This is a genomic window from Planomonospora sp. ID82291 (assembly GCF_015711645.1).
GTDB lineage: Bacteria > Actinomycetota > Actinomycetes > Streptosporangiales > Streptosporangiaceae > Planomonospora.
The window spans coordinates 568,037-625,707 of sequence record NZ_JABTEX010000002.1; the positions used below are offsets into that span (position 1 = coordinate 568,037).

Here is a 57,671-nt window from a genome sequence, read left to right on the forward strand (position 1 = left end):
CGCCGGGCGGACTCGCCGCCGCGTACGCCGGACGTCACCGGACCCGCCGTGGAGGGCGCGGAGCCGTGGGCCGTGGAGGGCGCGAAGCCGTGGTGAAGGCCGGGTCGCCCGGCGGGACGTGGCAAAATGGATAAATACCCCCGAAGTTTGGACTTTTGTGTCATGCTGCCGCTCGTCCCACAGTGATGCGGAGAGGCGGCATACCGGCCTTCGTTACGCTTCTGTGACGTTGTCGCGATACAAATCCGCTTTGTTGGAGAACCCTGGGGTGGGAGTGGAGAGGGTTACGGGGGAGTAGCCATGGTGGCCCAAGGCACGACGCTGGCCGGGCGGTATCGCTTAGATACCCGCATCGGTGCCGGCGGCATGGGCGAAGTGTGGCGCGGCGAGGACACCGTCCTGGCCCGCACCGTCGCGGTGAAGGTGTTGCTCCCGGGCCGCACCGACGACCCGGGGTTCCTGGTGAGGTTCCAGGGCGAGGCCCGGGCGATGGCGACGATCAACCACCCGGGGGTCGTCGACGTCTACGACTACGGGGTTCACGAGGTGCCCGGCGCGGGGGCGACGGCGTACCTGGTGATGAAGTTCGTGGACGGCGAGCCGCTCGACCGGCTGCTCAGCCGGCTGGGCAGCATCGCCCCCGGGGCCGCGATGGAGCTCATCGCCCAGGCGGCCTCGGCCCTGCAGGCGGTCCACGACCAGGGCATCGTCCACCGGGACGTCAAACCCGGCAACCTGCTGGTCCGGTCCGACGGCACGCTCGTGCTCACCGACTTCGGCATCGCCCGGTCCGACGCGGCCAGCCGGCTGACCGACGCGGGCATGGTGCTCGGCACCGCCTCCTACTGCGCGCCCGAGCAGGCCGAGGGTGCACCGGTGACCCCCGCGGTGGACATCTACGCCCTGGGCGTGGTCGCCTACGAGTGCCTGGCGGGTCAGCGGCCCTTCGACGGCGACAGCCCGGTCACGATCGCGCTCAAGCACATCCGGGAGGCCCCGCCGCCGCTGCCCGAGCGCATCCCGTCGGCGATCCGGGCCCTGGTGGAACGGGCCCTGTCCAAGGACCCGGCCCGGCGCTTCCCCAGCGCCGCCGCGATGAGCACCGCCGCGCGGCAGGCGGTGGCCGGACCGGAGACCGGGGCCACGGCGCTCCCGCCGGTTCAGCAGCCGGCGGCCGGAGCCGTCCACGGGCTGCCCGGCCAGGGCGTCGCCCCGCGGTCGGACGGTCCGTACCCCGAGACCGGCTGGAGCACGGCCGCGCAGCCGACGGCGGGCTGGCAGGCGGCCTCGCCGGCGCCGCCCGGCACGCCCACGGAGCTCTCCTCCGGCAGGCGGGGGCGCCGGAGCGCGCAGAGGCCCAGGCGCCGGGGCGGGCTGGTCGCCGTGGCCTCGGCGGGCGCCGTCGTGGTCTGCGCCGGGCTGGCCGCGGTGGTGATCAACACCATGGCGGCGAGTTCCGAGGTGCCGCCCCTCGACAGGGAGAGGCTCGCGGCGAGCGATCCGGCCGCGAAGCCCGTCGTCACCGAGCCGACGAAGAGCCCGTCGCCGAAGCCGCACCGGACCCGCGCCAGGCCCACGCCGACGCAGAACCGCCCGGTCCCCGATCCCACGCCCGAGGTCAGCGAGGAGCCGGAGCCCACTCCGACGGCGACGAAGAGCCCGTCGCCGAAGCCCACCCCCCGCAAGGGGACCCCGACTCCCACCCCGACCCCGACCCCGGTGGCGAAGAAGAGGGTGCCGAACGTCACCCAGCTGCCGCTCGCGGCGGCGCTCCAGCAGCTCAAGGCCGCCGGGCTCAAGGCGCGGCCGGAGTACAGCGGTGGGTTCGACGCGGAGAAGTGCTGGATCGTCTACCAGCAGCACCCCTCCGCGGAGGAGATGCTGGATCCCCGGATCCCGGTCAAGCTGGTCGCGGACGCGGTGCCGTGTTCGGGCGGCTCGACGCCGACTCCCACGCCCGCGGCGACCAAGGGCTGACCCGCCGGGACGCCCGGTCGAGCGTCCGCCCTGCGGAGGGGTGTCCGTCCGGTGACCCGCGTAGAGGCCCGGCCTCTACGCGGGGGGCCTCACACGCCGGTGGTGGTGCGCGGGTAGGCCACGGACGGGTCGGTGGCGATGTTCACCAGGTACGGCACGCCGGAGTCGAACGCACGGCGCAACGCGGGACCGATCTGCGACGGGTCGGTGACGAGCTCACCGCCGCCGCCCAGGGCGGTCACCACCTGGTCGTAGCGGCACTGCGGCTGGAGTTCGGCGGCCACGTCGTAGCCGTAGAGCATCTGCATGGGGTGCTTCTCCAGGCCCCACATGCCGTTGTTGCCGCAGATCATCACGACCGGCAGGCGGTGCCGCACCAGCGTGTCGACGTCCATCAGGGAGAAGCCGGCCGCGCCGTCGCCGAGCAGCAGCACGACCTGCGAGGAGGGCCGGGCCAGCCGGGCGGCGATCGCGTAGCCCAGGCCGGTGCCCAGGCAGCCGTACGGGCCCGGGTCGAGCCAGTTGCCCGGCTGGCGGGGCTCGACGTACTTGCCCGCGTAGGAGACGAAGTCGCCGCCGTCGCCGATCACCACGGCGTCGTCGGCGAGGATCCTGCCGAGCTCGCCGTAGATCCGCATCGGGTGGATCGGGTCGGAGGCGGACTCCAGCAGCTGGACGTCGCCGGCGATGGCCGCCCTGGACGCCTCGGCCAGGGCCGACAGCCACGGGGCGTAGGCCGCGGGGGAGACGCCCGCCTCCGCGCAGGCCGAGGACAGGCCCCAGAAGACCAGGGACAGGTCGCCGGCGGCGGCCCCGGCGGGCTTGACGTGCGTGGCGGCCTGTGACGGGGCGTCGGTCAGGTGCACGACCTTCGCCAGGGGAGCGCCCTCCTTTCCGCCGAACCAGCCGTAGCCGAGCCGGAAGTCCAGCGGGGTGCCCGCCACGATCACCAGATCGGCCTGGGCGAAGGCCTGGCCCCGGGCGCGGTTGACCAGCAGCTCGTGTCCGGCGGGCAGGATGCCGCGGCCCTGGCCGTTGGGGATGACCGGCAGGCGGTACTCCTCGGCGAAGCCCCGGGCGACTTCTTCGGCGCGGTCCATCCACACGTCGGAGCCGAGCACCAGGACCGGCCGCTCGGCCTCGGCGAGCAGCCGGGCGATCTGCGCGAGGGCGCCCGCGTCGGGTTCGAGCGGCGAGGGGGTGAGCGTCTCGGTGTGGTGCTCGGCCGCGGGGGCGAACAGGTCGTCCATGTGGAAGTCGAGGAAGACCGGGCCCCGGTGCGGGGCGATGGCCGTGCGGAAGGCCATCTCGACGTCCTGCCCGACGGAGTCGGCGCCCGAGCCGGTGAAGGCGAGCTTGGTGACCGGCGCCAGCAGCGGCGGGTGGTCCATCTCCTGCAGCGCTCCGGAACCCCAGCGGGATCGCGGGGCCCGCCCTCCCATGACGACGACGGGGGAGCCGTTGAAGTGCGCGGTGGCCACGCCGCTGACGCCGTTGGTGACGCCGGGTCCCGCGGTGAGCACGGCCAGGCCGGGCCTGCGGGTCAGGCGGGCGGTGGCCTCGGCGGCGAAGACCGCGCTCTGCTCGTGCCGCACGTCGAGGATGGACACGCCTTCGTGCACCGCCCCGTCGTAGAGCGGGAAGACGTGCCCGCCGGACAGGGTGAACATGGTTTCGATGCCGTAGGCCTTGGAGACGGCGACCGCGATGTCACCGGCGTGCTTGGGGGACTCCATACCGCGAAACCTACCAGTCAGTCACTTAGCCGGACAGGGGAGTTGCTTGGCGTGCTCGTGGCCTTCTACCTCCCCAGATTCCCCTCTGTCACACGCGCGCGCGCAGAGATCTGCGGTACGGTAAGCGACTGTCCCGTTACTCTCCGATGAAACGGTGGGCGGGTCGACGTACGGAACGGCGCGCGCCCCGCGGACCCGGCGTACGGCCCCGGCGGGTCCGCCGGGCCCGGTGGGTCACAGCGTGTCGGAGAGTGCCTTGATCGGCATCCGCAGGTCCGCCAGCAGCCCCAGGTCCTGCTCGGCGGTGCGGCCGAGGGTGGTCAGGTAGTTGCCGACGATGATCGCGTTGATCCCGCCGAGCATGCCGTCACGGGTGCCCAGGTCGCCCAGGGTCAGCTCGCGGCCGCCGGCGTAGCGCAGGATCGTGCGCGGCAGCGCCAGCCGGAAGGTCGCGATCGTCCTGAGCGCCTCGCCGCCCTCCAGGAGCGGGAACCGTTCGAACGGTGTGCCGGGGCGCGGGTTGAGGAAGTTGAGCGGGACCTCGTCGGGCGCCAGCTCGCCGAGCTGTCCGGCGAACTCGGCCCGCTGCTCCAGCGTCTCGCCCATGCCCACGATGCCCCCGCAGCACAGCTCCATGCCGGCCTCGCGGACCATCAGGCAGGTGTCCCAGCGCTCCTCCCAGGTGTGGGTGGTGACGACCTTGCCGAAGTGCGACCTGGCGGTCTCCAGGTTGTGGTTGTAGCGGTGCACGCCGAGGGCGGCCAGCTCCTCCACCTGCTCCCGGGTGAGCATGCCCAGCGAGCAGGCGACGTTGATGTCGACCGCCTCCCGGATCGCCGCCACGCCCTCGCGGACCTGGTCCATCAGGCGCCGGTCGGGCCCGCGCACGGCGGCCACGATGCAGAACTCCGTGGCGCCGGTCGCCGCGGTCTCCTTCGCGGCCCGGACGAGCGAGGGGATGTCCAGCCAGGCGGCGCGGACCGGGGAGGGGAACCGCCCCGACTGGGAGCAGAAGTGGCAGTCCTCGGGGCAGCCGCCGGTCTTGAGGGAGACGATCCCCTCGACCTCCACCTCCGGGCCGCACCACTTCATCCGCACCTCGTGCGCGAGGGCCAGGAGGTCGGCCAGGCGGTCGTCGGGCAGCTTCAGGCACTCCAGCGCCTGGGCGGCGTCGAGGCCCCGGCCCTCATCGAGGACCTGCACCCGGGCGATCTCGAGGATGTCGCTCAACGTCTGACTCCAACTCTGCGGGGACGGTTACGGGGGACTGCGGGGAACCGGCGCTGACGGGGACTCACGGGGAGCTGCGAGGACTCGCCGGGACTCGCCGGGACTCGCCGGGACTCACGGGGCGAGCGTAAGGGCGTTCCGGAAGACGCCGGGGTCGAAGCCGCCGCCCAGGACCGGGCTCAGCCCCGCGCGCGCCACCCTGGCGAAGGACGCGCGGTCCAGTCCGCCGGCCCCTTCGGGGAGCACGCCCGCCAGCGGCCGGGCGGCCAGCATCTCCAGGTCCGCCACGTTGCACCGCTCGGCCAGACCGGGATCCGGCGGCCACGAGCCGATCACCAGGCCGGCCAGGTCGAGGCCGCGACCCGCCACGGCCTCCAGCGTCAGCGCGGTGTGGTTGAGCGTGCCCAGCGACGCCCGGGCCACCACCAGCACCGGCGCGTGCAGCATCCGGGCCAGGTCCGCCAGCGTGAACCCCTCCTCGTCGAAGCGGACGAGGAGTCCGCCCGCGCCCTCCACGACGACCAGCCGGTGCGACCCGGTCAGCTCCTTGATCCGCACGGCGGCCTCGGCGAGGGAGACCGGGGGCAGTCCCGAGACCCGCGCGGCGGCGGCCGGGGCCAGCGGGTCGGGGAACCTGGCGAGCTCGAAGGTGGTCGTCACCCCGGACAGGCGGATGACGTCGTCCAGGTCGCCGGGCTCGTTCTCGCCCACGCCGGTCTGGGCGGGCTTGACCACCGCGACGGTCGAGCCCCGCTCCCGGGCCAGCGCCGCCACGGCGGCCGTGACGACCGTCTTGCCCACCCCGGTGTCGGTCCCGGTGACCACGAGAATGCTCACCCGCCTCACCCTACGGGGAGCCGGGCCGCGTGACGGGGCGGCGCGGCCGATCCGCCGGGGGCGGCGCGGACGGGCGCTCCCGGCGGAGGCGGCGCGGACGGGCGCTCTCGTCAGGGACGGCGCAGGCGGGTGACGAACTTGTAGCGGTCGCCGCGGTAGAGCGACTGCGCCCACTCCACGGGGTTGCCGTCGGCGTCGAAGGCGTGCCGGGTGAGCAGCAGCATCGGCAGGCCGACGTCGACGCTCAGCACCTGGGCGTCGTACGGCGTCGCCAGCACGGTCTCGATGATCTCCTCGGCGTCCATCAGCCGCACGTTGTAGGCGTTGTGCAGCGTCTCGTACAGCGAGGAGTGCACCTCCAGCTCCCGCCGGAGCCGGGGGAAGCGGCGGGCGGACAGGTGGGTGGTGTCGATCGACATCGGCTCGCCGTTGGCCAGGCGGAGCCGGTGGATGCGGAGCACGCGCCCACCGGGGTTGATGGCCAGCCGGCGGGCCAGGGGCTCGTCGGCCGTGACGTAGCTGATGTCCAGGATCTTGGTGTCGGGTTCCAGGCCGACGGTCCGCAGGTCGCCGGTGTAGGAGGTCAGCTGGAGGACCTGGGCGACCTTCGGCTGCGCGACGAACGTGCCCTTGCCCTGGATGCGGACCAGGCGGCCCTCCACCACGAGCTCCGAGAGCGCCTGGCGCACGGTGGTCCGCGACGTCTCGAAGCGGACCGCGAGCGTCCTCTCCGGAGGCAGCGCGCTGCCCGCCGGCAGGCTCTTGGTGAGGGAGAGGAGGCTCCGCTTGACGTCGTAGTACTTCGGGATCCGGGGGGAGTCGTCCGTCATGGAAGCTCCTCGCCCGCAGGCGCGGAACCCGTCCGGCCGGCCGTGCCGTACCGGCCGTGCCGGCCGGGCCGCTCACCGCGTTCGCTCACTTGCCCACCTTCAACTCGGCGACGGCGGTGAGGGCACCCCGGATCACCGCGAGATCATCGGAACTCAGATTGGCCCGCGCGGTCAACCGCAGGCAAGAGCGGCCGGCCGGCACCGAGGGCGGCCGGAAGCATCCGGCCCGCACTCCGTGCTCCGCGCAGATGGCGGCGGCCCGCAGTGCGGTCTCGGGCCGGCCGAGGACGACGGGGACGACCGCACCCGCCGGCTCGCCGGTCTCCAGGCCGAGTTCGCGGGCCATCGAGGCCAGCTCCCTCGCTCTGGTCCGCACGCGTCCGGGCAGCTCGGGCCGATGGTGAAGGATATCGATCGCGGCGAGTGCCGCGGCCGCGCTGCCCGGGGCCAGCCCGGTGTCGAAGATGAACGAGCGGCCCGTGTCCACCAGGGTCTCCACGACCTCGGGCGCGGCGAGCACGGCCCCGCCCTGGGAGCCCAGCGACTTCGACAGTGTGACCGTTCTCACAACCGTCCGTTCACCGGCCAGACCCGCGGCGTACACCGCGCCCCGCCCGCCCGGCCCCACCACGCCGAGCGAGTGCGCCTCGTCCACCACCAGCAGCGCGCCCTGCCGTACGGCCGCGGCGTGCAGCTCCTCCAGCGGAGCCAGGTCCCCGTCGACGGAGAAGATCGCGTCGGTGACGACGACGGCGTGCTCCTCGGCGCGGTCGGCCAGGGCCTTCTCCACGGCCGCCGCGTCCCCGTGCGGGGTGACCGCCACGCGGGAGCGGGAGAGCCTGCAGGCGTCCACGATCGAGGCGTGGTTGCCCGCGTCGGAGACCACCAGCGCGCCGGCGCCCAGCGTCGCGACGGCCGCCAGGTTGGCGAGGTAGCCGGAGGAGAAGACCAGCGCGGCCTCGGCCCCGGCGAAGGCGGCCAGCGCCTCCTCCAGCCGGGCGTGCAGCGCGGTGGAGCCGGTGACCAGGCGGGAGCCGGTGGAGCCGGTGCCCCAGGTGCGGGTGGCCTCGACGGCGGCCTCGGCCGGCCGCGGGTCCCTGGCCAGCCCGAGGTAGTCGTTGGAGGCCAGGTCGATCAGGCCGTCGTCGTCGGGTGTGCGGGCGCGCAGGGTCCGCCGCAGTCCTGCCGCACGGCGTGCTTCGGCGGCGGTCCGCAGGCGGGCCAGGGGATCCGGGGTCTGCTCCATGGGGGCATCTTCGCAGTTCCGGATCGGCCGATTCGCATTCGGAGCGGCAAAGAACGCATGATGCACGGGTGCCGACTCTTAGCGACCTGGCGGTCCGCCACACCGCGCTCGACGACGCGGACCTCGATTGGATGCACTCGCTGGTCTCCGACTGGCAGCTCCTGGCCGACCTGTCGTTCGCCGACCTCATCCTGTGGATCCCCCTCAAGGACGGGTCGGGGTGGATCGCGGTCGCGCAGATGCGCCCCACCACCGGGCCCACCGTCTACCACGACGACGTCGTGGGCACGACCATCGCCAGGGGCGAGCGCGAGCTCATCGACACCGCCTGGGACGAGCGGAGGATCTGCCGCGAGGGCGACCCCGACTGGTCCACCGGCGTCCCGGTGCGGGAGGAGACCATCCCGGTACGGCGGGCTGACCCGGCCGGAGGCGCCCTCGGCGGGCTCGCGTCGGGCGGGCCCGCGTCCGGTGGGCCCGCGTCCGGCGGGTCTCCGGGCGGCGGGTCTCCGGGCGGCAGGGCGGCGAACGGGACCGCCCCCGTCGGGCCCGCGAACGGGGCGGCTCCCGGGCAGCGCTACCTGGGGGTGATCCAGCGCTCGACGAACCTGTCGTCGGCGCGTACGCCGTCCCGCCTGGAGCTCACCTACCTGCAGAGCGCCTCGGACCTGGCCCAGATGGTGGCCGAGGGCCGCTTCCCGTTCTCCGGCGCGGAGCCGATCCTGGTCCGCTCGCCGCGCGTGGGCGACGGCCTGCTCCGGCTGGACCGGGCGGGCCGGGTGACCTACGCCTCGCCCAACGCCCTGTCGGCCTATCGGCGGCTGGGCCTGACCGCGGACCTGGTCGGCGCGGAACTGGGCCGCACGACCGCCACGCTCTGCTACGCCGGTGAGCCCATCAACGAGAACCTGATGATCGTGGCGAGCGGCAGGGAGCCCCGGGAGACCGAGGTGGAGGCGGGCGGCACGGTCGTGCAGCTGCGGGCGATCCCGCTGGTGGTCGGGGGCGGGCGGATCGGCGCGCTGGTGCTCATCCGCGACGTGACCGAGCTGCGGCGGCGCGAGCGCGAGCTGATGACCAAGGACGCCACGATCCGGGAGATCCACCACCGGGTGAAGAACAACCTGCAGACGGTGGCGGCGCTGCTGCGGCTGCAGGCCCGGCGGCTGCGGGTGCCTGAGGGGCGGGAGGCGCTGGAGGAGGCGGTCCGCAGGGTCGGGTCGATCGCGATCGTGCACGAGACGCTGTCCCACACGCCCGAGGAGCAGGTGGACTTCGACGACATCGCCGACCGGGTGATCGCGATGGCCAGCGAGGTCTCGGCCCCGGAGGCGCAGGTGGTGCCGCGCCGCGTCGGGACGTTCGGGGTGCTGAAGTCGGAGATCGCCACCCCGCTGGCGATGGTCCTCACCGAGCTGCTGCAGAACGCCGTCCAGCACGGGCTGGCGCAGCGGCCGGGCCGGCTGCAGGTGATCGTCTCGCGGGAGGCCGACCGGCTGGACGTGGTCGTCTCCGATGACGGCGCCGGTCTGCCGGAGGGGTTCGACCTCGAACTGTCCACCAGTCTGGGCCTGCAGATCGTGCGGACCCTGGTGGTGGGGGAGCTCTCCGGACGGCTGGCCATCGAGCCGCGTCAGGGCGGCGGGACCGAGGTCACCCTGGCGATCCCCCTGCCGGGGATCTGACGGGCGGGTCCGCGGAGAGCGGCCGGGCGGCGGTGCGGGCCGCCGCGGCGGGGCCCGGGCGCATCCCCGGGGCCCCGTGCCGGTGGGGCGCGGTTCAGGCGGTGGCGCGGGCGCGGGCGCGGGCCGTGCGGCGCTTGAAGGCGCGGCGCTCGTCCTCGCTCAGACCGCCCCAGACGCCGGCGTCCTGCCCGGACTCCAGAGCCCACTTCAGACAGGCGTCGCTCACGGTGCACGTCCGGCAGACCTGCTTGGCCTCTTCGATCTGCATCAGGGCGGGGCCGGTGTTGCCGATCGGGAAGAACAGCTCGGGGTCCACGTCACGGCAGGCGGCTCGGTGGCGCCAGTCCATGCGTCCACTCCTTCGTAAGAGGAGCCCTTGCTCGGCTCCGACGGCTCACTTTGTGAAGACTTTCACTAACAGGCGCGAACGACCTCCCGGTCCTGAACCGGTCCGGAGGTGCTCGCGGTGATCGTCGGTGACCTCAGCGTGATTACGGCCACTCAAAGGTCCTACGTTCCGACGTCACTGTTGAGAGTGGCAGCTACCCGGAGGGCAAGCAAGAGGTTTGGTAAAAGGTTTTGGGGGAGAAGAGTGTCGGATACGTCACACAATGACGATATGTAACCCACTATGCCAATACTTGTAACGCATTGGGGGTAGAGCGGAAGATCACCTGCTCGACCTCCCCCAGATAGTCGCCGTCGAGCTGGAAGGCCACCGGGCGCTCGGCGGTCAGCGTGAACTCCTTCTCGTCGTGCAGTTGCACCAGGTGCCGCCCGGTCGGCAGGGTCTCGCGCGTGCCCATGATCTGCGGCATCAGGTGGAGCATGGACGGCAGGCCGAGGCGCTGGAGCCCGAGCAGGTCCAGACCCGTCTCGAAGCTCGCCCACGGGGTCGGGCAGACCGGCCGGGGGCCGATGAAGCTCCAGGGCGAGGTGTTGGAGACCACCGCCATGAAGATGCCGGAGGCCGGGGGCACCCCGGGGCCCTCCAGGCGCATCGCCGCGCGGCGCTTGTCGGTCGACAGGTAGTGGCGCAGCGCGGTGTTCACGTAGCGCGCGGGGGTGGCCTTGCGGCCCGTGCCGCGCATGCCCTCGACCGCCCGGATCACCTCGGCGTCGTATCCCAGGCCGCTGCAGAACGTGAAGTAGCGGCTCTGCCCGTCCCAGAGGGCCTGGCCGAGCCCGACCGTGCGCCGCCGGTCGCGGCCGACCGCCTCCAGCACCACTCCGGTGGCCTCGACCGGGTCGTTCGGCAGGCCGAGCGCGCGGGCGAAGACGTTCGCGCTCCCGCCGGGGATCACCAGCAGCGCCGGCCGGTCGGCCGCCACCTCGCCGTCCTCGGCGTCGAGCAGGCCGTTCACCGTCTCGTTGATCGTGCCGTCGCCGCCGAGCACCGCGACCACGCCGAACCCGTCGGCATGGGCCGTGCGGGCGAGATGGGCGGCGTGCCCCCGGTAGCCGGTCTCCTCGACGGTCAGGTCCATCGTCGCGCCCAGCGCCCTGATGAGCACGTCCCGCGTCCGCTGGTTGGTGGTCGTGGCCTTGGGGTTCACCAGGAGCATCGCGCGCATGGCGCCAGCGTATCCGGCAATAACGGCACATAGGCGGTCAAAGGGGAGCCCATCGGTACCGGCTGTAGGGTTGCCCTGTGCAGAACCGCCCGCCGACCCTCACCGTCGCCGCCGCCGTCCTCGCGCTGGAAGGGCTGACCGCGCTGCTCCTCGGCGGCTACGTCGCGGTCGAGACCGCGGTCGGGAACCCGTCCGACACGATGAGCTCGGCCTTCGTCGCCGGGTTCGGGCTCCTCGTGGGAGCGGTCCTGCTCCGGGTGGCCTGGGGTCTGCTGCGGGCCGAGAAATGGACGCGGAGCCCGGGGGTGCTGACCCAGATCTTCATGGTCCCGGTCGTGGCCACGCTGCTGGAGTCGGGCTGGACGCTGTCCGGCGGCCTCCTGGCCGCCGCGGTGGTGACCGCGCTGGTCGCGCTGCTCTCCCCGCCGACGACCCGGGTCCTCTACGGGGACGCGGAGCCGTCGGACGGGATCGGGAGCGGCGGGGCCTGAGCGGGCCGGTCCGGCGGGTCAGTCCTCGGCGGTGAGGCCCTCGCGGAGCTGGGTCAGGGTCCTGGCCAGCAGCCGGGAGACGTGCATCTGCGAGATGCCCAGCTCGGTGGCGATCTGCGACTGCGTCATGTTGCCGAAGAACCGCAGCAGCAGGATCCGCTTCTCGCGCGGCGGGAGCCGTTCGAGCAGCGGCTTGAGCGACTCGCGGTACTCGACGCCCTCCAGGGAGTCGTCCACGATGCCGAGGGAGTCGGCGACCGCGGGCGCGTCGTCGTCACCGGAGTCGGGGGCGTCCAGGGAGACCGTGGAGTAGGCGTTGGCCGACTCCAGGCCCTCCAGGACCTCCTCCTCGCTCATCTTCAGGAACGCCGCGAGCTCGGCGACGGTGGGCGCCCGCCCCTCGCGCTGCGACAGCTCGCTGATCGCCTTGGTGAGCGAGAGCTTGAGCTCCTGCAGGCGGCGCGGCACGCGGACCGCCCAGCCCTTGTCGCGGAAGTGCCGCTTGATCTCGCCCACGATGGTGGGCGTGGCGTAGGTGGAGAACTCCACCCCGCGGTCCAGGTCGAAGCGGTCGATCGACTTGATCAGGCCGATGGTGGCGACCTGCGTCAGGTCGTCGAGCCACTCGCCCCGGTTGCGGAAGCGCCGGGCGAGGTATTCGACCAGGGGCAGGTGGAGCTCGACGAGCTCGTCGCGGATGCGCTGGCGTCGCGGGTCGTCGGGGGTCAACTCCGCCAGTTCACCGAAGAGCGTGCGCGCGCGAACCCTGTCGGGGACCGCGTGGTCGCTGGTGGCCATGGCACGAGTCCTTTCCGTCACGCCGGCCTCGCCGCGCCTCGACGCTTGCGGAGCACGATCGCCATACGGTCGGGGGAGTCGGTCACGGCGTCCACGTCGTCCGCCAGAGCGGTGAGCACCATCCAGGCGAACTCGTCGCGCTTGGGCGGGGAGCTGCCCACCGTGCTGACCTCGACCCGGACCCGCATCTCCTGTCCGGTGAGCTCGAACTCGGCCGTCAGGTCGGTGCCCGGGACGGCCTGGGTCAACAACATCGCACACGCCTCGTCGACCGCGATCCGGAGATCCTCGATCTCGTCGAGCGTGAAGTCCAGACGGGCGGCCAGCCCTGCGGTGGCCGTACGTAAAACGGACAGATATGCGCTCACAGCCGGCAGCCGGACGCTCACCACGTCACGGATCCCGCCCGCGTCGACCGCGGGCGCCTCGGTGTGCTCAGTCACGTTCCTCCTCGCAAGGTCGCTGACTGCAACCTACCGCCCCAAGGTGGCCGTTGGCCCGATCAGACGCGCGATCGGGATGATTTGGAACGGGAAAAAAGGACGTTCCGCGAGGTGGGAGAGGCGCACCGGAGCCTCTGGGGGCGCCGGTGCGCCGTGCCCTGCGCGGTCGCCGATCCGGCCGCGGCGGCGGATCAGGCGGCCTTGGTCTCCCAGAAGATCTTGGAGATCTCCTCGATCTTGGCCAGGAGCTCGTCGGCCTTGGAGGAGTCGACGGTGCCCTTGGCCGCGGCGGCGCCCGCCAGCTTGGTGGCCTCCCAGAACAGCTGGTGCAGCTGGGGGTAGGCCTCCAGGTGCTGCGGCTTGAAGTAGTCGGTCCACAGCACCCACAGGTGGTGCTTGACCAGCTGGGCCCGCTCCTCCTTGATGATCAGTGCGCGCGTGCGGAAGACCGGGTCCTCGTTCGCGGCGTACTTCTCCATGATGGCCTTGACGGACTCGGCCTCGATCCGGGCCTGGGCCGGGTCGTAGACGCCGCAGGGCAGGTCGCAGTGGGCGGACGCGACGTGCCTGGGGCGCAGAAGTCGTGCGAGCATCGGAGAATCCTTCCTTGATGCTGAGATCGACATGGTCCTCGAACGACCTTACTCGCCTTCGCAGGCCCGTACAGGAAGGGGGTTGGCGCTCATGAGAGTCCGTGTCGAGGGGGATTCCATGCTGCCCGCGCTGCGCCCCGGCGACTGGCTCTGGGTCCGGCGCGGCGCCCCGGTCCGGTCCGGGGACCTCGTCCTCGCCCGGCTCCCCGCCGATCCGTCCCGGCTGATCGTCAAACGCGCCGCGTGGCGCGACGGCGAGGACTGGTGGCTGGAGAGCGACAACCAGCGCGCCTCCGGCCGCCGGGACAGCTGGGACTTCGGCCCGGTCCCGGTGGTGGGCCGGGTGGTGGCGCGCTACAGGCCGCCGCTGTCCTGGCCGACCTTCTTCCGGGCCCGGTAGGCGGCGACGTTCGCCCGGCTGGCGCACCGCTCCGAGCAGTAGCGCCGGGAGCGGTTGGAGGAGGTGTCGAGGTAGGCCCGGCGGCACGGCGCCGCCCGGCAGAGGCCGAGCCGGTCCGCGCCGAGGTCGGTGACGATGGTGGCCAGACCCATCACCGCGCCCACGATGTACTGGTCGCAGAAGCGCCCGCCCTCGGTGAGGTGCAGGTGCCACGGCTCGCCGTCGTGCGCGGCGATCTGCGGGTGGACGGGATGGCGGCGGAGCAGCGCGTTGAGCCGGTCGACGACCTCCCGCTCGTCTCCGGCGGCGGCGGCCTCGAAGACGGTCACGAGCTCCGTGCGCAGCCCGCGCAGGGCGTCGAGGTCCCCGGGGGCGAGGCGGTCGGCCTGCGGGGGGCGGCCGCTCTCCTCCAGCAGGGTCCGCACCCCTTCCAGGCCGGTGAGGCGGTCGGGGCGGTTGACGAGCAGCACGGCCAGCTCGGCGTAGGAGATCAGATCCACCGGGGGTTTCCGTCGAGGTGTTCGGAGTGTCGAGGTAAGGGGTCTGCCGGGATTCAAGTATTACATGTGAGCAGGTTAACGTTCCCGGTGACGAAAGTGTGCGTTCTCTGTCACCTGCGGGAGTCTCACCATGTGGCACAATCGAGCAACGGGTGACCCCCGAACCCTCCAGGCGACCGTCCTCCAGTGAGCACGTCCCGAGCGGCTACCGAAGCCGGGCCGACCTCCTCCGGCGCCTACGAAGGAAAATGTCCGTCTGACTGATTACAGGGGTCGCTGTGGCAATCTCGTCATCTTCCATCTCCCTCGAAGCCCTCGATCTGGATCCGGCCTTCGCCCTGCACCGCGGGGGCAAGCTGGAGGTCCGCTCGACCGTCCCGGTCCGCAACGCCGACGACCTGGCCCTCGCCTACACCCCGGGCGTGGCCAAGGTCTGCACCGCGATCGCCGAGGAGCCCGAGCTGGCCGCCGACTACACCTGGGTCTCGAACGTCGTGGCCGTCGTCTCCGACGGCACCGCGGTGCTCGGGCTCGGTGACATCGGGCCCGCCGCCGCCATGCCCGTCATGGAGGGCAAGGCCCTGCTGTTCAAGGAGTTCGCCGGCGTCGACGCCGTGCCGATCTGCCTCGACTGCACCGACGTGGACGCCCTGGTCGAGACCGTCGTCCGGCTCGCACCCTCGTTCGGCGGCATCAACCTGGAGGACATCAGCGCGCCCCGGTGCTTCGAGGTCGAGGAGCGGCTGCGCGACCTGCTGGACATCCCGGTCTTCCACGACGACCAGCACGGCACCGCGATCGTCGTGCTGGCCGCGCTGAAGAACGCCGCCCGGCTGACCGGCCGCCCGCTGGGCGAGCTGCGGGCCGTGGTGGCCGGCGCCGGCGCCTCCGGGGTGGCGGTCAGCCGCATCCTGCTCAACGCGGGCATCGGCGACATCGCGGTCTCCGACTCCAAGGGCCTCGTCCACCGGGGCCGCGACGACCTCAACCCGGTCAAGGAGGCGCTGGCCCGCGACACGAACCGGGCGGACCTGCGCGGCTCCACCGAGGAGGCGCTGGCCGGGGCCGACGTGTTCGTCGGCCTGTCGGGCTCGACGGTCTCCGAGCGGGCCATCGCCTCGATGGCGCCCGGCGCGATCGTGTTCGCGCTGTCCAACCCGACGCCCGAGGTCCACCCCGAGGTGGCCAGGAAGCACGCCCGGGTGGTCGCCACCGGCCGCTCGGACTTCCCCAACCAGATCAACAACGTGCTGGCCTTCCCCGGCGTCTTCCGCGGGGCGCTCGACGTGCGGGCCAGCGCCATCACCGAGAACATGAAGGTCGCCGCCGCCGAGGCGCTGGCCGCCGTGGTCGGCGACGACGAGCTCTCGGCCGACTCGGTGATCCCCAGCCCGTTCGACGAGCGGGTCGCCCCCGCGGTCACCGCCGCGGTCATCGCCCAGGCGCGCGCCGACGGGGTCGCCCGGCTGTAGCCGCCTGATCCGGCCGGCCCGCTCGGCCCGTCCGGCTGATCCGGCCCGTCCGGCTGATCCGGCCCGTCCGGCTGATCCGGCCCGTCCGGCTGATCCGCCCCGGGCGGCCGGTCCGCCCGGAGCGGCGATCCCGGTCAGGGAGCGGCGCTCGCGGTCCGGGCCGCACCGGCCCGTCTCCCGGCGCCCCTCCGGCCCACCCTCCGAAGACGCCCCCGCCCGACCGGCGGGGGCGTCTTCTTTGCCAAAGAATCGCAATTACTTTACGGAACGTGCTATAACAAGTTCTCTCCGTTACCTTTACCTTCCGGGCAGGGCACGCGGGCACCCGTACGCCCGCGGACCGTCCAGGCGCACCATCATGCGCTCCGGGATTCTCGACGGCGAGGAGAACGATGGAACGCCAGCCGAACCGCTCCCTCCGACGGCTCATCGCCGAGGCCGGATTCACCTACAAGGGACTGGCCCGCGAACTCAACGAGCTCGGCCGGGCGCGCGGCCTGTCCGGGCTGAGGTACGACCACAGCTCCGTCCTGCGCTGGCTCGGCGGCCAGCGCCCCCGCGACCCGGTCCCGGCCCTGCTGGCGGAGATCTTCTCGCTGCGGCTCGGCCGGACGGTCACCCCGCAGGACATGGACATGTCCGCGGTGACTACGCCTCTCGACGTGGGGCAGGAGTTCCCGCACACCTGGGACGAAGGGGTCGCGAGCGTGACGGCGTTGTGGCGGGCGGACGTGGAGCGGCGCAGGTTCCTGGTGGACTCCACCTTCGCGATCGGGGCCGGTTCGGTCGGCGCGGTGCGCTGGCTGACCCTCCCGGCGGAGACCCGCCCCGCCGCGGGCGGCTCCCGGCGGGTGGGCATGGCCGACATCTCCGCGATCCGGGAGGTCACCCGGTCCTTCGGCGAACTGGACAACAGGTTCGGCGGCGGCCGGATCCGTGCGGCGGTGGTGAAGTACCTCGACACGGCCGTCGCCCCGCTGCTCAACGACGGCTCCTACGCCGAGGCCACCGGCAGGGAGCTCGCCTCGGCCGCCGCCGAGCTGACCCGGCTGGCCGGCTGGATGGCCTACGACCTGGAGCACCACGGGGTCGCCCAGCGCTACCTGATCCAGGCGCTGCGCCTGGCCAGGGGGGCGGGGGACCACGGCCTCGGCGGGGAGATCCTCGCCGGCATGAGCCACCAGGCCGCCTACATCGGGCAGCCCGCCCACGCCCTCGACCTCGCCCGCGCCGCCCAGCTCTCGGCCCGGCGCGCCGGGATCGCCTCCCTGCTGGCCGAGGCGCACGTGCTGGAGGCCCACGCGCAGGCGCTGCTGGGCGACCGTACGGCCTGCCGCGCCGCGCTGCACCAGGCGGAGCTGGCCTTCGACCAGAGGAAACCCGGGGACGAGCCCGAGTGGATCGCGTACTTCGACGAGGCCTACCTGTCGGCGAAGACCGCTCACTGCTTCCGCGACCTGCGCGACGGGCCGCAGGCCGTACGGCACGCGCGGCGGTCGCTGGAGATGGACGGGCGGTTCGTGCGCGGGCGCATGTTCAACCTGTCGCTGCTCGCCGCGGGGCTGCTGGAATGCGGCGAGCTGGAGGAGGCCTGCCCGGCGGCCGGCGAGGCGCTGGAGCTGGCGGGCGGGTTGCAGTCGGCCCGGACCCGGTCCTATGTCACCGACCTGCGCCGGCGGCTGGAGCCGCACGCCGCCGAGCCCGCGGTGGTGGAGCTGGACGAGCGGATCAGGGAGCTCGCCCCGGCCTGAGCGGGAACGTTCCACCGGGAGACCCCGGTGCCCCGGGGTCTCGTCCTGACAGGCGGCCTGTGGGGAGTCCTGCCGGTCTTCCCGGGGCGTTCTCGTTCGTCGGGGGAATGGCCGAGGGGCCCGGCGGGAATCCGCCGGGCCCCTCGGGTGGAGCAGGGTGAGTCGTCAGGGTGTGGACCCCTGGAGGACTCGGGTGATCGTCGGGTGTTACTTGACGATCGAGCCGGACCAGACAGCCGCGGCCTTGGTGTAGATGGCGTTGGTCTCGCCATCGAAGTAGGCCGAGGTGCTCAGGTCGTAGCGGTTGTTCTTGTCCTGGTCACCGAAGAGGCTGGTGACACCGTTGACGTAGCCCAGACGCTTGGCGTTGCTGTACTTGATGAGCCACGGGGAGCCGTCGGCGCCCGGGGTCATCGCGCACTTGAGGCCGACGTGCTCCTCGACCTTGGTCGCGGCGTGGGTGTAGGTCTTGCCGGTGGTGGTGCCGTAGCACCACTTGGCGGTCACGCCGGTGTAGGCCTTGTGGCCGTCGGGGTGGGCGTCGGCCGGGTAACCGAAGATGTAGACCTTCTGGCCGGTCTTCTGGTTCCAGGCGAAGCCCTGGCCACCGACGTTGTCGCCGAGGCGGCCGGTGTCCTTGATGAAGTCCGCGGCCAGCCAGTAGGTCTCGACCCAGTACTGCATCTGGACCGTGGACTTGACCCACTTCTTGACGTAGAACTGCTGCTTGGCCCAGCCGATGACCTTGTCACCCTGCTTGACCTCGGTCAGCTCACCGAGGAAGTTGCCGTCGGCCTTCTTGGCCTTCAGCTCGTTGTACTCCTCGAGGCTGATCGGCACCGGCTTGCTGTCGGACTTGCCGACGTACTGGTTGCCGTTCTCCAGGCCGTCACCGGCAGCGGTGTAGACGGACTTGACGACCTCGACGCCGACCAGCTTGACGCCGTCCTTGCCGTCCTCGTCGGTGTAGTCGTGGACGTTGGCCCCGGTCACGTTCGCCGGCTTGGCGATGTGCTCGACCTTGGGGTCGGCGGCCTTCGACTGGTACGGGCCGTTCTCGCCGAACTTCTCGCGGCCGGCGATGAAGGTCTTCTCGTCGATGGCCTTCGTGTCGACGAACTTGCCCGGGCCGGTGGCCTTGTCGAACTCGCTCTTCGAGACCTGCTTGGCGGAGCCGCCGCCGACCTGCACGCCGTTGTAGACGGTGACGAACGCGTAGTCGCGGTCGCGGTCCTCGAAGGCGGCGAAGTCGTAGTGGGTGTAGGCGGTCTTACCGACGTACACGCCCCACGGAGCCTTGCCCTGGTAGTAACCCGGGACGAAGATCCACTTGTCCATGACGCTGGAGTTCTTGGCGTCGTCGTAGACGCAGTGGCCCGCGGTCGCGACCAGGTTGCGGTACTTGGCCTCGATCGAGGTGGCGGAGCACCACTTCAGGCCGCCGTCGGAGTCGACGAAGAACACCTTGCCGATGGTCTTGGGCAGGTTGATGTTCTTGACGACCGAGGTGGCCTTCTTGCCCTCGCCGGTCGGCAGCACCGAGCCGGGCTTGCCGTCGGGGGTGTAGCCGCCGCCGACGCTCAGCTTCGGCGTGGCCTTGGTCTCCCAGGTGTAGGGCGTGGCCTTGGCGAGGTTGTTGGTCTTGTAGTTGGCGCCCAGCCAGAACTCCGCGGTCTCGAGCGCGGTGGGGGCGTCCTTGGCCATCGTGTCGAAGGCCCACTGCGGGTCGGCCTGAGCGGTGCCGGCCAGACCGGCGGCCAGCAGACCGGTGGCCAGAACGGCGCCACCGGCGGGGAGGAGGATGCGCTTCAAGGGAAACTCCTTGGTCTGTCGTGGAACGCATCTTGCGTCCCATGCGTCAGTAAAGGGATAGCCAGGAACATACAGCCCCGATCTTGAAAAACGGAAGCCGCTTCGCGGGTGAAAAACGGCACCCATCCGAGCGTGACCGTTCCGTTATCTGATCTGAGGTTTGGAAACATTGATCTCGCATGACCTGGTGGGTCGCGTTTGTGCAGATCACCATAAGGATGTTGTAAGTGGTGATGATGTGACGTGAGTGTTCCGATACGTTCCGTTACGACAGCCCTGTGATGCAGATCACAGGGAACGGATGGCACCGATTCGGGGTCCGCCACGTCTAACGCTGTCGACATCGGAGGGGCCCGGCGATCGCCGGGCCCCTCTTTCGATGTTCGTGCGCTGCCGGTGAGACCGCCGGGCCGGATCCGGCGGCGGGAAAGATCCCTGCGCCGCCCTCCGGTTGCTCCCGCCGTGAACCCTGGAGCGTCCGTGCGGAGCGAGTGGGTCCGGGCGCCGTGGCCGGGGCGGAAACGTGCGTGGGAGCCGGATGATCGCTCCTGTGACGGGCCCCGCCCGTCGCAGGGAAACCGTTCCCGCGGTCGGCAGGCGCGTCCGCGGCCGGCTGATCCGCTGCGGACGGAGGCCGTTCCCCCTGTCGGGGGAACGGCCGAGGGGCCCGGCGGGAATCCGCCGGGCCCCTCGGGTGGAGCAGGGTGAGTCGTCAGGGTGTGGACCCCTGGAGGACTCGGGTGATCGTCGGGTGTTACTTGACGATCGAGCCGGACCAGACAGCCGCGGCCTTGGTGTAGATGGCGTTGGTCTCGCCATCGAAGTAGGCCGAGGTGCTCAGGTCGTAGCGGTTGTTCTTGTCCTGGTCACCGAAGAGGCTGGTGACACCGTTGACGTAGCCCAGACGCTTGGCGTTGCTGTACTTGATGAGCCACGGGGAGCCGTCGGCGCCCGGGGTCATCGCGCACTTGAGGCCGACGTGCTCCTCGACCTTGGTCGCGGCGTGGGTGTAGGTCTTGCCGGTGGTGGTGCCGTAGCACCACTTGGCGGTCACGCCGGTGTAGGCCTTGTGGCCGTCGGGGTGGGCGTCGGCCGGGTAACCGAAGATGTAGACCTTCTGGCCGGTCTTCTGGTTCCAGGCGAAGCCCTGGCCACCGACGTTGTCGCCGAGGCGGCCGGTGTCCTTGATGAAGTCCGCGGCCAGCCAGTAGGTCTCGACCCAGTACTGCATCTGGACCGTGGACTTGACCCACTTCTTGACGTAGAACTGCTGCTTGGCCCAGCCGATGACCTTGTCACCCTGCTTGACCTCGGTCAGCTCACCGAGGAAGTTGCCGTCGGCCTTCTTGGCCTTCAGCTCGTTGTACTCCTCGAGGCTGATCGGCACCGGCTTGCTGTCGGACTTGCCGACGTACTGGTTGCCGTTCTCCAGGCCGTCACCGGCAGCGGTGTAGACGGACTTGACGACCTCGACGCCGACCAGCTTGACGCCGTCCTTGCCGTCCTCGTCGGTGTAGTCGTGGACGTTGGCCCCGGTCACGTTCGCCGGCTTGGCGATGTGCTCGACCTTGGGGTCGGCGGCCTTCGACTGGTACGGGCCGTTCTCGCCGAACTTCTCGCGGCCGGCGATGAAGGTCTTCTCGTCGATGGCCTTCGTGTCGACGAACTTGCCCGGGCCGGTGGCCTTGTCGAACTCGCTCTTCGAGACCTGCTTGGCGGAGCCGCCGCCGACCTGCACGCCGTTGTAGACGGTGACGAACGCGTAGTCGCGGTCGCGGTCCTCGAAGGCGGCGAAGTCGTAGTGGGTGTAGGCGGTCTTACCGACGTACACGCCCCACGGAGCCTTGCCCTGGTAGTAACCCGGGACGAAGATCCACTTGTCCATGACGCTGGAGTTCTTGGCGTCGTCGTAGACGCAGTGGCCCGCGGTCGCGACCAGGTTGCGGTACTTGGCCTCGATCGAGGTGGCGGAGCACCACTTCAGGCCGCCGTCGGAGTCGACGAAGAACACCTTGCCGATGGTCTTGGGCAGGTTGATGTTCTTGACGACCGAGGTGGCCTTCTTGCCCTCGCCGGTCGGCAGCACCGAGCCGGGCTTGCCGTCGGGGGTGTAGCCGCCGCCGACGCTCAGCTTCGGCGTGGCCTTGGTCTCCCAGGTGTAGGGCGTGGCCTTGGCGAGGTTGTTGGTCTTGTAGTTGGCGCCCAGCCAGAACTCCGCGGTCTCGAGCGCGGTGGGGGCGTCCTTGGCCATCGTGTCGAAGGCCCACTGCGGGTCGGCCTGAGCGGTGCCGGCCAGACCGGCGGCCAGCAGACCGGTGGCCAGAACGGCGCCACCGGCGGGGAGGAGGATGCGCTTCAAGGGAAACTCCTTGGTCTGTCGTGGAACGCATCTTGCGTCCCATGCGTCAGTAAAGGGATAGCCAGGAACATACAGCCCCGATCTTGAAAAACGGAAGCCGATCGGGAACCGGCGAAGCCGGTCACATCCGCCGATATCATTCCGTTACCTATGGCCACCACTGGACCCCTTGTTGGCCTTGGGGGTGGAGTGCCGTGTCTTCGCAGCTAGGTCGAGGGTTGTGATGAATGCGACGGATGTTGTGTAGTCGGACGTGTACCGTGGGTGGCGAACCCTCTGTGACGCAGATCACAGGGAACGGACGGCACCGATTCGGCGCCCGCCACGTCTAACGGAACTCGAAAGGGCCCCGGCGGATCGCCGAGGCCCTTCATGCCGTCCGGACCGGTCCCGCGACGGGGGATCAGTCCACGCGCTGGCTGCCCGCGTACCGGTAGACGACATAGGTCGACAGGGTGAAGTACGGCGAGGAGATCAGGTCGTACCGCTTGTCGACGTCGGTGTCCCAGGCGAAGCTGTTGACCCCGTTGAGGTAGCCGAGGCCGCGCTTGATGTCGTATGCGATCAGCCACGGACCGCCGCTGGCGCCGGCGGTGAACCCGCACTTCAGTGCGACGCCGTACTCCACCAGGCGGGCGGGGGCCGCCTGCTTGCGCGTCTGGCCGTCGCACGACTTCAGCTCCTGGCCGTTGAAGGGCTTGCTGCCGTCGAGGTGGGGGGCGGCGGGGTAGCCGAAGGCGAAGGTGTACCTGCCCGGACCGTGCCGGAAGACCAGCCCCTGTCCGCCGACGTTGTCCTCCAGGCTGCCCGTGGGCTCCATCTCGTGGGAACCCGCGGTCTTGCCGGCCTTCCACCGGAAGCCGTCGTGCACGGTGACGAAGGCGTAGTCGTAGTCGTAGTCGCCCTTGCCGACGAAGCTCTCGTGCAGGTTGAGGGAGTGGCCGACGTAGATTCCGTACGGCGTGGCGCCTCTGTCGTAGCCCGGGATGAAGATCCAGTACTCGGCGGACCTGCCCGTCTTGGCGTCGTAGGCGCAGTGGGCGGCCGTCGCGACCAGGTTCCTGCCCGCGGAGGCCACGGCGGAGGCCGAGCACCAGTAGTCCTTGTCCCCGATCCGGAAGAACACCTTCCCGACGGTGATGGGAGCGGGGCCGGCGGCCTGCGCCTTCTTCTTCGGCGAGGTGGGTTCGATGACCGGAGAGGAGCCCGCGGTGGTGGTCACGGTGGTGGTCGTCCGCTCTCCGCCGGTCGTGACGGTCGGGGCGGTCGAGGTGGTGGCCGTCTGCTCTCCCGCCGCCGCGGCGGTGGTGGCCTGGCCGGCGCCGCCGGGGGTGGGGGAGGCCGGGGGCGGCGTGGGGGCGCTCTCGCTGGGCTTGACCCCGGGGATCGCCGGGGTGTTGTCCTGCGCCTGCTTGAGCCGTTCCGGGCTCCAGTAGCCCGCGATCCGCTTCATGTCGGCGTGGTTCCGAGTCAGCGTGACGGACGTGACGCCGTTCGGCACCCCGTCCCACGGACTGGCCGCGGCGCTCCCGGGGAAGGCGGACATCGCGGTCGCACAGACGGCGACCAGGGCGCCGAATGTGGCCGTGAGCCGCCGGACGCGGGAGGACATGAAGAACGGTCCTTTCAGGGGTGCGGAGCGCGATGTGTGCGTAAAGGAGGATTTTTCCAGATCAACTGGCTTTTGGGCAGCTTGGTGGACCGATCCGGTCCGACGTCGTCGTCCCGCCCAGCGTGCTCCCCGCGGTATAAGAGCCCCGTGAAGACGGGAAAGGGCCCGGCGTGGTCACCAGGCCCTCCCCCATCGGATCTCCGCGCTCAGGCCGGGAGCTTGCCGGTCCACAGGTTGGCGGCGTGCTTGTAGATGCCGTAGGTCTCCCCGTTGAAGTACGGGGTGGTGACCCGGTCGTAGCGGTTGTTGCCGTCGCTGTCGATCGTGAGGCTCACGACGCCGTTGACGTATCCGGTCCGCTTGCTGTTCTTGTAGCGCAGCAGGAAGGGGCTGCCGCTGGACCCCGGAGTGAAGGCGCACTTGATGGCCTGGTGCTCCTGGGCGTTGTACTTCGGCACGTCCGGAGCGTTGCCGGTGGCGCCGTAGCACCACTTCATGGTGTGGCCGCTGTACGGCTTGTGGCCGTCCAGGTGGGCGTAGGCCGGGTAGCCGAAGGTGAAGACCTTCTTGCCCAGCTTCTGGTTCCAGCTGAAGCCCTGGCCGCCGACGTTGTCGCCCAGGCGGCCGGCGTCGGCCAGCGTGATCACGAAGTACCGGGTGTGGAAGTACAGCTCCTTCACCGTGATCTTGACCCACTTCTTCACGAAGTACTGGGACTTGAACCAGGCGATCTCGTTGCCGTTGACGTCCTTGGTGGCCTCGAGCCTGCCGAGGAAGCCGCCGTCCGCCTTCTGCTTGACGAGCCTGTCGTACTCTTCCTTGCTGATCGGCGTCCTGACGGTCTTGCGCTCGAACCTGTTGCCGTTCTCCAGGCCCTTGGGAGCCTTGTCGTAGACGCTCTCGACGACCTCGACGGCCGTCAGCTTGATGCCGTTGCGGCCGCCGGCGACGTACTCCTCGATGTGCTTCGCGGCATCGGCCGGCTTGGCGACGTGCTCGACGGTCGGGTCGACCGCCTTCTTCCAGTACGGGCCGAGCTCGCCGTACCTCTCGTAGCCCTTCTCGAACTCCTCCTTGGAGATCGCCCGGTCCTCGGTGTACTTGAAGCCCTTGGCGGCCGTGTACGCGGACTTGCCGACCTCCTTCACGCCCGTCTGCCTGATGCCGTTGTAGACGTTGACGAACGCGTAGTCGTAGTCGTAGTCCTCGTAGACGTCGAAGTCGTGGTGCATGTTGACCTTGGCGCCGACGTAGATGCCCCAGGGGGCCTTGCCCTGGTAGTAGCCGGGGATGAACACGAAGTTGCTGAAGGGCTTGTTCGTGTCGGTGTCGTAGACGCAGTGGCCGGCGGTGGCGACCAGGTTGCGGTACTTCGACTGGACCGAGGTGCCGGAGCACCAGCGCTCCTGGCCCTTGTCGTCGAGGAAGAAGACCTTGCCGACGGTGATCGGCAGGTTGACGTTCCTGGACCGGCCGGCGGACTTGCCGCCCTCGCCGGTCGGCGCGACGATGCCGGGCCTGCCGTCGGCGGAGGCCTTCGTGCCGCCCACCTGCAGCTTGCCGGTGGCGGTGGACTCGGCGAGGTAGGTCTTCGCCTCCTTCAGCTTCGAGGAGGTCCAGTAGCCCGCGATGGCCTGCGCGTTGGCAGAGGGGGCGAGCGTCGCCGACGTCAGGTCGGGCTCGGCGTGGGCGGTGCCGGCGAGGGCGCCGCCGGCCACGGAGGCGGCCACGAGAGCACCTCCCAGGGGGAGGGCGAGGTGCTTGACTCGGGGGTTCACGGTAGCTCCTTCTTTGTCATGAGCGCTCGGGTGGCTCACGCGTACGTAAAGAGACAAGAGGAGACGGTACTCAGCAAAGATGGTGTAAAGGGGCAGTAATCCGGCATCAAGATGGACCGTTATGTTTTCGTTGCGGAATCAGCGGAACCGAAAGATCCTGACCAGCGTCGGATCTTCTCCTGATCGGCATTCGTCGGCGATGCCCTCCGTACGGCCATCCTGAGCTGCGGAGACGTCGGACCGCCCGCCGCCCGGAGGCGGTGTCCGCAGGGTGCCGGAGGAATCTTCCATGACTGGGGCTCCGCGGGTTTCCGGGCAACCCATCAGTCGGTGCCCGGAGGGTTTCCGTCAAGCGCCCGCACTTCGCCGGGGCGGCCCGCCCGGAACGAGGCCACCGTCACCGGTTCGGCGGGAGGTGGTCGGCCGGGCCGCCGAGGCCGACGGTCAGGGGAACGTCCTGTGCGTCACGAGGCCGTCACACGGGCACGATGGTCACCATGCTGTCGAGCCCTTTGAAGTCGGCGCCGTTACGCGTGTAGAGCGGTAGGCCGTGGGCTGACGCCACTGCCGCGATCAGCAAGTCCATCCTGCGGGGGCGAGGGTCGCGACCGGAGGAGATCGTGAGGGCGACCAGAGTCCCGTAACGGGCGGCGGCGTCACGGTCGAAAGGCAGCGGTTCGAAGTCGGTGACGGCCGCCCCCAGCTTCTCCATGCGGGCGGCCCGGGCCCCGGCGTCCTTGGCCATGGCGACGCCCTGGTGAAGCTCGGCAAGAGTGATCGAGGTGATCTCGGGAACGGTCGGCAACCGTTCCGGGTCGATGAGGTCCAGATCGATGTATGTGCAGGTGTCGATCACTCCGGACTCGTCGCGGTCAGGCACGGTCGGACTCCCACGGGTCGCCGTCGCCGACGCGGTCCTCGGTGCCGAAGAACTCGTCGGCCTCCTGGCGCATGCGCGCGTAGTCCACGCGCGGGAGCTTGCGGTGCCGGGCGACGAGCTCTTCTGCGGTCAGCCGCCGCCGGCGGGGCAGGGGACGGAGCTCCGCGACCCCGATGCCGTTACGGGTGATGTGGTAGACCTCGCCTGCCTCCACCGCGTCCATGACGGCCGCGGAGTTGTTGCGGAACTCACGCTGTGTGATCGTCTTCATCGTTCTATTGTAGCTCCCTGTGTCTCGTGGGGCTACGACTCAGAGGGGACGGCGGCCGGGTCGTCCGAACGCCGTCCCCTGAGCCGGACTACTTCGTCCAGCGGTTGGCCGCGACCCTGTAGACCTGGTGGGTGTCGCCGTTGAAGTACGGCGAGGAGACGTGGTCGTAGCGGTCGTTCTTGTCGGTGTCCCAGGCGACGCTGTTGACGCCGTTGAGGTAGCCGGTGCGGGTGGAGCTCCGGTACTTCAGCAGGAACGGGCCGCCGCTGGCGCCCGCGGTGAAGGCGCACCGGAAGCCGACGTGCTCCTGGATGGTGTACTTCGGCGCGGCGGGCATGGCGGCGGTCGCACCGTAGCACCACTTCATCGTGCGCCCGGTGAACGGCTTGTCGCCGTCGGGGTGGGGTCCGGCCGGGTAGCCGAAGGAGAAGACCTTGTTCTTCACCTTCTGGTTCCAGGCGAAGCCCTGGCCGCCGACGTTGTCACCGAGCCGGCCGACGTTCTTGACGACCGGCTTCCACTTGCCGTCCTTGTCCTTCTCCCAGCTCACCTTGACGCCGGAGTGGACGTTGACGAAGGCGTAGTCGTAGTCGTAGTCCTCCTTCACGACGAAGTCGTCGTGCGCGTTGAACCACTTGGCCGCGTAGACGCCGTACGGGTTCTTGCCGTCCCAGGCCTGGGTGCCGTCCCAGTAGGACGGGATGAAGACCCAGTTGTCGTAGAACTGGTTGGTCTTCACGTCGTAGACGCAGTGCGCCGAGGTGGCGACCAGGTTGCGGTACCTGCTCTGGATCGAGGTGCCGGAGCAGTACTTCCAGCTCTTCGGGTCCAGCGGGTCGGCCTTGGGCAGCGTGAAGAAGACCCGGCCGACCGTGTTGGGCAGGTTGACCTGCTTGCTCTTGGTGGCCGCGCCGCCTCCGGGGCCGCTCGGCGGGACGGCTCCGGCCTTGCCGGTGGGCCCGGCCGCCGAGGAGGCCTTGCCGCCCCGGACGCTGAGGTCGACGTCGCCGGTGGCGTCGGTGGCCTTTCGCATGCGCTCCGGCGACCAGAAGGAGGTCGCCTCGGCAGGGGTCTCCGACGCGGTGGACGTCACCACGTCGGAGGGTGCCCCCGTACCGGTGACGCCGGTGGCGCTCGCGGCGCTCGCGCCGGCGGAGGTGGCGCCCATCGCTCCGGCGACCATGAGGAGGCCGGTGAGGGGGACGGTGAGGCGCCGTGCTCGGGGATTCAATGGAGCTCCTTTCGTCTTCGGCGGCGGGCGGGACGTCCCGTCGCCGGGAAAACGTTGGGAACGCTACTGAGTGGATCAGAAGTCCGGCCATGAATTGACGGGAAAAAGTCTGGGACGGTTCCCTTCGATGCGTTTCCGTTATTGAAATGCCCATTGGTTATCATTTAACGAAACGGCATCTCTGCAGGCAGAGGCCGGTGTGAGGCCTTTTTCAAGGCGTCTCCCGCATCACCGGCACCAGTGATGGACGTGCATTTCTCGGGCCCCTTCCGCGCACGCCGCACTATCCAAACCGAACGACGTTCTGGTTTGATGGGCGCATGAGCGTGGACCCACGGACCCCCTGCCTCGTCGGCGTCGCCCAGCACACCGTCCGCGAGCAGCCGGGGCCGGAGCCGCTGGACCTGTGGGAGCTGGCCGCCCGCGGGGCCGCCGCCGACGCGGGGGCCCCCGGCCTGCTGGAGCGGCTCGACTCGATCCAGGTCGTCTACACCGAGTCCTGGCAGTACGACGACCCCGCTGCCCGGCTCGCCGAGCGCCTGGCGGCCGCACCCCGCCACCGCGCCTACTCCACGGTGAGCGGTACGGCCCCGCAGACGCTCCTCGGCACGGCCGCCGCCGCGATCGCCGCCGGGGAGATGGACGCGGCCCTGGTCGCCGGCGGTGAGGCGCTGGCCACCCGGCGGGCCCTGCGCCGGGCGGGGGAGCGTCCCGCGTGGAGCCACCGCGCCCACCCCAAGCCGCCCTACGGCTGGGAGCGCCCGCCGCACCCGGCCGAGCTGGCCCACGAGCTCTTCCTGCCCGTGCACACCTACGCGATCATGGAGACCGCGCGCCGGGCCGCCGCCGGGGAGTCCGTCGAGGACGAGCGGGAGGCCCGGGGCCGGATGATGGCCCCGATGACCCGCGTCGCCGCGGCCAACCCGCACGCCTGGCACCGCCGGGCCTGGACGCCGGAGGAGCTCGTCACCCCGGGCCCGGACAACCGCGTCGTCGGCTGGCCGTACACCAAGCGGACCGTCGCGTTCATGGACGTCGACCAGGCCGCGGCCGTGATCATGGTCAGCTCGGGGCTCGCCGACCGGCTCGGGATCGCCCGCGACCGCCGCGTCCACCTGCGGGGCTGGGCGTACGCCGAGGATCCCTGGGAGGTCGCGGCCCGGCCGGTCCTGGGCGAGTCCCCCGCGATGGCGGCCGTGGCCCGGCACGCCCTGGCCCGGGCGGGCACGGACCTGGACGGGATCGGCGCGCTGGACCTCTACAGCTGCTTCGCGGTCGCCCTCCGTACGGCCTGCGCCGCGACGGGCCTGGACCCGACGGACGGGCGGGGGCTGACGGTCACCGGCGGCCTGCCGTACGCCGGGGCCCCGGTCAGCGTCTACGTGCTGCACTCCACCGCGGCGATGGCCGAACGGCTGCGGGCGGGGACGGAGCCCGGGCACGGCCTGGTCACCGGGGTGGGGATGCACCTGACCAAGCACACCTGGGCCGTCTGGTCCACCGAGCCGGGAGAGGACTTCCGGGAGGGACGGGGCGACGGGCTCGCGGCGCTGCGCGGGGCGGGCGAGCCGGTGCACGTCACCGGAGCCGTGCCGATCGCCGACGCCGCCGACGCCGACGGGGGGACGGGGACCGTCGCCGGCTACACCGTCGCGCACGGCAGGGACGGCGCGGCCGAGCGCGGGATCCTGGTCGTGGACCTGCCGGACGGCGCCCGCGCGCACGCCCTCGTCCGCGACCCCGGCCTGATCGCCGAGGCCGAGGCCGCCGAACTCGTCGGCCGGCGGGTCCGGCTGACCCCCGACGGGCCGGTGAACGTCGCCACCTGGTGAGCCGCCGCCCGGTGCGGGGAGCGGGGGCGTAGGGTGCGGCCATGTTCGCCGTAACCGCAACCCAGACCGATTTCGACGACCCCCTCGCCGGGCTGACGCTCGGTGAGCACCCCGAACCGGAGGTCCCCGACGGCTGGACCACCGTCACCGTGAAGGCCGCCGCCCTCAACCACCACGACCTGTGGACCCTCAAGGGCGTGGGCATCCGCCAGGAAAGGCTGCCCATCGTGCTCGGCTGCGACGCCGCCGGGATCGACGAGGACGGCAACGAGGTCATCGTGCACGCGGTGATCGGCACGGAGACGGGCGCGGGGGCCGACGAGACGCTGGACCCGAAGCGGTCGCTGCTGTCGGAGGTGCACGACGGGACCTTCGCCGAGCGGGTCGCCGTGCCCCGCCGGAACCTGGTGCCCAAGCCCGCCGCGCTCGGCTTCGAGGAGGCGGCCTGTCTGCCCACCGCGTGGCTGACCGCCTACCGGATGCTGTTCGACAAGGCGGGGTTGGAGCCCGGCTCGACCGTGCTGGTCCAGGGGGCGGGCGGCGGCGTGGCCACCGCGCTGATCGCGCTGGGCCGGGCCGGCGGCTACCGGGTCTGGGCCACCAGCCGGTCGGAGGCCAAGCGGGCCCGCGCCCTGGAGCTCGGCGCCGACCGGGTCTTCGAGCCCGGAGCGCGACTGCCCGAGCGGGTGGACGCGGTCATGGAGACCGTGGGCCAGGCCACCTGGGACCACTCGCTCAAGTCGCTGCGCCCCGGCGGCCGGATCGTGGTCTCCGGCGCGACCAGCGGCGCGGTGCCCCCGGCGGACCTGAACCGGGTCTTCTTCCTGCAGCTGTCAGTGGTCGGCTCGACCATGGGCAGCCGGGACCAGCTCGCCCGGCTGGCCCGCTTCCTGGAGCAGACCGGCACCCGTCCCCTGATCGACCGGGTGCTCCCGCTGGCCCGGGCCCGGGAGGGCTTCGCGGCCATGCACGGGGGCGAGGTCTTCGGGAAGGTCGTCTTCACTCCCTGAGCGCACCGAGCAGCCCGGCGGCAGCGGGCACCCCTGCGGCGCGGGGCGTGCCGGGAAGGCGGGGCGCGCCCGGCGCGGCAGCGGCGGTCCCGCCCGGAGGAGAGGCGGGGCCGCCCGGATCAGGAGGATCACCGCAGGGCGTCCCTGATCCGGCGGGCCGCGTCGTAGAGCGCGTCCTGCGCGGCGGCCAGCGTCTCCTCGGTGACCTGCCGGCCGGCCGCGTCCCCGCGGACCTCCTCGGCGAACTCGGCGAGCATCTGCCCGAGCCGGTCGTCGCCCTCGGCGGAGCCGGAGCCGGTGAAGCCGGTGGCCCAGATGCGCTTCCACTCCTGCTGCCAGCGCTCGGTCTCGTGCTTCCACTCGTGCCTGTGCCGCTGCCACTCGGCCTTCTGCTCCCGCCAGGCCTCGCGCTGCTCCCGCTTGGCCCGCCGGAACCCGTCCTTGGCCGCGCGCTCCTCCTGCCGGGTGCTCTGCCGCACGTCGCGGGCCATCTGCGTGAGCTCCTCGCGCAGCGACTTGACCGTCTCGCGCACGTCCTCCTTCACCTCGCGGGCGATGTCGCGAACGGAGTCGGTGATCTCCTGCTCCAGCTCCGCCAGCTCGTCCATCCGGGACTCCAGCTCGGCGCGGCCCGCCTCGGTGAGGGTGAAGACCTTCTTGCCGGCCACGACCTCGTGGGTGACCAGTCCCTCCTCCTCCAACCGGGCCAGCCGCGGGTAGATCGTGCCGGGCGAGGGGGAGTAGACGCCCAGGAAGCGGTCCTGGAGCAGCCGGATCACCTCGTAGCCGTGGCGCGGGCTCTCCTGGAGCAGCTTGAGCAGGTAGAGCCGGAGTCGCCCGTGGCCGAAGACGGGGCTCACGACGCCCTCCCGCCCGGGACCGGTCCGGAGGCGCGGCCGGTGTCGAACGAACCGTTCACGAGGGCTCTCCCTTCAGAAGAGTGACGTCGCCGGAGACGGTGGTGGCCGACAGGGAGGCCATGCCCCCGCCGATCCGGCCGGTGAGCGCCTTCCTGCCGGGCTGGTCGACCCGGTCGAGCCCGGAGAAGGCGGTGCCGATCCGGCCGTTGGTGGAGCGGACCGCGACGTCGGTCTCCACGGAGTGCGGGAGCCGTACCACGATCTCGCCGGAGACGCTGTTCAGCGTGACGTGGCCGGTCGGCGGGAGCTCCAGGTCGGCGGTGATCCGGCCGGAGACGGTGCCGGCCTTCAACCGGCGGGGCGTGCCCCGGGCGACGGTCAGGTCACCCGAGATGCTCTTGAAGGACAGGTCGCCGACCAGGCTGCGGCTCTCCACGGGACCGGAGACGGTGTCGGCGTGGACCTCGCCGCTCACCCCGTCGAGCACGATCTCGCCGGAGACGCTCTTGACCGCGGTGCGGGCCTCGAAGCCCGCCACGACGGCCGAGGCGGAGACCACCCCGGCACTGACCGGGCAGTCCTTCGGCACGGTGAGCGTCAGCACGCTCTCGCGGCTGCCGGGGCGGAGCCAGCTGAGCAGCCCGTCCCAGGTGAGGTCCTGGTAGGTGACGGTGAGCACGCCGTCGTCGTCGTGCGTCACGACCAGCGGGAGGTCACCGACGGAGGTGACCTCCAGCGCGGGCGGGCCGTCGCTGGCCAGCACCGCCAGCCTGCCCGCCACGATCCGCACGTTCAACCTGCTCACCGGGTCGAACGTGATCTGCTCGGGTTTCCCGACCGTCCATTCACGCATGTCTGCGACCTCCTTGGATAAAACACGATATGTCGCGTCACACGGAAGGTCAAGATATATCGTGTTTTATCCGCCGGGAGGCCGGCCCGCTCCGGCCGTTCCCGGGTCACCCGTTCCCGTCCGTCGCCCGTCCCCGCCGGCCGCTCCTCTCCGTCCGCCCGTCCGTCCGTCCGTCGTCCGTCCGTCCGTCGTCCGTCCGTCCGTTGCCCGTCCGTCCGTCGCCCGTCCGCGCCGTCGTTCGTCTCCGTCCGTCACTCGTCCTCGTCGTCCAGGCGGGCCAGCCAGGTGGCCAGCCGGTCCACCGGGATCTCGAACTCGGGGTTGAGATCCACGAACTCGCGCAGCCGCTCGGCCAGCCAGCCGATGCCGACCTCCTCCTCGCCGCGGCGGGTGACGAGCTCCTCGATGCCCCGGTCGGTGAAGTACATGTTCCCCTCCTGATAGCGGGAGGTCCCCCACAGCCGTGCTGTGGGGGACCTCCCGGTCGGACTTTCCGGAAACCCGGCGCGCCGGACCGCCGTCGCGGCCCGGTGCCCGGATCAGGCGTAGACCTCCGCCAGCATCTGGCGCAGCTCCACCTCGTGCGTGGAGTGCGACCCGGTCGCCGGGGACGAGTTGGCCTTGCGGGAGACCCGCTTGATCGGCCGGCCGCCGAACACGCGGGGGTTCTCGGCCAGCTTGAGCGTCAGGAACGGCCACGGGCCCATGTTGGCCGGCTCGTCCTGCGCCCAGACCAGCTCGACGTCCCCGTAGCGGTCCAGCTCCGTCGCCAGCGGGTTCGCCGGGAACGGGTAGAGCCGCTCCAGGCGGACGATCGCCACGTCGGTACGGCCCTGCGCCTCGCGGGCCGCGGCCAGGTCGTAGTAGATCTTTCCGGAGCAGAGCACGACCTTGCGCACGCCCGCCGGGTCCACCGTGCCGTCGCCGATGACCGGCCGGAACGCGCCCGTCGTGAAGTCGGCGACCGGCGAGACCGCCGCCTTGTGCCGCAGCAGCGACTTGGGCGTGAAGACCACCAGCGGCCGGTGCCGGTTCGACTTCGTCTGCCAGCGCAGCAGGTGGAAGTAGTTCGCCGGCAGCGTCGGCTGGGCCACGGTCATGTTGTCCTGGGCGCACATCTGCAGGAAGCGCTCGATGCGGGCCGAGGAGTGGTCCGGGCCCTGGCCCTCGTAGCCGTGCGGCAGCAGCAGGGTCACGCCGGAGCGCTGGCCCCACTTCTGCTCGCCCGCGGTGATGTACTCGTCGATGACGGACTGCGCGCCGTTGACGAAGTCGCCGAACTGCGCCTCCCAGCAGACCAGGGCCTCGGGGCGCTCCACGCTGTAGCCGTACTCGAAGCCGAGCGCGGCGTACTCGCTGAGCAGCGAGTCGTAGACGTAGAACTTCGTGGTGCCCTGGTTGAACGTCTTGAGCGGGGTGTGCTCCTCGCCCGTGACGCGGTCCACGAGCACCGCGTGCCGCTGCACGAAGGTGCCGCGCCGGGAGTCCTGGCCCACCAGGCGGACCGGGTGGCCGTCGATGAGCAGCGAGCCGAAGGCCAGGGTCTCGCCCATGCCCCAGTCGATGCGGTCCTCGGCGACCATCTGGCCGCGGCGCTGGATGACCGGGAGCAGGCGCGGGTGGACGGTGAAGCCCTCCGGCAGGTTGAGCTGGGTGTCGACGATCCGCTTGATGGTCTCCTCGGAGACGCCCGTCGGCGTGTCCTCGTGCGACCAGGGGATGGCCTCCAGGTCCGCCGGCCGGGCGAACTCGCCCGTCTGCTCCCTGGTCGCCTCCCGGGTCTCGGCGAAGGCGTTCTCCAGCTTGGCCTGGTAGTCGCGGAGCGCGCTCTCGGCCTCCTCGACCGTGATGTCGCCCCGGCCGATCAGCGCCTCGGTGTAGAGCTTGCGGGTGGAGCGCTTGGCGTCGATCAGGTCGTACATCAGCGGCTGGGTGAAGCTGGGGTTGTCGGCCTCGTTGTGGCCGCGGCGCCGGTAGCAGATGAGGTCGATCACGACGTCCTTGCGGAACGCCTTGCGGTACTCGAAGGCCAGGCGGCCGACCCGGACCACGGCCTCGGGGTCGTCCCCGTTGACGTGGAAGATCGGGGCCTGGATCATCCGGGCCACGTCGGTGGCGTACACGCTGGAGCGCGAGCTCGCCGGGCTGGTGGTGAACCCGACCTGGTTGTTGACCACGATGTGCACGGTGCCGCCGGTGCGGTAGCCGCGCAGCTGCGACAGGTTCAGCGTCTCGGCCACCACGCCCTGGCCGGCGAAGGCCGCGTCGCCGTGGATGAGCACCGGCAGGACGCTGAAGCCCTCCTCGCCGCGTTCCAGCAGGTCCTGCTTGGCGCGGACCACGCCCTCCAGGACCGGGTCGACCGTCTCCAGGTGGGAGGGGTTGGCCACGACCGAGGTCTTGAGCTTGGAGCCGTCGGGCGAGACGAAGTCGCCGGTGGCGCCCAGGTGGTACTTCACGTCGCCGGAGCCGTGCGAGGTCCGCGGGTCGAGGTTGCCCTCGAACTCGCCGAAGATCTGCCCGTAGGACTTGCCCACGATGTTGGCCAGCACGTTGAGCCGGCCGCGGTGGGCCATGCCGACGACGGCCTCGTCCAGGTCGTCCTGGGCGGCGGCGCAGAGCACCGAGTCGATCAGCGGGATGAGCGACTCGCCGCCCTCCAGCGAGAAGCGCTTCTGGCCGACGAACTTGGTCTGCAGGAACGTCTCGAACGCCTCGGCGGTGTTGAGCCGCTCCAGGATGCGCAGCTGCTCCTCGCGGGCGGGCTTGTCGTACGGACGCTCCACCCGCGCCTGGATCCAGGCCCGCTCCTCGGGGTTCTGGATGTGCATGTACTCCACGCCGATGGTGCGGCAGTAGGAGTCGCGCAGCACGCCGAGGATGTCGCGGAGCTTCATCAGCGGCTTGCCGCCGAAGCCGCCGGTGGCGAACTCGCGCTCCAGGTCCCACAGGGTCAGCCCGTGCGACTTGATGTCGAGGTCGGGGTGCTTGCGCTGCTTGTACTCCAGCGGGTCGGTGTCGGCCATGAGGTGGCCGCGGACCCGGTAGGCGTGGATCAGCTCCAGCACGCGCGCGGACTTGGCCACGTCGTCGTCGTGCGTGGTCGAGATGTCCTGGACCCAGCGGACCGGCTCGTAGGGGATCCGGAGGGACTCGAAGATCTCGTCGTAGAAGGAGTTCCCCTCGCCCAGGAGCAGGCGGTGGACCTGGCGCAGGAAGTCGCCCGACTGGGCGCCCTGGATGATCCGGTGGTCGTAGGTGCTGGTGAGCGTCATGACCTTGCTCACCGCCAGGCGGGAGAGCGTCTCGGGGGAGGCGCCCTGGTACTCGGCGGGGTACTCCATCGCGCCGACGCCGATGATCGCGCCCTGGCCGGGCATCAGGCGCGGCACCGAGTGCACGGTGCCGATGGTGCCCGGGTTGGTCAGCGAGATCGTGGTGCCCGCGAAGTCGTCGACGCCGAGCTTGCCGGCCCTGGCCTTGCGCACGACCTCCTCGTACGCCGTCCAGAACTGGCGGAAGTCCATCCGCTCGCAGGCCTTGATCGACGGCACCAGGAGCTGGCGGGTGTCACCCTTCTGGATGTCGATGGCCAGGCCCAGGTTGACGTGCTCGGGCTTGACCAGCACCGGCTTGCCGTCGACCTCGGTGTAGGAGTGGTTCATCTCCGGCAGGGCCGCGAGGGCCTTGACGACGGCGAACCCGATGAGGTGCGTGAACGACACCTTGCCGCCGCGACCGCGCGACAGGTGGTTGTTGATCACGATGCGGTTGTCGATGAGCAGCTTGGCCGGGACGGCGCGTACGCTGGTGGCCGTCGGGACGACGAGGCTGGCCTCCATGTTCAGCGCGGTCCTGGCGGCCGCACCGCGGAGTCGGACTTCCTCGGCACCGGCGGGCAACTGCGTCTCCTGCGTGGGCTTGTCCGCCGGGGCCGCCGGGGCCTTCGGCGCGGTGGGGGTGGTCGTCGCGGCGGCCGGAGTGGCCGGGGCCGTGGCGGGGGTCGGGGGAGCGGCGGGCGCCGCACCCGGGGCCGCGGCTCTGCCGGACCCGGAATCAGGGGTGTAGTCAGCGAAGAAGTTCCACCAGGCGCGGTCCACGGACTCGGGATCCTGGAGGTACTTCTGGTACAGCTCGTCGACTAGCCATTCGTTTTGACCGAAGGCTGCCAGCGGGTTTGTCCGCGACGACTCAGACGACACGGCGGAAATCGCCCTCTTCCGCAGATCGGCGTTGATGATAAGAGAACCTGTCCAAGGCTACTCTCCTGGGCATGGGCCCGCGCCAGTCCGGCCGCAGCCCCCGGAGCGATCCTCTCAGAACCGTTAAAAACGGTCACGTTCGGGGGCTGTCCGGAGGGTGTGAGCATGGTCACTCCGTTCCCGGGCGCGTCACCGGGGCGCCGACCGGTCGTCGCCCGCCGTCCATCCGCCGTCCGTTCACGGGCGGACCGGCTTCCCCCGGCGGGCGGCCGGCTTCCCCGGCGGGCTACGCGGTGACGAGGCGCGTCTCGACGCGCAGGCCCGGGGTGATCTCCTCCAGCAGGGCGGTCAGCTCGTCCCCGGCGGTCCGGAGCTCCTCCAGGGACATGGGGGCCAGCCGCTCCAGCAGGAACAGGGCGTCGGAGGTCTCCTCGGTGATCCGGGTCCGCACGCACTGCCGCCAGTTCCACCGCCGGCAGGTGACGCCGAGGTCGTCCCGCCAGACCACCTCGCCGACCTCCGGGTGGTCGACCGCGGGCTCGCCCTTCTCCACGACCTCGAACGGCTCGTCCCCCTCGGCCCGGACCAGCCTGGCGGTCCCCGCGTAGCGGGCCAGGTCCTCGCCGCCGATCGGCAGGCCGTGGCCGACGCTGACCGCGTTGTAGGCGTCCACCACCAGGTTGATCTCCGGCAGCGGCATCCGCCGGACCAGCGCGTCCACCGACGGCCGGGTCCGCTGCGGCTTGGCGCCGAACGCCCGGTAGGCGTCCCGCCACGCCTCGACCTTCGGGTCGTCCGGCGTCACCGCCCGGTCGGCCGCCGCGGCCAGCCAGGCCCGGGACCGGTCGTCCGTCGGCCCGTTGCGCAGGCCGTACACCGTCACGGCCAGCACCGCGAAGTCCGGCCTGAGCTCGGTGACGGCCGGATCCACCCAGATGTCCTCGATCACAGCCGTCAGTTTACGGCCGGGCCGGTCCCGGGCGGATCGGGAGGAGCCCGCGGGACGGGCCTTTCAGGGAACGGACAGGGCGGCCGCCGGAGGAGTGCGGCCGCCCTGGTCTGGGGGCGTCCGCCCGGCGGGGTGCCGCCGGGCGGGAGGGGGCTACCGGGCGAGGGTCCCGTTGACGATGAAGCGCTCCGGCTTGGGGTTGGGGCCGGGCGCGTCGGCGCCGATGAAACCGACGGTGACCGAGCGGCCGGGCTTGATCACGCGGTTCCACGGCAGGTTCTTCGCGGTCACCGTCGCGCCGTCCTGGGACAGCTCGGCGTTCCAGTGCCGGCGCACCTGCTGGCCGCCGAGGAAGGACCACTTCAGGGTCCAGCCCTCGATCGGCTCGTCACCGGTGTTGGTGAGGGTGATCTGGGTGTTGAACCCGTCGGGCCACTGGCCGTGGTTGGTGTAGGTCACCTTCACGTCGCCCGCCGGGACGGGGTCGGCGAGGAAGGAGGCGATCCAGGAGAGCGGGGAGTTCCAGTTGATGGTCAGCTCGTTGGTGGACCACGACTCGATGTCGTCGATGTAGCAGAACTGCGGCTTGCAGCCCCGGAGCTTGGCCTGCGCGACCGGGTCCTGGATCGCGGAGTTCGGGCCGCCCGACAGGGTGCCCTTCGGCGGGTTCGGCAGGGACGGGTCGAGCTGGCGGGCGTACCAGCGGCTGTGCTGGTTCTTGGCGGCGACCTCGCCGTAGCCGGTCACGTAGGACTGGTTGAGCGCGTTGCGGCCCAGGATGTAGTCCATGCCCTCCAGCACGGCCTCGCGGTACTTCGCCTCCCCGCTGATGTCGTGCGCGACGGCCATCACGACCATGTTGTTCAGGACGAGGTTGTTGGAGCCCCAGTCGAAGTCCGGCGGGCCGTACGGCAGGCCGTACGCGCTGGCCTTCTGCACCGCCAGGTACGTGTCGGCGCCCTGGAGCACCGAGGCGCGCACCCGGGCGCGGTCGGGCAGGCCGTTGGGCACGGCGGCGAGCTGGAGCCTGCCGAGTTGGGCGGTGTTGCCCCAGTCGAAGCCCCGGTCGCGCCAGATGTCGCCGGTGTGGTGCGGGGAGGCCAGGACGAAGTCCTTGAACTCCTTCTCACCGGTGGTGATGTAGAGCTCGGCGGCGGCCCAGTAGAACTCGTCGGTCACGTCGCCGTCGGGATAGGCGCCGCCGCCGGTGCCGTCGGCGGGGTCGGCGTAGCGGGCGGGGTCGGCCTTGGCCGCCGCCCACGCCTTCTTCGCGGCCGCGAGGTTCCGCGCGGCGAACGCGGCGTCGTACGGCGCGAACAGGCGGGCCGCCTGGGCGGCGGTGGCCGCCAGGTTGAGGGTGGCGGCGGTGGAGACCGGGTGCAGCTCGCGCTTCTGCGGGTCGAGGTGGGGCATCATCGGCAGGCCGGTCCAGGCCGCGTCGTGGATCTTGTGGTGGACCATCCCGGCGTGCGGCTTTCCGTCCGGGACCTGCATGCTCAGCAGGAACTCCTGCTCCCAGCGGGCCTCGTCGAGGATGTCCGGCACGCCGTTGCCGCTCTCGGGGATGTCCAGGTCCCCGTCGGCGTGGGTGCCGTCGGCCTTGGCCCGCTCGAAGGCGGACATGATCTGGTGGACGGAGATGCCGCCGTTGACGACGTACTTGCCGTGGTCGCCCGCGTCGTACCAGCCGCCCCGGACGTCGAGCGTGTAGTCGCACACGCCGGCCTGGCAGGGCACCCGCGTGTCGCCCTGGTTCGGGGCGACGCCGAGGTGGCCGGCGGGCCTGCCGTACCCGGGGCGCAGGGCGTCGAGGATCTCGATGCCGCTGCGCTGGGTGTAGTAGAACTTCAGCGCGTCGGTCTTCAGGTCGTCGTAGAGGCCGGCGGCGATGTCGAACGGGCGGCTGGTCTCGCCGTCGGCGGTGAGGGTGTAGCCGGTGCCGGCGTCCTCGACGGAGCCGAAGTCGATCGAGTGCACGTTCTGGCCGGAGCTCGCGTCCACGCCGCGCGGCACGGTCTCGCCCTCGGCCACCGTCCGGCCGTCGCGCTCCAGCCTCCACTCGACGGCCTCGGTCCGCTCGGTGACCAGGGTGGCGTTCTTCGGGCCGGACGGCAGGTAGCCGACCATGTTCACCCGGACGCGGGGGCCGGTGTCGGGGGTGTGGACGTCGGGTTCGGCTCCGCCCTTGAGCGAGACGTTGTCCACGCAGAACCTCCAGGGGGTCGCGCTGCCGCCGACCTGGAAGGCCACCTGGGCGTTCGGCAGGTCCACCGGCGCGGTGAACGTGTACGAGTAGTCGTTGCCGGACACGCTCAGCTCGGGGTTGACCGCCAGGAACTGGGTCCACGGCTCCACCGGGAGCTGGACCAGGGCCTTGGCGACCTTGCCGGGGGACGCGACGCCGAAGAACGAGAACGCATAGGTCTCGTCCTTGACCAGGGGGATGTCGTTCTGGCCGATGATGACGTCCCACGGGTTGGCGGTCCCGCCGGGGATGTCGGCGCAGAGCCGCCCGCCGTCGAGTTCGAGCGCGGTGTTGGCCGTGCTCCACCAGGGAGCGGTGCCGGAGTCGAAGGTGCCGTTGACGATCTGCTCGGGCCCTTCGGCGGCGGCGGTCGCGGGGGCCGGCGCCAGGACGGCGGCGGCCAGCGCGGCGGAGAGGGAGAGGGCGAGCCAGGCGGGGGGTCTGATCACGGGAGGTCCTTCGGAAAGGGTGGCGCGATCGTGTGGGAGCGCTCCCACTCGGGGGGTCCCCTGATTGTTCCCGGGCGGTTTCGGCGCCGTCAACGGAGCGGTGCCGCGATCTCCCGGCTGACCGGCACGATGTCCGCTTTGTCCGATGAAATTTTCACGGGCGGCCTCTCTGGGGCCCGATGGCCCGCGGGGACCCCTGTATAGAACATAATTCGGTCCACGGGGCACAATCGGGGGCGACGAAGGGAGAGGGCCGATGACCATGGTGACGCCGGCCAGCGAGGCGCAGCGGGACGCGTGGCGGAGCAGGACGCTGCCGGAGGTGGAGCGGGTCCGGCCGGGGCTGTGGTCGATCCCGGTGCCGCTGCCCATCCCCCTGCGTTACGTGCTGGTCTACGCGCTGGAGCTGCCCGGCGGGGTGGCGCTCGTGGACGCGGGCTGGAACACCGACGAGGCGTACGGCGCGCTGGCCGCCGGGCTGGAGGTCGCCGGGTATGCGATGACCGACGTCAAGGCGGTGCTGGTCACCCACATCCACCCCGACCACTACGGCCTGGCCGGGCGGGTCCGGGAGGTGTCAGGGGCCTGGATCGGCCTGCACCCGGCGGACGCCGCCCTGATCCACGGCCGCTACGACCCGGAGGCGGTCGAGGTGCTGGTGGAGCAGGAGCGGGGGCTGCTGGCGCGCTCCGGGGTGCCCGCGGCGACCCTGGACGAACTGGCCGGGGCCTCGCTGATGATCCGGCAGTTCGTGACCATGGCCGGACCCGACCGGCTGATCGAGGACGGCGACCGCCTCGACCTGCCCGGCTGGGACCTGCGCGCGATCTGGACGCCCGGCCACTCGCCGGGGCACCTGTGCTTCGCCGAGCCGGAACGGCGGCTGCTGTTCTCCGGCGACCACGTACTGGCGAAGATCACGCCGATCGTGGCGGTGCACGCGCAGTCCGTGCCCAACCCGCTGGCCGACTACCTCGACTCGCTGGCGGCCGTGCGCAAGCTCGACGTGGACGAGGTGCTGCCCGCGCACGAGTACCGGTTCCTGGAGCTGGCCGAGCGGGTCGACCACGTGACGGGCCACCACGAGGAGCGGCTGGCCGAGATCGAGGCGCTGGTCGGCGGGGACGGCGGGGGCGTCACCTGCTGGGCCGCGGCCACCCGGCTGACCTGGTCGCGGCCGTGGGAGGACATCCCGCCGCACATGCGCCGGGCGGCCAACAACGAGACCCTGGCCCACCTGGTCTGGCTGGAGGCGCGCGGCCGGCTGCGCCGGGTCCCGGGTGAGCCCGAGCTCTGGTACCCCGTCTGACCCGTTCCCCGCCCGAGCTCCGGTGGTCGGCCCGGCCCGTGCCCCGCCGTGGAGGGCGGGGCCCCTCCGCGGACCCCCGCGGCGGTCTCTCCGGGGCCCGTCCGCCTATTTTCATGCAAAGCCAGTAGGAAATGTTGACTTAGTGCTCCGGGGTGCGTACCTTCATGGGCATGGGCCTTTACCTGACCCGGTGCGCACACGTGGACTTCTGCCGCGTCGTCAGCGCCCAGTGTCTGTGATCACGAGCTGACGACGATCCCGTCCCCGGCACGGCCGCCGCTGCCCGTGCCCTCCCTCATGACGTGAGCCCTCCGGCGTGTCCCGCCCGGCGCGAGCATGCCCAGATTCCGCAAGGACCGAATTCCCGTGATCAGAACCAGACACGTCCTCCTCTCCCTCCTGCTGGCCGGCTCCCTGACCGCCTGCTCCGCCGCCTCCGGAGCGACCGGGAGCGGCGGTGACGAGGTCACCGAGATCCGCTACCAGGGCTGGGTCGGCCAGGTCACCTACCCCGAGCTGGCCGAGAGCCTGGGCTACCTCGGAGACCTCAAGTTGAAGTGGGTCGGCAACACGATCTCCGGCCCGCAGGACATCCAGGCCACCGCGACCGGCCAGGTCGACGCCGGCGGCGCCTTCAACGGCGCGATCGTCAAGCTCAGGGCGAGCGGCGCCCGGGTCAAGGCGGTGGTCGGCTACTACGGCGTCGACAAGGAGTCCTACACCGGCTTCTACGTGCTGGACGGCAGCCCCGTCACGAAGCCGCGCGACCTGATCGGCAAGAAGATCGGCGTCAACACCCTCGGCGCGCACAGCGAGGCCATCACCAAGGAGTACCTCAAGCGGGGCGGCCTCACCCCGGAGGAGGTCGACAAGGTCGAGCTGGTCGTCGTGCCGCCGGTCAACACCGAGCAGGCGCTGCGGCAGAAGCAGATCGACGTCGCCTCGCTCAGCGGCATCCTCCGCGACAAGGCGCTGTCGCGCGGCGGGATCCACCCGCTCTACACCGACGTCGACCTGTTCGGGCCGTTCACCGCGGGCAGCTTCGTGCTCCGCGAGGACTTCATCGCGGAGAACCCGACCACCACGAAGAAGTTCGTGCAGGCCTTCGCCAAGGCGGTCGAGTGGACGCAGTCGCGCCCGAGGGAGGAGGTGATCGCCAAGTACAAGGAGATCATCACCAAGCGCGGGCGGAACGAGGACGCCGCCACCATCGACTTCTGGAAGAGCAGCGGGGTGGCCGGCAAGGGCGGGGTGATCGCCGACCGGGAGTTCCAGACCTGGATCGACTGGCTGGAGCGCGAGGGCGACGTCAAGCCCGGCCAGGTCAAGGCCGCTGACATCTACACCAACGCGTTCAACCCCTTCACGTCCGGGAGCACCTCGTGAACCGGGACCTCGACCGGCGGCGTGACCGGACGGCGCAGGAGGAACGATGACCGTCACCCAGACCCAGACCCAGACCCAGACTCGGAACCGGACGCGGATCCGGACGGAGAACCCGGCGCAGGACCGGCCGGAGCGGCAGGCGAAGATCGTCATCCGCGACGTCGGCAAGGTCTTCCGGATCCGCGGGACCGACCGGCCCTTCATCGCGGTCGACGGCATCGACCTGGACGTGCGGGACGGGGAGTTCCTCACCCTGGTCGGCCCGAGCGGCTGCGGGAAGTCCACCCTGCTCGACCTGATCGCCGGTCTCACCGCCCCGACCACCGGGGAGATCCTCATCGACGGCGAGGCCGTCACCGGCCCCGGCCTGGACCGCGGGATCGTGTTCCAGCAGTACGCGCTGTTCCCGTGGCGCACGGCGCTGGCCAACATCGAGTTCGGCCTGGAGGCGAAGGCCGTACCGAGGAAGGAGCGCAGGGAGCGGGCGCGGCACTACCTGGACCTGGTCGGGCTGACCGGGTTCGAGCACCGCTACCCGCACGAGCTGTCCGGCGGCATGCGCCAGCGGGTGGCGATCGCCCGGAGCCTGGCCTTCGACCCGGACGTGCTGCTGATGGACGAGCCGTTCGCCGCGCTCGACGCGCAGACCAGGGAGTCGCTCCAGGAGGAGCTGCTGCGCATCTGGGAGAAGACGAACAAGACCATCGTGTTCATCACCCACGGCATCGACGAGGCCGTCTACCTCGGCCAGCGGGTCGCGGTGATGACGTCCCGGCCGGGCCGGATCAAGAGGGTCATCGACATCGCGTTCGAGTCGCGCGAGGGCGACCTGCGCGCGGATCCGCGCTTCGGCGCCTACCGGCACGAGATCTGGACCCTGCTGCGCGACGAGGTCGCCGCGGCCCAGGAACAGGAGCGGACCATTGGCTGACACGCTCGCCGCCGTCCCCGCCGTCCCCGCCACCGGGACCCCTGCCGGGACCGTCCCCGCCGGGACCGCCACCGGGACCCCTGCCGGGACCCCCGCCGTGTCCCCGCGCGGGGACGTGCCCACCGCCGACGACCGGGCCACCAACTTCTTCCGGGTCGCGGCCGGGGTGCGGTCCTCGGCGCTGCCGAGGCTGTCGCTGCTGCTGCGCCGTACCGCGGCCCTCGCGCTGCTGGCCGGGCTCTGGGAGACGCTGCCCCGGCTCGGCGTGGTGGACCGGGTGTTCGCCCCGCCGCTGTCGGAGGTCCTCGTCGCCTGGTACGACCTGCTGGTCGGCGGGCAGCTCGTCGAGCACTTCCAGGCGTCCCTGATCCGGTCGCTGTCGGGCTTCGCCCTGGCCATCGCGCTGACCATCCCGCTCGGGCTGGCGATCGGCTGGTACCGGCCGGTCGCCGACTTCCTCAGCCCGGTGCTGGAGCTGTTCCGCAACACCTCGGCCGTCGCCCTGCTGCCCGTCTTCATCCTGATCTTCGGTCTGGGCGAGCCATCGAAGATCATCTTCGTGTTCTACGCCTGCTCCTGGCCGATCCTGCTCAACACCATCAGCGGCGTGCGGACCGTGGAACCGCTCCTGGTGAAGTCGGCCCGGTCCATGGGCCTGAGCCCGTTCCGCCTCTTCCAGAAGGTCATCCTGCCCGCCGCGGTGCCGACCATCTTCACCGGCGTCCGGCTGGCCGGGGCCTACTCGATCCTCACGCTGCTGTTCGCCGAGATGGTGGGCGCCAAGGCCGGGCTCGGCTACCTCATCCAGGACGCCCAGTTCAGCTTCCGCATCCCCGACATGTACGCCGGGATCATCACCATCTCCGTGCTCGGCCTGCTGTTCAACCTGCTGCTCGTCACCGTGGAGCGCCGCTTCTCGACGTGGAGGACCACCTCATGACCGCCCGCACGCTGCACCTGAACGCCTTCCTGATGGGCGTCGGCCACCACGAGGCCGCCTGGCGGCACCCGCGGACCGAGCCCTCCCACCTCACCGACGTCCGGCACTACCAGCGGCTCGCCCTGGCCGCCGAGCGGGGCAGGCTCGACTCGGTCTTCCTGGCCGACGGCCTGGCCCTGCAGGGCGACGTCCGGCACAACGCGCTCGGCGGGCTCGAACCCCTCACCCTGCTGTCCGCGCTGGCCGCCGTCACCGACCACGTCGGCCTGATCGCGACCGTCTCCACCACCTACAACGAGCCGTTCCACGTGGCCCGCAAGTTCGCCTCGCTGGACCACATCAGCGGCGGCCGGGCCGGCTGGAACATCGTCACCTCCGCCGGCGAGGCCGAGGCGCGCAACTTCGGGATCGAGCGCCCCGCGCACGCCGAGCGCTACGCCAGGGCGGCGGAGTTCCTCCAAGTCGTCACCGGCCTGTGGGACAGCTGGGAGGACGACGCGATCCTGGGCGACCGCCGCAGCGGGGAGTACGCCGACACCGGCAGGATCCACCCGCTCGACCACACCGGCCCCCACTTCCGGGTCAGCGGCCCGCTGAACACCTCCCGCCCCCCGCAGGGCCACCCCCTGCTGGTCCAGGCCGGGTCGTCGGAGGGCGGCAAGGAGTTCGCCGCCCGCTTCGCCGAGGCGGTCTTCACCGCCCAGCAGACCCTCGCCGAGGGCCGGGAGTTCTACGCCGACCTCAAGGGCCGCCTGGCCCGGTACGGCCGGCACGAGGGCGAGCTGCTGGTCCTGCCCGGCATCTCCCCGATCATCGGCTCCACCGAGCGGGAGGCGCTGCGCCTGGAGCGGGAGCTGGAGGAGCTCATCATCCCGGCGTACGGCCTCAGCCAGCTCTCCCACATGGTGGGCATCGAGCTGACGGAGGACGCGCTGGACCGGCCACTGCCGGAGGTCTCCGCCGAGACGGAGGGGGCGCAGAGCCGCCGCAGGCTCGTCATCGACCTCGCCCGCCGGGAGCGGCTGACCGTGCGGCAGCTCCTCGGCCGCCTGGCGGGCGGCCGGGGGCACCGGGTCGTGGCCGGGACCCCGGAGCGGATCGCCGACGAGATCCAGACCTGGTTCGAGGGCGGCGCGGCCGACGGCTTCAACATCATGCCGCCCCTGCTCCCGAGCGGCCTGGAGGACTTCGTCGACCACGTCGTCCCGGTGCTGCAGACCCGCGGCCTGTTCCGCACCGAGTACAAGGGCCGGACCCTGCGGGAGAACTACGGGCTGGAGCGCCCCGCCTCCCGCCACGCGCGCAAGGTCGCGGTGGCCTCGTGAACGCGCCACGCGCACAAGGCCGCGGCGGCCTCGTGAACACGCCGCGCGACGGGCGGACCGCGGGTGCGGGAGCGCACCGGGAGACGGGAGGAGGGCGATGAGCGTCGTGACCCTGGTGGGCAACCCGCGCAGCGGATCGCGCACCCACGAGGCGGCGGTCCGCGCCGCCGGGACGCTGGCCGGGCGCCTCGGCCACGACGGGCCCGGAGAGGTCGTCGACCTGTCCGCGCTGGCGCCGCTGCTGCTGGCGCCCGGCGCGTCGTCCGGTGTGGAGATCGCGCTGGAGCAGGTCGCCGAGGCGCGGGTGCTGGTCGTGGCGAGCCCGGTGTACAAGGGCACCTACACCGGCCTGCTCAAGGTGTTCCTCGACCGGCTGCCGGGCGGGGCGCTGGCCGGGGCCGTCGCCCTCCCGCTGCTGGTGCTGGGGGACGCCCGGCACTCCCTGGCGGTGGAGGTGCACCTGCGGCCCCTCCTGGTCGAGCTGGGCGCCGCGGTGCCCACGCCGGGCCTGGCCCTGCTGGAGTCGGAGCTGGCCGACCTGGACGCGCGTCTGGGCCCCTGGGCCGACCGGGTGGCCCCCCAGGCGGCCGCCCTCCTGGCGGAGCGGAGCGTGGCCCGATGACCGAGACGCTTCCGGGGACGCTTCCGGGGACGCTGCCGGAGCGGGCGGTCGACGCGGAGCGGTTCCGCCGGGCGCTCGCCGTACACGCGGCCGGGGTCGTGGTGGTGACCGCGCAGACCGAGGGCGTGCCGGTCGGTCTGACGGCCACCTCGTTCTCCTCGGTGAGCCTGGAGCCGCCGCTGGTCTCCTTCTACGTGGACCGGGCCTCGACCACCTGGCCCTGGCTCCGCCGGGCGGGGCACTTCGCGGTCAACATCCTGGCCGGCGACCAGGCCGACCTCGCCTCCCGGTTCGCCCGCAAGGGCGTCGACCGCTTCGCCCCGCCCACGCGGTGGCGTCCCGGCCCGCTGGGCGTCCCCCTGCTGGGCGGGGTCTCCGCCCACCTGGTCTGCGCCCCGCACTCCACCACCGAGATCGGCGACCACGTCCTGGTGGTCGGTCTCGTGACCGAGGCCCGCCTCGGTACGGAGCACCGCCCGCTCCTGTACCACCAGGGCCGGTTCGGCCGGTTCGCCCCCCACGTCTGACGTCCGGGCACCCGCCGGGGCCTCCCCGGCGGGCGCGGTGGCGGGACGGGCCCGCGGGCCGCGCCGGGACCCGGACGGGTTCCGGCGCGGCCCGGGGCATAACCTGGCTGTGAGCCGGGACCCGGGGGGCGGGCCCGGCTGTACGGCCGGGCGGGGGCGTCGCCGGCTCGGCGGCGGTTCCGGACGCCCGGGGGAGGCGCGATCGATGGCGGAGACGCCGATACCGCCCGACGAGGCCGAGCGGCTGCGGGACCTGGACGAGCTGGGGGCGCTGGAGGCCCCGCTCGAACCCGACTTCGACGCGGTCGCCACGCTGGCCGCGCACATCTGCCGGGCGCCGGTCGCGATGGTCAACCTGCTGGACGGGGAGCGGCAGCACTTCAGGGGCAGGGCGGGCACCACCTGGACCGGCGCCGACCGGAGCAGCGGCTACTGCCAGTACGCGGTCTGCGGGCGGGAGCTGCTGGAGATCCCCGACACCCTGGCCGACCCGCGCTACCGCGAGAACGCCGTCGCCCAGGGCGAGCCGTACCTCCGCTACTACGCGGGCGTGCCGCTGGTCAGCGGCCGGGGGCACGCGCTGGGCACCGTGTGCGTGGTGGACCACCGCCCGCGCCTGCTGACCTCCGAGCAGCGGGAGACCCTGCAGATCCTGGCCGAGAGCGTCGTGACGATGCTGGAGCTGCACCGGCGCGCCCGCGAGGCCGGCAGGACCGAGGTCCCGCGCCCGCCTGGGCTGGAGCGGCTCAAGGACCGCTTCCTGAGCAGCATCAACCACGAGCTGCGCACCCCGGTGACCTCGATCCGCAGCGCCCTGCAGCTGCTGCGGGAGGGCGGCCTGGACGAGGAGACCGAACGCCGCTTCCTGCTGGTGATGGAGCGCAACAACGAGCGGTTGCTGGGGCTGCTGGACGAACTGCTCCTGGTGACCAGCCTCAACGCCGGAACCGCCGTCTTCGCGCCGCAGCGGACCGATCTGGCCGAGACCGTACGGCGGGCGGTGGACGACGTCGCCGACGGCGCGCGGCAGCGGCGGCACGCCCTGCGCGTGCACGCCCGGAGCGGGGTGGCGGTGCGGGCCGACGCCGAGCGGCTGCGGCTCGCGCTGCGGCACGTGCTGGACAACGCGGTCAAGTTCACCCCGCCGGGCGGTGCGATCGACGTCGTGGTCACGGCGGATCCGCGGCCCGCCGTGGAGGTCCGCGACACCGGGATCGGCATCCGGCCCGAGGACCTGGGCCACGTCCTGGAGGACTTCTATCGCGCTCCGGAGATGGAGGAGCGGGCCATCGGCGGCACCGGGCTGGGCCTGGCCATCGTCGACAAGATCATCCGGTTGCACGGGGGCGAGGTGCGGGTGGAGAGCGAACCCGGCGGAGGCACCCGGGTGCGCCTCACCCTGCCGGTGTTCACGGGTCCCGACACGGGCCGGTCGGCCTCGCCGCCGTCTTCCCCGGGTCCCTCCGGTTCCCCGGGTCCTTGCGGGCCGGAGGAGGACGGCGGCGAGGCCGCCACCGGAACCCGGTGACGGCCTCGTGGCGTCCTGCCCGGCGGGACCGGGGGCCTCGGAACCGGGGGACCGGTGTCCGGCCGGTCCCCCGGCCCCGCGGCCGGGCGGTGGTCAGCCGACGCGGAGCGTCAGCCCGTACACCGAGAGGATCTCGTTGACCGGCTGGTGGTAGGTGGTGCCGCCGGTGGTGCAGTTGCCGGAGCCGCCCGAGGTCACGCCCTGGGCCTGGCTGCCGGAGATGAACGAGCCGCCGGAGTCGCCGGGCTGCGCGCAGACCGTGGTGCGGGTCAGCCCGCCGACGGTGCCCTGCGGGTAGGTGACGCTGGCGTTGTGCTGCTGGATGACGCCGCAGCGCCAGCCGGTGGTCGAGCCGGAGCGGCAGATGGACGCGCCGACCACGGCCTGGGTGGACCCGCGGACGATGACGTTGGCGCCGCCCGAGCCCCGCACCCACGGCTGGGGGGTGTGGCCGGGGGTGGCGACCCAGGCGTAGTCGTTGCCGGGGAACGAGGAGCCCTGGAAGGTGCCGGTCGGGTTGGTGGTCCGGGAACCGGCCCGGCCGCAGTGGCCGGCGGTGACGAACCCGGGGGTGCTGCCGCGGGTGACGGAGAAGCCGATGCTGCAGCGGCTGGAGCCGATGTAGTAGGCCGCGCCGCCGATGATGTTCATGAAGGGCTGCGGCCGCTCGCCGGAGACCTCCACCCGGACCGTGCCGGCGTCCACGCCCGCTGCGGCGGCGAGGGCCTCGCCCGCGGCCTGGTCGGCGGCCTTGATCACCACGCTGTTGGTGGTGACGTCGACGTACCAGAGGGCGGCGCCGGTCTTGGCCTGATCCGCGACCTGGTCGAGCCGGTCCTTGGCGGCGTTGAGCTGGGCGAGCGTCCGGGGGACGACCACCGGCAGGGCGCCCTGCGCCTTGATCGCCTCGCTCTGCGCCGCGTCGGTGGTGGCGACGGTGAGCCGGGAGGCGTCCCCGTTGAGCCAGGAACCGGCGTAGGCCTCGCCGAGGGAGGAGCTCAGGGAGGAGTCCGCCCGGGCGGCGCGCTCCTCGTTGGCCAGCCGGGTGACGGCCTGCTGCTCGCTGAGCCCGAGGTCGCGCTGGAGGGCTTCGAGCATCGAGCTCTCCGGTGCGGAGGGGGAGGGACCGGACTGCGCGGAGGCGGTGGTGGTGGTGCCGGCCAGGCAGAGGGCCACGAGGGCGGTCCCGGCCAGCAGGGAGCGTTGACTCAACATGTGCACTCCTGTGTGAGGGGTGCTGTCAAGGTATTCCGCGACCCGGGGCCGTGTGATGTAGCAAAAGATCCCTATCGCGGCGTTATGGGTGGGGGGTGCGGCTGCGGGCCGGGGGAGCGGCTGCGGTTCACGGGTCGGGGGTGTGGGCGCGGGCCGGGGGCTGCGGGCGGGGAGTGGCGTCGCCGATGGGCGGGGTCCGTGGATTCGCGAGGGCGGGCAGGATATCCTGATCCGCACTAGAACTTTATTCTCGTGGGAGGGCTGCTCATGTCAGAGCTGCGGTTCGACGGCAGGGTCGCGGTCGTCACCGGCGCCGGACACGGCCTCGGCCGGTCGCACGCGCTGTCACTGGCCGAGCGCGGCGCCAAGGTGGTCGTCAACGACCTCGGCGGCGCGCTGGACGGCACCGGCGCGTCCACCGGCCCGGCCGCCGAGGTGGTCGAGCTGATCACCAAGAACGGCGGCGAGGCGGTCGTGAGCGGGGACAACGTCGCCACTCCGGAGGGCGCCAAGGCGATCGTGCAGTCGGCGATCGACGCCTTCGGGCGGATCGACGTCGTCGTCAACAACGCGGGCATCCTGCGGGACAGGTCGTTCGGGAAGATGAGCGTCGAGGAGTGGGACGCCGTCATCGCCGTCCACCTCCGCGGCGCGTTCCTGGTCACCCACGCGGCCTTCCCCTACCTGAAGGAGCAGGCCTACGGCCGGATCGTCAACACCTCCTCGCCCTCCGGCCTGTTCGGCAGCTTCGGCCAGGCGAACTACTCCACGGCCAAGATGGGGCTGGTCGGCCTGACCAAGACCCTCGGTCTGGAAGGCGCCCGGGCGAACATCCGCGTCAACGCGATCGCCCCGATCGCCTGGACCCGGATGACCGAGTCGCTGCTCCCGGCCGAGTTCGAGGCCAGGTTCACCCCGGAGCGGATCAGCCCCCTGGTGGCGTACCTGGCGCACGAGTCCTGCGAGACCAGCGGCGAGGTCTTCAGCGTCGGGGCCGGCCGGGTCGCGCGGGTGTTCGTCGCCGAGGGGCCGGGCTGGAAGCAGGACGGACCCGGCGACCACACGGCCGAGGACGTCCGGGACAACTGGGAGGCCATCATGGCCGAGCAGCCCTACCTGACGCCGACCACCCTCGGCCAGCAGTCGGGCGCGTCGATGAAGGCCATGCTCTGACCTCGGCCGGCAGTCGGGCGCGTCGATGAAGGCCATGCCCTGAGGTCCGTCCCGCGCGTTTCCCTCGCGGGGCCCCGCCGGGCCGCCGATCCGTCAGGCCCGGCGCACCGGGGCCGCGTGACGGCCCGGGGCGGTGATCCCGGTCGCGGTACCCGCTCGGTGCGTGACGGCCCGGGTCAGCGGCCCCGGTTGACGTGCGCGCTCAGGTACCGCGCCGCCGCGGTCGCCTCGGCGGCCCTCGTCCGGCGGTTCAGCCGCTGCGTCTCCGCGCGCGTCACGGCGCTCCTGAACGTGGTCGTCCTGGAGATCCGCTCGGAGTCCTCGTAGACGCCGTGGCTCCAGTTGAGCCACGCGGCCAGCAGCTCGCGGTCCAGGAGCGCCTTGCCGGACGTCCCCCTGAGGACCTTGGCGGCGGCGGTGAGCGATCCCGCGCCCACGGCCTCGGGGAAGACCCTGCTGCGGCTGCCGGCCATGTTCAGGTAGCACTGCAGGGTCTCGTTCCTGAGGCCGGCGGCGCCGTTGGAGGTCTCCCGGGCCCACTCGGCGGCGGTCAGGGACCTGCGCCCGGCGCCGCGGAGGCACGGGGCCGGCGCGGGGGGCGGCGAGGGCGTCGCCGTCGGTGCGGGCGTCGGTGCGGAGGTGGGAGCCGGTGTCGGCGTGGGAGTGGGCGTGGGTGTCGGCGCCGGTGCGGCCGTCGGTGTCGGTACGGGACTCACCGTGGGGACCGGTGCGGGCGGGGGAGCCGTCGTGGGCGCAGGCGCCGGGGCGAGCCGTCCGAGGGCCGCGAACAGGTCGATCCGGCGCGCGGGGAACCACCCGCCGGAGTAGGGGACCACCGTGCCGGTCGTCGCGAGGGCGTCGAGGGCCTGGGCGGGGGTGAGGGCCGGGTGACCGCTGCGCAGCAGCGCGAACGCGCCGGCCACGTGCGGTGCGGCCATCGAGGTGCCGCTGAAGACGGCGTAGGCGTCGTCGGGCACCGAGGAATTGATCGACACCCCCGGAGCGAGCAGGTCGATCAGGAGGCCGCGGTTGGAGAAGGACGCGAACAGGTCGGAGCCGGTCGTCGCGCCGACGGCGACGGCCGAGGAGACGCAGGCGGGCCAGCTGACCGCCCGCTCCCAGCCGTTGTTGCCGGCGGCCACCACGGTCGCCACCCCCTTGGCCAGGAGCTGGTCGATGATCGGCTTGATGTAGCGGCCCTCGTCGGTGGAATCGCACGCAGTGCCGTACGCTCCGCCGCCGAGGCTGAGGTTGGCCGCGGCGATCCGGTGACCGGCGGCCAGCGCGCCCACGTGGCCGAGCGCCTCCCGGATCTGCCCGTCGAAGGCCAGGACGCAGGGGCTGCGGCCCGTTCCGCAGTAGAGGTCGTCGTCGACGCGGCTGAAGACCTGGATGGCGACGATCTTCGAGCCGGGGGCCACGCCGTCGGAGCCGCCTCCCGCGTTCCGGCCCGCGGCGATGCCCGCGACATGGCTGCCGTGGTCGCAGAGGTTCTCGCCCCCGTCCAGGCACTGGGGCGTCTCGGCGTCGGCCGCGCCCGCCCCGATCTGGGTCTGCTGCCCGTTCGGGCAGAGCGACCGGATGCCGCTGTTCGGCGCGGAGGCCGAGAAGCACGCCTCGGCAGCGATCCGGTCCGCGAAGAACGGGTGGTCGCGGTCGATCCCGGTGTCCAGGACGGCGACGGCCTGTCCCGCGCCGGTGACCCCCGTCCGGTGGACCTTGTCGCCGCCTATCGTCGTGAGGCCGTCGACCAGCGCGGGCGGGACGGCCCTCTCCCTGCGGATCGACAGGACGTCGTCGTCGGCCGCCAGTTTCTCCAGATCGTCACCGTCGGCGGTCACCACGATGAACGAGCCGCGCCGAGGCTCCTGGACGACCTCGGTGTCGGGGAGCCGCTCGGCGGCCTCGGCCACGGAGTCCACGCTGGCGGGACTCCGGAGTTCCACGATGACGCGGTGCTCCCGGGTGGAGTCCGCCAGCGCAGGAGCGATCTTGTCGTCGGGGGAGTCGGTCACGGCGGCCACGGGGGTGGCGGTGAAGGTGACCGAGACGACCGTGAGAGCCAGGAAAGCGGCCAGGATGTCGCGGGGTCTCATGGGCTTTTCCGGGAGGGACGGTCGTGCTCGGGGCACGTTCGGTGAACAGGGGGAACGGCTCGTCTGGGGGTCGGGCCTGGCGAGATCCGCCTCGTCCTGTCGCATCAGGGAAAGCGTTTCATCTCCTCTGTCAGGCTAAATCTTCCTATATAGCGATAAATGTGATCAAACGGAAAAAATAAGCAAATATCGGCATCGCGGCCACTCGCCGTCGCGAGCACCCGCCCCCGGCTCGCGGCGGGTGCTCGCGACGGCGAGTGGCCGCGGGCCGGGGCCGCGCCGGACGGACTGGATGGGCCGGGTGACCGCGCGACGGGCCGGAGGCCGCGCCGGACAGGCCGGACAGGCCGGGTGACCGTGCCGGACGGGCCGGACGCGCCAGGGGCTGCGTCGAAGGGGCGGGTGCGGGATCGCCCTCGGGCGTCGTCGTCTCCGACTTTTGCTGAAATCAGCGAAAGTCTGACGACAACCGATAGAAGGGTCTTCCCAAGCGGGCGGAACAGAGTTAGCTTCTGCATCACCGACTCCGAATCCCGGAGGTCGGGAGCCGCCGAGACGGGAGAGCCCGTGTCCGGAGACACCCCTCTGCTGCTGATGCGGGGGATCGTCAAGCAGTTCCCCGGCGTCCGCGCCCTCGACGGGGTCGACCTGGAGGTGCGGCGCGGCGAGGTGCACTGCCTGCTGGGCCAGAACGGCGCCGGCAAGTCCACCCTCATCAAGATCCTCTCGGGGGCGCACCAGCCCGACGAGGGCGTCATCGCGCTGGCCGGGGAGGAGACGCGCCTGGCGACGCCGACCGCCGCGATCAGGGCCGGCATCTCCACGATCTACCAGGAGCTCGATCTGGTCGACGGCCTCAGCGTGGCCGAGAACGTCTTCCTCGGCCACGAGCGCACCCGGTTCGGCTTCGTCCGCTCCCGCGAGGCCGACCGCGCCGCGCACGCGCTCCTCACCCGGCTCGGGCATCCCGAGATCCGCCCGTCCACCGAGGTGGGCCGCCTCTCGCCGGCCGCCCAGCAGGTCGTCAGCATGGCCCGCGCCCTCTCCCGCGACACCCGGCTGATCATCATGGACGAGCCGTCGGCGGCGCTGGCCCACGACGAGGTCGCCAACCTCTTCCGGATCGTCCGGGAGCTGACCGGCCAGGGCGTCGCCGTCGTCTACATCTCCCACCGGCTGGAGGAGATCCGGGAGATCGGCGACCGGGTGACGGTCCTGAAGGACGGCCGGACGGCGGCGGTCGGCCTGCCCGCCCGGACCACCCCCACCGCGCAGATCGTCTCCCTGATGACCGGCCGCGCGGTCGAGTACGTCTTCCCGCCGCGCCGCCCGCGCACCGGGGCGGCCCTTTCCGGACCCGCCGCGCCCGAGGTGCTGAGGGTGGAGGGGCTCACCGCGCCGGGGGCGTTCGCCGACGTCTCCTTCACCGTCCGGGCCGGGGAGATCGTGGGCCTGGCCGGGCTCGTCGGCTCGGGCCGCTCGGAGATCGTCGAGGCGGTCTACGGCGCGCGCCGCGCCTCGGGCTCCGTCGTGCTGGACGGACGCCGCCTGGGACGCGGCGGCACGACGACCGCGGTCCGGCTCGGCATGGGCCTGGCCCCGGAGGAGCGCAAGGCCCAGGCGCTGCTGCTGGACCAGAGCGTCGCCCGCAACATCACGCTGGCCGGTCTCGGCCGGTACTCCCGGTTCGGCTGGCTCGACCGCCGCCGCGAGGGCGCGAAGGCGCGGGAGCTGATCGCGACCCTCGGCATCCGGCCCGCCGACCCGGACCGGCCGGTGCGGACGCTGTCGGGCGGCAACCAGCAGAAGGCGGTGCTCGCCCGGTGGCTGGTCGGCGACCGCCGGCTGCTCCTGCTGGACGAGCCGACCCGCGGCGTGGACGTCGGCGCCCGCGCCGAGCTGTACGCCGTCATCCGCGAACTGGCCGACACCGGGATCGGCGTGCTGCTGGTCTCCAGCGAGGTGCCCGAGGTCCTCGGCCTGGCCGACCGGGTGCTGGTGGTCCGGGAGGGCCGGATCATCCACGAGTCCGACGCCCGCGACCTGGACGAGCACCGGGTCCTCGACATGATCATGGAAGGGAGCACGCTGTGACCGACACCCGCGGGCCGCAGGCCGGCGAGGACGCGGAGGGCGGCGCGGGAGGCCGGGACGCGGAGGGCGGCGCGGACGCGGTCGGCGCGGCAGGCGGGGAAGGAACCGTGGCCGGGACGCCCGCACGGCGGCGGGGCGCCCCGCGGGGCGGGCCGCTGGCGCGGCTGGGCGAGGCCCGGCACCTCGGCCTGGTGGCGGCGCTGGTGCTGCTGGCGCTGGTCGGCCTGGTGACCCGGCCGGAGAACTTCGCCACCGCCTCCAACCTGGTCAGCATCCTGTCCCTGGCCGCCACCATCGGTGTGATCACCGTCGGCATGACGTTCGTGATCATCGGCGGCGGCATCGACCTGTCCGTGGGCGCGATCATGGCGCTCGCCTCGGTCTGGGCGACCACGCTGGCCACCCAGTCCTACGGGCCGTTCGTGATGGTCGTCTGCGCGGTCCTGGTCGGCACCGGCGCGGGCCTGGTCAACGGGCTGCTCATCGCCTACGGACGGCTGGTGCCGTTCATCGCCACGCTCGCCATGCTGGTGGCGGCCCGGGGCCTGGCCCAGCGCATGTCGGACCGGCGGACCCAGCTGGTCCAGCAGGGCAACGAGGCCATCGTGGAGCTGTCCACCACCCGGGTGCTCGGCCTGCCGCTGCTGGTCTACGTCTTCGCGCTGGTCGTCGCCGCGGGCTGGGTGCTGCTCAACCGCACCACCTTCGGCCGCCGCACCTACGCGGTCGGCGGCAACCCCGAGGCCGCCCGGCTGGCCGGCATCGACGTGCGCAGGCACACCGTGCTGCTGTACGCGCTGTCCGGGCTGTGCTGCGGCATCGCCGCGGTGCTCATCATGGCCAGGACCACCACCGGCTCCTCCACCCACGGCGACCTGTACGAGCTGGACGCGATCGCCGCCGTCATCATCGGCGGCACGCTCCTGACCGGGGGCCGCGGCTCCATCATCGGCTCCATCCTCGGACTGCTGATCTTCACGCTGATCACGAACCTCTTCATCCTCAACGGCCTCAACACCAGCGACCAGCTGATCGCCAAGGGGCTGATCATCGTCGTGGCCGTGCTGCTCCAGCGGCGCGGCCTGCGCTCGCCCACCTGAAAGAGACCGGCGCCCCCGCGGACCGGTCAGGGACCCGCGGGGGCGCCTTCGCCCGCACCCCCCGCACGGCAGCAGAAGGAGCACGATCATGTCCAACCCACTCGCCCGCCGGGGATTCCTCGTCGGCGGGGCGGTCATCGGGGCGGGAGCCCTGGTGAGCGCCTGCACGAGCAACGAGCCCGCCGCCCCGCCGAGCGCCGCTGCGGCGCCGTCGGCCGCCCCCGCCGCCGGGGGCGGCAACGACACGCCCGGCGAGAAGGTCGTCATCGGCTTCTCCGCCCCGGCCGCCGACCACGGCTGGATCGCCGCGATCGCCAAGAACGCCGAGGCCGCGGCCAAGCAGTACACCGACGTGGAGTTCAAGCCGGTCGAGCCGACCAACGACATCAACGCGCAGATCTCCGCCGTCGAGTCGCTCATCGCGGCCAAGGTCTCGGCGCTGGTGATCCTGCCCAACGACGGCCGGCAGCTCAACCAGATCGCCCGCCGGGCGAGCGACGCGGGCATCCCGGTGGTCAACCTGGACCGCGTCTTCCCCGACAAGCTCTCCTACCGGACCTGGATCGGCGGCGACAACTACGGCATGGGCGTGGCCGCCGGGCACTACGTCGGCAAGCGGCTCAAGGACAAGGGCGTCGCGGACCCGGTGATCCTGGAGATCCAGGGCATCGCGACGCTCCCGCTCACCCAGGACCGGAGCAAGGGCTTCGCCGACGCGCTCACGACGTACGGCTTCCGCGTGACGGCCCAGCAGGACGCCCAGTTCACCGTGGAGTCCGGCACCGAGGTCGCCGGGAACCTGCTCCAGGCGCACAAGAAGATCGACGCCCTCTGGAACCACGACGACGACCAGGGCATCGGCGTGCTGGCGGCGATCAAGGAGGCCGGCCGCAGCGAGTTCTTCATGGTCGGCGGGGCGGGCTCGGCCAACGCGATGCGCGAGATCCAGGCCGGCACCGGCGTGCTGGAGGCCACCGTCACCTACAGCCCGACGATGGCCTCCTCGGCGGTCAGGCTGGCCCGGCTCATCGCCCAGGGCAAGGGGATGAGCGACCTGGTGGAGAACCAGGTGCCGCAGTCCATCACGCTGGCCTCGGAGACCGTCACCAAGGAGAACGTCGCCGACTACCTGCCGCTGGGCTTCGAATCGTGACGCCGGTCCTCGGGGTGGGCATGGTCGGGCACGCGTTCATGGGGCGGGTGCACTCCCAGGCCTGGCGGAGCGTCTCCGCCTTCTTCGACCTGCCCGCCGTCCCGTCCATGGCGGTGCTCGGCGGGCGCTCGCCGGAGCGTACGGCCGAGGCCGCGCGGCGGCTCGGCTGGGCGGCGGCCGAGACGGACTGGAAGCGGCTCGTCCAGCGCGACGACGTGCAGATCGTGGACGTCTGCACGCCCGGCGACTCGCACGCCGAGATCGCGATCGCGGCACTGGCCGCGGGCAAGCACGTCATCTGCGAGAAACCGCTGGCCAACACGGTCGCCGAGGCCGAGGCGATGGCGCAGGCGGCCCGCGAGGCGG

General features: G+C 71.7%; 47 protein-coding genes (1 of these 47 cut by a window edge). 21 read left to right on the forward strand and 26 right to left on the reverse strand.

Features of this window, described 5'->3' with window-relative positions; genetic code table 11:
• The first annotated feature begins 300 nt into the window (after positions 1-300).
• Positions 301-1,977 (forward strand): serine/threonine-protein kinase, encoded by a 1,677-nt coding sequence (locus tag HS045_RS13570; RefSeq protein ID WP_196451690.1) that lies wholly within the window; start codon positions 301-303, stop codon positions 1,975-1,977.
• Between the two features lie 89 nt (positions 1,978-2,066).
• On the opposite strand, the gene HS045_RS13575 is transcribed toward HS045_RS13570, so the two are convergent.
• The 5 genes from HS045_RS13575 to HS045_RS13595 form a co-directional block, all read right to left on the reverse strand.
• Entirely contained in the window at positions 2,067-3,713 is a 1,647-nt protein-coding gene (locus HS045_RS13575; RefSeq protein WP_196451691.1) for an acetolactate synthase, read from the reverse strand.
• 234 nt (positions 3,714-3,947) lie between these two features.
• Positions 3,948-4,943, reverse strand: coding sequence for a biotin synthase BioB (bioB, locus tag HS045_RS13580; RefSeq protein WP_196451692.1), 996 nt, complete (start codon positions 4,941-4,943; stop codon positions 3,948-3,950).
• Between the two features lie 114 nt (positions 4,944-5,057).
• A complete protein-coding gene (gene bioD, locus HS045_RS13585) occupies positions 5,058-5,780 on the reverse strand; it encodes a dethiobiotin synthase (RefSeq protein ID WP_196451693.1) in 723 nt (240 codons plus the stop codon).
• Positions 5,781-5,890: 110 nt separating this feature from the next.
• Positions 5,891-6,610, reverse strand: a complete 720-nt coding sequence (locus tag HS045_RS13590) for a GntR family transcriptional regulator (protein WP_068897754.1) — start codon at positions 6,608-6,610, stop codon at positions 5,891-5,893.
• Positions 6,611-6,695: 85 nt separating this feature from the next.
• Positions 6,696-7,856, reverse strand: coding sequence for an 8-amino-7-oxononanoate synthase (locus tag HS045_RS13595; protein WP_196451694.1), 1,161 nt, complete (start codon positions 7,854-7,856; stop codon positions 6,696-6,698).
• Between the two features lie 68 nt (positions 7,857-7,924).
• On the opposite strand from HS045_RS13595, the gene HS045_RS13605 reads away from it, so the two are divergent.
• On the forward strand, positions 7,925-9,541 hold the full coding sequence (locus HS045_RS13605) for a PAS domain-containing sensor histidine kinase (RefSeq protein ID WP_307827510.1): 1,617 nt from the start codon (positions 7,925-7,927) through the stop codon (positions 9,539-9,541).
• A gap of 94 nt (positions 9,542-9,635) precedes the next feature.
• On the opposite strand, the gene HS045_RS13610 is transcribed toward HS045_RS13605, so the two are convergent.
• Positions 9,636-9,890 carry a WhiB family transcriptional regulator gene (locus tag HS045_RS13610; protein ID WP_196451695.1) on the reverse strand — a complete coding sequence of 85 codons (255 nt, stop codon included), beginning with the start codon at positions 9,888-9,890 and terminating at the stop codon, positions 9,636-9,638.
• A 280-nt stretch (positions 9,891-10,170) separates the two neighbouring features.
• Positions 10,171-11,115, reverse strand: coding sequence for a diacylglycerol kinase family protein (locus HS045_RS13615; RefSeq protein ID WP_196451697.1), 945 nt, complete (start codon positions 11,113-11,115; stop codon positions 10,171-10,173).
• 77 nt (positions 11,116-11,192) lie between these two features.
• Between HS045_RS13615 and HS045_RS13620 the strand changes: the two genes are divergently transcribed.
• On the forward strand, positions 11,193-11,606 hold the full coding sequence (locus HS045_RS13620; protein ID WP_196451699.1) for a hypothetical protein: 414 nt from the start codon (positions 11,193-11,195) through the stop codon (positions 11,604-11,606).
• An 18-nt stretch (positions 11,607-11,624) separates the two neighbouring features.
• On the opposite strand, the gene HS045_RS13625 is transcribed toward HS045_RS13620, so the two are convergent.
• From HS045_RS13625 to sodN, 3 genes are all read right to left on the reverse strand, one after another.
• Positions 11,625-12,404: an RNA polymerase sigma factor SigF gene (locus tag HS045_RS13625; RefSeq protein WP_196451701.1), complete on the reverse strand. Its 780-nt coding sequence runs from the start codon at positions 12,402-12,404 to the stop codon at positions 11,625-11,627.
• A gap of 17 nt (positions 12,405-12,421) precedes the next feature.
• Positions 12,422-12,847 carry an anti-sigma factor gene (locus HS045_RS13630; RefSeq protein ID WP_068897748.1) on the reverse strand — a complete coding sequence of 142 codons (426 nt, stop codon included), beginning with the start codon at positions 12,845-12,847 and terminating at the stop codon, positions 12,422-12,424.
• A 191-nt stretch (positions 12,848-13,038) separates the two neighbouring features.
• Entirely contained in the window at positions 13,039-13,440 is a 402-nt protein-coding gene (gene sodN, locus HS045_RS13635) for a superoxide dismutase, Ni (RefSeq protein WP_068897747.1), read from the reverse strand.
• 91 nt (positions 13,441-13,531) lie between these two features.
• Between sodN and HS045_RS13640 the strand changes: the two genes are divergently transcribed.
• Positions 13,532-13,840, forward strand: a complete 309-nt coding sequence (locus HS045_RS13640) for a S24 family peptidase (protein ID WP_196451702.1) — start codon at positions 13,532-13,534, stop codon at positions 13,838-13,840.
• On the opposite strand, the gene HS045_RS13645 is transcribed toward HS045_RS13640, so the two are convergent.
• Positions 13,795-14,340, reverse strand: coding sequence for an ABATE domain-containing protein (locus HS045_RS13645; RefSeq protein ID WP_196451703.1), 546 nt, complete (start codon positions 14,338-14,340; stop codon positions 13,795-13,797). The genes HS045_RS13640 and HS045_RS13645 overlap by 46 nt on opposite strands.
• Positions 14,341-14,618: 278 nt before the next feature.
• Between HS045_RS13645 and HS045_RS13650 the strand changes: the two genes are divergently transcribed.
• Together HS045_RS13650 and HS045_RS13655 are read left to right on the forward strand one after the other, a co-directional pair.
• Positions 14,619-15,812, forward strand: a complete 1,194-nt coding sequence (locus HS045_RS13650; protein WP_307827511.1) for an NADP-dependent malic enzyme — start codon at positions 14,619-14,621, stop codon at positions 15,810-15,812.
• Positions 15,813-16,204: 392 nt separating this feature from the next.
• Entirely contained in the window at positions 16,205-17,563 is a 1,359-nt protein-coding gene (locus HS045_RS13655; protein WP_196451704.1) for a hypothetical protein, read from the forward strand.
• Positions 17,564-17,770: 207 nt separating this feature from the next.
• Here the strand turns inward: HS045_RS13655 and HS045_RS13660 are convergent, their stop codons facing one another.
• From HS045_RS13660 to HS045_RS13690, 7 genes are all read right to left on the reverse strand, one after another.
• Positions 17,771-19,375, reverse strand: a complete 1,605-nt coding sequence (locus tag HS045_RS13660) for a serine protease (protein ID WP_196451705.1) — start codon at positions 19,373-19,375, stop codon at positions 17,771-17,773.
• Positions 19,376-20,129: 754 nt separating this feature from the next.
• Positions 20,130-21,734 carry a serine protease gene (locus HS045_RS13665; RefSeq protein WP_196451705.1) on the reverse strand — a complete coding sequence of 535 codons (1,605 nt, stop codon included), beginning with the start codon at positions 21,732-21,734 and terminating at the stop codon, positions 20,130-20,132.
• Between the two features lie 403 nt (positions 21,735-22,137).
• Positions 22,138-23,346 (reverse strand): serine protease, encoded by a 1,209-nt coding sequence (locus HS045_RS13670; protein WP_196451706.1) that lies wholly within the window; start codon positions 23,344-23,346, stop codon positions 22,138-22,140.
• A 206-nt stretch (positions 23,347-23,552) separates the two neighbouring features.
• The gene (locus tag HS045_RS13675) at positions 23,553-25,124 is read right to left on the reverse strand and encodes a hypothetical protein (protein ID WP_196451707.1); all 1,572 of its coding nucleotides are present in this window, start codon (positions 25,122-25,124) and stop codon (positions 23,553-23,555) included.
• 475 nt (positions 25,125-25,599) lie between these two features.
• Positions 25,600-26,004, reverse strand: a complete 405-nt coding sequence (locus HS045_RS13680) for a type II toxin-antitoxin system VapC family toxin (protein ID WP_196451708.1) — start codon at positions 26,002-26,004, stop codon at positions 25,600-25,602.
• Entirely contained in the window at positions 25,997-26,275 is a 279-nt protein-coding gene (locus tag HS045_RS13685) for a type II toxin-antitoxin system Phd/YefM family antitoxin (RefSeq protein ID WP_196451710.1), read from the reverse strand. The genes HS045_RS13680 and HS045_RS13685 overlap by 8 nt, the downstream gene beginning before the upstream one ends.
• A gap of 88 nt (positions 26,276-26,363) precedes the next feature.
• Entirely contained in the window at positions 26,364-27,506 is a 1,143-nt protein-coding gene (locus HS045_RS13690) for a serine protease (protein WP_196451712.1), read from the reverse strand.
• A gap of 320 nt (positions 27,507-27,826) precedes the next feature.
• Between HS045_RS13690 and HS045_RS13695 the strand changes: the two genes are divergently transcribed.
• On the forward strand, positions 27,827-29,338 hold the full coding sequence (locus HS045_RS13695) for an acetyl-CoA synthetase (RefSeq protein WP_196451714.1): 1,512 nt from the start codon (positions 27,827-27,829) through the stop codon (positions 29,336-29,338).
• Between the two features lie 41 nt (positions 29,339-29,379).
• Positions 29,380-30,348, forward strand: a complete 969-nt coding sequence (locus HS045_RS13700) for a zinc-binding dehydrogenase (RefSeq protein ID WP_196451715.1) — start codon at positions 29,380-29,382, stop codon at positions 30,346-30,348.
• A 128-nt stretch (positions 30,349-30,476) separates the two neighbouring features.
• Here HS045_RS13700 and HS045_RS13705 read toward each other — a convergent pair whose 3' ends face one another.
• The 6 genes from HS045_RS13705 to HS045_RS13730 all read right to left on the reverse strand — a co-directional run bounded on the left by HS045_RS13705 (position 30,477) and on the right by HS045_RS13730 (position 39,906).
• The gene (locus tag HS045_RS13705) at positions 30,477-31,208 is read right to left on the reverse strand and encodes a PadR family transcriptional regulator (protein WP_196451716.1); all 732 of its coding nucleotides are present in this window, start codon (positions 31,206-31,208) and stop codon (positions 30,477-30,479) included.
• A 55-nt stretch (positions 31,209-31,263) separates the two neighbouring features.
• Positions 31,264-32,061, reverse strand: coding sequence for a DUF4097 family beta strand repeat-containing protein (locus HS045_RS13710; protein WP_196451717.1), 798 nt, complete (start codon positions 32,059-32,061; stop codon positions 31,264-31,266).
• 251 nt (positions 32,062-32,312) lie between these two features.
• Entirely contained in the window at positions 32,313-32,489 is a 177-nt protein-coding gene (locus HS045_RS13715) for a DUF6104 family protein (protein WP_189238156.1), read from the reverse strand.
• Between the two features lie 111 nt (positions 32,490-32,600).
• Positions 32,601-36,263: a multifunctional oxoglutarate decarboxylase/oxoglutarate dehydrogenase thiamine pyrophosphate-binding subunit/dihydrolipoyllysine-residue succinyltransferase subunit gene (locus tag HS045_RS13720; protein WP_196451718.1), complete on the reverse strand. Its 3,663-nt coding sequence runs from the start codon at positions 36,261-36,263 to the stop codon at positions 32,601-32,603.
• Between the two features lie 286 nt (positions 36,264-36,549).
• Positions 36,550-37,212 carry a B3/4 domain-containing protein gene (locus HS045_RS13725; RefSeq protein WP_196451719.1) on the reverse strand — a complete coding sequence of 221 codons (663 nt, stop codon included), beginning with the start codon at positions 37,210-37,212 and terminating at the stop codon, positions 36,550-36,552.
• A 153-nt stretch (positions 37,213-37,365) separates the two neighbouring features.
• Positions 37,366-39,906: a glycoside hydrolase family 9 protein gene (locus tag HS045_RS13730; protein ID WP_196451720.1), complete on the reverse strand. Its 2,541-nt coding sequence runs from the start codon at positions 39,904-39,906 to the stop codon at positions 37,366-37,368.
• Positions 39,907-40,162: 256 nt separating this feature from the next.
• On the opposite strand from HS045_RS13730, the gene HS045_RS13735 reads away from it, so the two are divergent.
• From HS045_RS13735 to HS045_RS13770, 8 genes are all read left to right on the forward strand, one after another.
• Positions 40,163-41,215, forward strand: a complete 1,053-nt coding sequence (locus HS045_RS13735; protein ID WP_304609604.1) for an MBL fold metallo-hydrolase — start codon at positions 40,163-40,165, stop codon at positions 41,213-41,215.
• 366 nt (positions 41,216-41,581) lie between these two features.
• Positions 41,582-42,601, forward strand: a complete 1,020-nt coding sequence (locus HS045_RS13740; RefSeq protein WP_196451721.1) for an ABC transporter substrate-binding protein — start codon at positions 41,582-41,584, stop codon at positions 42,599-42,601.
• Positions 42,602-42,647: 46 nt separating this feature from the next.
• Positions 42,648-43,532 (forward strand): ABC transporter ATP-binding protein, encoded by an 885-nt coding sequence (locus HS045_RS13745; RefSeq protein ID WP_196451723.1) that lies wholly within the window; start codon positions 42,648-42,650, stop codon positions 43,530-43,532.
• Entirely contained in the window at positions 43,525-44,472 is a 948-nt protein-coding gene (locus tag HS045_RS13750) for an ABC transporter permease (RefSeq protein WP_230884027.1), read from the forward strand. The genes HS045_RS13745 and HS045_RS13750 overlap by 8 nt, the downstream gene beginning before the upstream one ends.
• Positions 44,469-45,797 carry an LLM class flavin-dependent oxidoreductase gene (locus tag HS045_RS13755; protein ID WP_196451725.1) on the forward strand — a complete coding sequence of 443 codons (1,329 nt, stop codon included), beginning with the start codon at positions 44,469-44,471 and terminating at the stop codon, positions 45,795-45,797. The genes HS045_RS13750 and HS045_RS13755 overlap by 4 nt, the downstream gene beginning before the upstream one ends.
• Positions 45,798-45,894: 97 nt before the next feature.
• On the forward strand, positions 45,895-46,419 hold the full coding sequence (locus HS045_RS13760; RefSeq protein ID WP_196451727.1) for an NADPH-dependent FMN reductase: 525 nt from the start codon (positions 45,895-45,897) through the stop codon (positions 46,417-46,419).
• Entirely contained in the window at positions 46,416-46,946 is a 531-nt protein-coding gene (locus tag HS045_RS13765; protein WP_196451729.1) for a flavin reductase family protein, read from the forward strand. The genes HS045_RS13760 and HS045_RS13765 overlap by 4 nt, the downstream gene beginning before the upstream one ends.
• 205 nt (positions 46,947-47,151) lie before the next feature.
• Positions 47,152-48,474, forward strand: a complete 1,323-nt coding sequence (locus HS045_RS13770; RefSeq protein WP_196451731.1) for a GAF domain-containing sensor histidine kinase — start codon at positions 47,152-47,154, stop codon at positions 48,472-48,474.
• Positions 48,475-48,567: 93 nt separating this feature from the next.
• Here HS045_RS13770 and HS045_RS13775 read toward each other — a convergent pair whose 3' ends face one another.
• The gene (locus HS045_RS13775) at positions 48,568-49,689 is read right to left on the reverse strand and encodes a S1 family peptidase (protein ID WP_196451733.1); all 1,122 of its coding nucleotides are present in this window, start codon (positions 49,687-49,689) and stop codon (positions 48,568-48,570) included.
• Positions 49,690-49,956: 267 nt separating this feature from the next.
• Here HS045_RS13775 and HS045_RS13780 point away from each other — a divergent pair, with 267 nt between their 5' ends.
• Positions 49,957-50,862, forward strand: a complete 906-nt coding sequence (locus tag HS045_RS13780; RefSeq protein WP_196451735.1) for an SDR family oxidoreductase — start codon at positions 49,957-49,959, stop codon at positions 50,860-50,862.
• Between the two features lie 176 nt (positions 50,863-51,038).
• On the opposite strand, the gene HS045_RS13785 is transcribed toward HS045_RS13780, so the two are convergent.
• Positions 51,039-52,958, reverse strand: coding sequence for a S8 family serine peptidase (locus HS045_RS13785; RefSeq protein WP_196451737.1), 1,920 nt, complete (start codon positions 52,956-52,958; stop codon positions 51,039-51,041).
• A 594-nt stretch (positions 52,959-53,552) separates the two neighbouring features.
• On the opposite strand from HS045_RS13785, the gene HS045_RS13790 reads away from it, so the two are divergent.
• The 4 genes from HS045_RS13790 to HS045_RS13805 all read left to right on the forward strand — a co-directional run.
• Entirely contained in the window at positions 53,553-55,052 is a 1,500-nt protein-coding gene (locus HS045_RS13790; protein WP_196452779.1) for a sugar ABC transporter ATP-binding protein, read from the forward strand.
• Positions 55,049-56,152 (forward strand): ABC transporter permease, encoded by a 1,104-nt coding sequence (locus HS045_RS13795; protein ID WP_307827513.1) that lies wholly within the window; start codon positions 55,049-55,051, stop codon positions 56,150-56,152. Before HS045_RS13790 ends, HS045_RS13795 begins: the two co-directional genes overlap by 4 nt.
• A gap of 88 nt (positions 56,153-56,240) precedes the next feature.
• Positions 56,241-57,305 (forward strand): substrate-binding domain-containing protein, encoded by a 1,065-nt coding sequence (locus tag HS045_RS13800; RefSeq protein WP_196451739.1) that lies wholly within the window; start codon positions 56,241-56,243, stop codon positions 57,303-57,305.
• On the forward strand, positions 57,302-57,671 hold the 5' end (the start) of the coding sequence (locus tag HS045_RS13805; RefSeq protein ID WP_307827514.1) for a Gfo/Idh/MocA family oxidoreductase. The gene runs 806 nt beyond the window's last position; 370 of the gene's 1,176 nt are visible here — the first part of the coding sequence; its start codon is at positions 57,302-57,304; the stop codon falls past the right edge of the window. Before HS045_RS13800 ends, HS045_RS13805 begins: the two co-directional genes overlap by 4 nt.

What these genes read in the sequence shown, in the direction of transcription:
- HS045_RS13570 (WP_196451690.1), top strand. Translation starts at nt 301, where the DNA reads ATGGTGGCCCAAGGCACGACGCTGGCCGGGCGGTATCGCTTAGATACC.
- HS045_RS13575 (WP_196451691.1), bottom strand. Translation starts at nt 3,713, where the DNA reads ATGGAGTCCCCCAAGCACGCCGGTGACATCGCGGTCGCCGTCTCCAAG.
- HS045_RS13590 (WP_068897754.1), bottom strand. Translation starts at nt 6,610, where the DNA reads ATGACGGACGACTCCCCCCGGATCCCGAAGTACTACGACGTCAAGCGG.
- HS045_RS13595 (WP_196451694.1), bottom strand. Translation starts at nt 7,856, where the DNA reads ATGGAGCAGACCCCGGATCCCCTGGCCCGCCTGCGGACCGCCGCCGAA.
- HS045_RS13610 (WP_196451695.1), bottom strand. Translation starts at nt 9,890, where the DNA reads ATGGACTGGCGCCACCGAGCCGCCTGCCGTGACGTGGACCCCGAGCTG.
- HS045_RS13615 (WP_196451697.1), bottom strand. Translation starts at nt 11,115, where the DNA reads ATGCGCGCGATGCTCCTGGTGAACCCCAAGGCCACGACCACCAACCAG.
- HS045_RS13625 (WP_196451701.1), bottom strand. Translation starts at nt 12,404, where the DNA reads ATGGCCACCAGCGACCACGCGGTCCCCGACAGGGTTCGCGCGCGCACG.
- sodN (WP_068897747.1), bottom strand. Translation starts at nt 13,440, where the DNA reads ATGCTCGCACGACTTCTGCGCCCCAGGCACGTCGCGTCCGCCCACTGC.
- HS045_RS13640 (WP_196451702.1), top strand. Translation starts at nt 13,532, where the DNA reads ATGAGAGTCCGTGTCGAGGGGGATTCCATGCTGCCCGCGCTGCGCCCC.
- HS045_RS13655 (WP_196451704.1), top strand. Translation starts at nt 16,205, where the DNA reads ATGGAACGCCAGCCGAACCGCTCCCTCCGACGGCTCATCGCCGAGGCC.
- HS045_RS13670 (WP_196451706.1), bottom strand. Translation starts at nt 23,346, where the DNA reads ATGTCCTCCCGCGTCCGGCGGCTCACGGCCACATTCGGCGCCCTGGTC.
- HS045_RS13685 (WP_196451710.1), bottom strand. Translation starts at nt 26,275, where the DNA reads ATGAAGACGATCACACAGCGTGAGTTCCGCAACAACTCCGCGGCCGTC.
- HS045_RS13695 (WP_196451714.1), top strand. Translation starts at nt 27,827, where the DNA reads ATGAGCGTGGACCCACGGACCCCCTGCCTCGTCGGCGTCGCCCAGCAC.
- HS045_RS13700 (WP_196451715.1), top strand. Translation starts at nt 29,380, where the DNA reads ATGTTCGCCGTAACCGCAACCCAGACCGATTTCGACGACCCCCTCGCC.
- HS045_RS13710 (WP_196451717.1), bottom strand. Translation starts at nt 32,061, where the DNA reads ATGCGTGAATGGACGGTCGGGAAACCCGAGCAGATCACGTTCGACCCG.
- HS045_RS13715 (WP_189238156.1), bottom strand. Translation starts at nt 32,489, where the DNA reads ATGTACTTCACCGACCGGGGCATCGAGGAGCTCGTCACCCGCCGCGGC.
- HS045_RS13735 (WP_304609604.1), top strand. Translation starts at nt 40,163, where the DNA reads ATGACCATGGTGACGCCGGCCAGCGAGGCGCAGCGGGACGCGTGGCGG.
- HS045_RS13745 (WP_196451723.1), top strand. Translation starts at nt 42,648, where the DNA reads ATGACCGTCACCCAGACCCAGACCCAGACCCAGACTCGGAACCGGACG.
- HS045_RS13755 (WP_196451725.1), top strand. Translation starts at nt 44,469, where the DNA reads ATGACCGCCCGCACGCTGCACCTGAACGCCTTCCTGATGGGCGTCGGC.
- HS045_RS13760 (WP_196451727.1), top strand. Translation starts at nt 45,895, where the DNA reads ATGAGCGTCGTGACCCTGGTGGGCAACCCGCGCAGCGGATCGCGCACC.
- HS045_RS13765 (WP_196451729.1), top strand. Translation starts at nt 46,416, where the DNA reads ATGACCGAGACGCTTCCGGGGACGCTTCCGGGGACGCTGCCGGAGCGG.
- HS045_RS13770 (WP_196451731.1), top strand. Translation starts at nt 47,152, where the DNA reads ATGGCGGAGACGCCGATACCGCCCGACGAGGCCGAGCGGCTGCGGGAC.
- HS045_RS13775 (WP_196451733.1), bottom strand. Translation starts at nt 49,689, where the DNA reads ATGTTGAGTCAACGCTCCCTGCTGGCCGGGACCGCCCTCGTGGCCCTC.
- HS045_RS13780 (WP_196451735.1), top strand. Translation starts at nt 49,957, where the DNA reads ATGTCAGAGCTGCGGTTCGACGGCAGGGTCGCGGTCGTCACCGGCGCC.
- HS045_RS13785 (WP_196451737.1), bottom strand. Translation starts at nt 52,958, where the DNA reads ATGAGACCCCGCGACATCCTGGCCGCTTTCCTGGCTCTCACGGTCGTC.
- HS045_RS13790 (WP_196452779.1), top strand. Translation starts at nt 53,553, where the DNA reads ATGCGGGGGATCGTCAAGCAGTTCCCCGGCGTCCGCGCCCTCGACGGG.
- HS045_RS13800 (WP_196451739.1), top strand. Translation starts at nt 56,241, where the DNA reads ATGTCCAACCCACTCGCCCGCCGGGGATTCCTCGTCGGCGGGGCGGTC.